Source organism: Paenibacillus sp. MZ03-122A (assembly GCF_024213325.1).
GTDB classification, from domain to species: Bacteria; Bacillota; Bacilli; order Paenibacillales; family Paenibacillaceae; genus Paenibacillus; species Paenibacillus polymyxa_B.
Genome location: NZ_JANAVI010000006.1, coordinates 166092 through 223762 on the forward strand (window position 1 = coordinate 166092; position 57671 = coordinate 223762).

Genomic DNA, 57671 nt, shown 5'->3' on the forward strand with positions numbered 1-57671 from the left:
CCATTTGGCCTTGGATTTACTGGACCTGTCGGACCTACGGGTGCCACGGGTGATACAGGTGCTACCGGACCTGTCGGGCCTACGGGTGCTACGGGCGACACTGGTGTTACTGGACCTGTCGGGCCTACTGGCGATACCGGGCCTACGGGGCCGACTGGACCTACTGGACCATTTGGCCTTGGATTTACTGGACCTGTCGGACCTACGGGTGCCACGGGTGATACAGGTGCTACCGGACCTGTCGGACCTACAGGCGCTACGGGTGATACAGGATCTGCTGGACCTATCGGGCCTATCGGGCCTATCGGCGACACAGGCGCTACTGGACCTGTCGGACCTACGGGCGACACGGGACCTACAGGGCCGACTGGACCTACCGGACCGTTTGGATTTACTGGCCCGATTGGACCTACAGGACCTACGGGGCCGACTGGACCTACGGGGCCTACCGGACTCTAAGCTCCTTTTCTACCACATCATGTTTAAGCGATGTACCATACCTTATGGACAAAGCCGCACAGCATGTTAAAAGCTTTGTCATCCTTGCCCTGCCGCGATTGTGGCAGGGCTTCTATAAATCAGACCTCTTTTAAATCCAACTTTATGTTTGACCTGAACTCTTAGATGGTTCCCAAAGGAGTGATGCTCAATTGATCAGTATCAGCCTGTGCATGATCGTCAAAAATGATCAAAATACAATTGGCCGTTGCCTGGAATCGGTCCATCCTATTGTGGATGAAATCAACATCGTGGACACAGGTTCACAGGATCGGACCATTGACATATGTCGCAACTTTACAGATCGAATTTTTCCATTTGAATGGGTAGATCATTTTGCCCTTGCACGTAACTATTCGTTTGAGCAAGCTACGCAGGAGTACATTCTCTGGCTTGATGCCGATGATATTTTGAAGGAGCAGGATGCCGTCAAGCTGCTTGAGCTGAAGCAAACCCTTGATTCCTCAGCCGTACCAACCGTCGATTCCGTGTCTATGAATTATCATTATGGCTTTGATGATCATGGCAATGTCACCCTACATTTTCGCCGAAACCGCTTGATCAGAAGGTCAGCCGGATTCCGTTGGCACGGAGCTGTGCATGAGTACCTCGCCGTAGACGGGAATATTCAACATGCCGATATCGCCATAACTCATACCAGAACACATACAGTCTCTCCAGGAAGAAATCTGCGAATTTATGAGAAGTTGCTCGCCCAAGGTCATGCCTTCTCTCCTCGTGACCTCTACTATTACGCTAACGAGTTAAGAGATAATGAAAGATATGAGCAGGCCGTGCAGGCTTACCAGAATTTTCTGGATACCGGACAGTGCTGGGTAGAGGATGCGATTAGTGCATGTAGCAAAATGGCCGACTGTCTGCAACAACTTGGCAAGCTGGAGCAAAGTATTACCGCGGCTTTCCATAGTTTGACCTTCGATACGCCCAGGGCAGATCTATGCTGTCGGATAGGTCATTATTTTTTGCATAAAAATGAGATCTCCAAAGCTATTTATTGGTACGACATGGCTACCACTCTGAATCCTCCCGACACGATGGGCCCGGTACAGGACGCGTACCAAACGTGGTTTCCTCATATCCAGCTATGCATTTGCCATTTTCGGATGAAGGATTACACACGTGCGAATTGGCACAACGAACAAGCTGCAATGTACGTTCCCAACGACCCGCATGTCCTGCATAATCGGCAATTTTTTAGCTCAATCCTGAATCCTCCCCAATAGAGATGTCTCTCATACTCACCCCTCAATCTTTAAGTAAGTCAAAGGAGGAGCAAGCGGAATGCAACAATCGAATCGGTACAAGATAGCTGTCTATGCCATTAGCAAAAATGAAGCCCGATTCGCCAAACGCTGGATGCACACCATGCGTGAAGCCGATGTTGTCATTGTAGCGGACACCGGCTCTACAGACGATACTGTTTCCCTGCTACGCGAAGCGGGTGCAGAGGTGCATCGTATCGAGGTAAATCCTTGGCGTTTTGACAAGGCTCGCAATGAGTCCCTACGACTGGTCCCTGACGATATAGATATTTGTGTCTGTACGGATCTGGACGAAGTCTGGGAGGAAGGTTGGCGGTCGCGGCTGGAACGTAACTGGAAGGAAGGAACTACCCGGATGCTATATGCCTTTACGCATGGACAGCCTGGGCAAGATACCGTCTATACATGGTTCTGGAAAGAAAAAATACACACTCGTCACGGTTACCGCTGGGTACGCCCGGTTCACGAGGTGCTTGAATATATCGGGGAAAGTGAAGAACGTAGCATTCGATCCGATCAGCTCCGCTTGTATCATGATCCCGATCCACACAAATCCCGCAGCCAATACCTTCCGCTGCTGGAGCAGTCTGTGCGCGAGTTTCCCGAGGATGACCGCAACATGCATTACTTGGGGCGAGAATATATGTATCATGGCCGCTGGGATGAGTGCATTACTACATTGCAACGACATCTTACCATGCCGCAGGCACGCTGGGCAGATGAACGCAGCGCTTCGATGCGCTTTATTTCTAGAGCCTATAAAGCAAGTGAACAATGGCAGGAGGCAACACGTTGGTTATACCGGGCTATTGCGGAAGCGCCGTATTTACGTGAACCTTACACGGAAATGGCTCAGCTGGCTTATCATACACGGAACTGGTCCGCCGTCTATCATATGGTTGAAGAAGCGTTGCGTATTTCAACACGACCCGATACGTACATGCAAGAAGATTTTTGCTGGGACGCCACACTGTATGATCTTGGTGCCCTCGCTTGCTACGAGTTAGGCCTTTTACACAAAGCTTGTGAATTTGCGAGAGAAGCAACAGAGCGCTCCCCGGACGATTCTCGCCTTAGCCATAATTATGCGCTAATTCAATCTAGGCTTCCATAGAAACCCACACCCCGTCCTGTAGGTTGAATAACTTGGTATAGGAGCTTGTGACTGGCAAAGGAGGTTATTGAGATCAAAGTTCTATTTACTTTTTATATACCCAGTGGCGGCGTAGAAACCTTGAACCGCCAACGCTGTAAAGTGCTCATGCAGGACGGGATTGAATGTCATCTTCTCTATTATCAGCAAGGTACAGGGATGCAAAACCTGAACGGCGATATTCCTGTATTCATGACTTCCTCTGAAGAAGAAATTCGAATGCTGGTAATTACTAACCGCTATGATGCAATTATCGTATCATCGGATTATCCTATGCTCCCCAGACTGCGAATGTTGGGTTATCAGGGGATATTAATCTATGAATCGCAGGGCTTTGGTTCTCACGAAGAGGCTGCTTGGGTGGTCGCGGATGCAGTTCCGTATCTTCAGAAACATGCCAACGCGGTGCTCTTGCCCAATACAACTCATCTGGTGCAGCTATTTACCGACATGTGTCCATGGCTTAATCGTTATGTATTTCCAAACGTACTGGATACCAGCGTATTTAATTATGTACCTAACACTCCTCCGATCAATCCGATTATTGCCTGGGTTGGGCGGTTGGAGCCCAACAAGAACTGGAGGCATTTTGTCGACATTTCTTACTGGATGCTGCAAAACCGTGCGGATCTTCGAATCTGGATGTTTTATGATGACACTTTGTCTCAGCCGGAGGATAAAATACAATTCGAGAACATGCTTGCTCAGCTTGGCATGTCCTCCATTATCGAGCGTTTTAAAAGCGTACCTCATGCCCAAATGCCCCTGTACTACTCCATGATTGGCGACTCAGGCGGCTACCTGCTATCGACCTCGCTGGTAGAGGGCTTCGGCTATGCGGTTGCTGAGGCGATGGCCTGTCGTTGCCCGGTATTAAGCTCTGATTCAGACGGAGTACGAGCATTCATTGACCACAACGAAACCGGTAAATTTTATCAGCAGGGGGACATCTTGCAGGCGATACTGCAAGGACTAGACCTGATGAACAACGTACCTCAACGCGAATCTATCCGCAGGAAAGGGCTGGAGCGAATCGTTAGTCTGTTGGCACCGGATAAATATGTGCGCTCCTTCCGGCAGATGATGAACACGCTGGGTGTGAGGTAACTAAAAAACAGCTGACGACAACCCTTTTTATATACGGGTCACCGTCAGCTTTAACTTGCCTTTTTATTATGGAATATTGGAATCTATCTAATCTTTAGTAAGCGGTCTCCTGCATGAATATCCTTGGAGCCTTCAACTAAGATATCCGTGTACACGGCTGTATTGGTTACAATGACGGATGTGATAATATCATATCCTTCATCCTCTATAGCTTTGGGATCGAATTCAACCAGCTTGTCCCCTTTTTGAATCGTATCCCCTTCAGACACAAAGGAAGTGAAATGTTTTCCTTTCAAGCTGACCGTATTAATTCCAATGTGAATGAGCAGTTCAACCCCATCCTCAGAAATAAGCCCGATGGCATGCTTGGTTTTGAAAACGGTAACAACAGTTCCGTTAAATGGCGCATAGGCTACTCCTTCTTTCGGAATAATTGCGGCCCCCCGGCCCATCGAACCGCTGGAAAAAGCTTCATCTTTTACTGCGGTTAAAGGAATCAATTCACCATGTAGAGGACTGAATACCGCTTTTTCTTCTTTTTTGTTTTCATCTGCAATTTTAATCTCAGACGCAGGTTTTGCATTTTTATAACCGAAAAGATAGGTCAAAATAAATGCGACTACAAAAGCTACAACCAAAGATATGATAAAGCCGATAAAGCCTGCATCCATGCCTTTTGGATTAATGAATAGAGGTATACCAAAAATGCCACCTGAGGCAAATCCATATGCCGTTGAGCCGAGTAAGCCTGCAGCAGCTCCTCCTATACCTCCAGCGATCGAAGCTAAAATAAACGGTTTTTTGGCGGGTAGCGTAACTCCGTAAATAGCTGGTTCAGTAACCCCCATCAAACCCGCAATTGTGGCAGAAGTGGCGATGGGTTTTAATTTAGGGTCCCGTGATTTCAAAGCGATGGCAAATGCCGCACCTGTTTGCGCAAATGTCGTACAGAATAGCATACCGTTAATCGGATCAAACCCGTTCGTGACTACATTATTCAGTAGAATTGGAATGAATGCCCAATGCAGACCGAAGATAATGATGCCCTGCCAGAACCCGGCCAGAACGAGACCAGCAACAGCCGGACTTAACTGGTAAATCCACATAGAGCCTTTGGCTAACCCATCGCTGATTATAGTTGCTATCGGTCCGACAACCAGAAAAACAAGCGGTGATATGATGACCAAGGTCAGAAAAGGCACCATGAACATTTTAATGGAGGCAGGTGCAAACTTACTTATCATTTTTTCGACCTTTGCTGCCAAGAACGCTCCAATAATGATAGGTATAACAGAAGAAGTATAATTAATCAGAACGACAGGTATGGTCAAAAAGGACAACGCCGTTTTATCCGTAAAGGCGGAAGTAATGGTCGGGTACACCATCGCTGCTCCCAAAACGGCAGACAGATACGGGTTTCCTCCAAATTTTTTACCTGCTGAAAACCCTAGAATAACCGGAAAGAAATAAAACATAGCGTCCGCTGTCGCATATAAAATTTTATACGTGCCCATCTGATCAGTCATCCAGCCTAGGGATGTGCATAAGGCCAATAGTCCTTTTAGAATCCCCACAGCAGCGAGCACACCTACAACGGGCATAAACACACCTGAAATTACATCGACAAATCGGCTGAATAGGCTCGCTTTTTCATTCTTTTGATCCTCTTCAACCATCTGATCTCCATGCTTTACTCCCATTATATCCAAAAGAGCTTCATAAACTTTGGGAACCTCATTCCCGATGACCACCTGAAATTGGCCACCACTTTCCACGACGGTAATGACACCGTCAATCTGCTTGATCTTTTCTTTATCTGGCAATTGATTATCCTTCAGTTTAAATCTCAATCGAGTGACACAGTGAATGACACTGTTCACATTTTCATTTCCGCCCACGGCACTCCATACTTCTTTGGCTGTTTTTTTATGATCCATCATGTTCACTCCTTCTTGGATGCGCTTTCTATTTTTCTATTCGTAGTAGTCGGATGTGCAATAACTGCGACAATTACGGCACTGATTCCGCCTGCAAGTTTACCCACGATCATGGCAATCACCATATTCTTGTCCATTCCTGCTACAAAGCCAAGATGTCCCCCCAGAACGAAAGATCCACTGACAGCAAAAGCAATACTAATCACTTTGCCTCTGGGCTCCATCTCTTTGACTAAAGTGAACGTAGGAATATTATGAGCAAGACTAGCTACCAGACCCGCAGTAGCCGATGGATCTATGTTTAGCAAACGTCCTGCCCGTTGAAGCGGATTTTTAAATATTTTTGTAATCCAAGCAACCAACGGAAACGCACCAGCCAATACAATAGCAATCGTTCCAACCGTTTGCACACCGACAGACAACGGAGCCATATTGGGAATGATCACAAATCCAGTTAAGGTTTCGACCCCAATCGCTGCCAAACCGACAAGGGATAGAAGCCTAATGCCGTTACCAAACCACTTGAACAATCGGATCGTAAGCTCCGTAAATAGACGTAAACCCAGCATAATGATTATTGAAAGGAGCATGGGAATAATCAGATTTTTTAAAATCATCATCACGTCAAATCCGGCGGTCATTCCCCCTATGAAACAGCCAACGGGAATTGTACTGATACCGATCAAGATTCCTTTTGCAAAATATGGATGATCCTCTTTTCCCAAAATGCCGAGGGCAACCGGAATCGTAAATACGAGCGTTGGGCCAAACATGGTCCCTAGAAAAACCCAGGAAAATAAACCCGCTTGCTGGCTGTGCGCCATTTCTGCCGCAAGCGCGTATCCTCCCATATCTACCGCCAATATCGTATTGGCAAAGGATGCCGGATCGGCACCCATTGCCACATATAATGGTGAAACAATAGGAATCAACCATGAGGCGAGTACAGGAGCCAAGGAAACAATTCCTATCATGACCAGAGCAAGAGAACCCATGGTCATGAGCCCATTGTTGAAGGCTTGTCCCAACCCCCAGCGATTTCCCAAACATTGATCCAATGCACCCAGCACTAAAAAAAGAGCGATAACATACATCACAATATCGTTAATGGACATCCTGTTGCCTCTTAATACACATGAACTTTATGATTTTCTGCGCTGTCATAGGTGTCGAATACAAGCTGAAGGGTCTTGATATTGTCGTGACCACTCGTTTGAAATTCTTTTCCCGTGTTGAGACAATCTATAAAATGAGCTTGTAGCTTTTTATGGCTTTCCTCATAGTTTAATTCAGTCTTTTCAACCAATACTTTTTCGACTCCCTGATTATTAATGAGAGATAATTTACCTGTGTTATACAGTTTTAGGGTAGCCTCATCGCCTTCAATCACCAGCTGTTCTTTATGATCGGGAAGGACCTGCTCCGGCAGCTGCCCATTCAGTTCCCTACGAGTCGCCCAGCTCATATCCATGAGGCCAAAATAATGTTCATAACCTAACATAATAATGCCCGTGTCTTCTCCCTGTGTGTATGGGCTGACTCGCTTGGTTTCCGCATACAAACGCTGAGGTTCACCGAATAAGAAACGCCAAGTATCCAGCCAATGAACTCCCATTTCATAAAACAAGAGCTTGGGCATATCTCTGAAAAATGGCTGCGGCAGCTCTTTTTCCGGAGCAAACCTCGGCGAATAAAAATCGGTATGCGTATAACGTATAACATTCATATTCCCAACGATATTCTCTGCCAGCAATTTTTTTATAATTTGAAAAGGCTCAAGCCAACGCCAATTTTCGGTCACCATAAGTCTGACTCCTGCTGCTTCAGCAATACTTACAATTTGCTCAGCTTCCTCCACAGAACGTGCAAAAGGTTTTTGACACATCATATGTTTTCCGGCTGCGGCCGCCAGTCGAACCAGTTCCAGATGTGTCTCAGGAGGTGTAATGATGTCCACGACATCAATATCCGCTTCGCTTAGCATTTCCTCCAGACTGGTATAGCAATATTCAGTAGGGATATGGAATTGAGCTGCTTTTTCAAAAAGTAAGCCTTTATTTCGATCACAAAATCCTTGGATTTCTACATCCGAGATAAACTGCCATGCTTTTATATGTTTTTCCGACCAATATCCCGTTCCAATGACGCCGATTTTCCACATGTTGCTTCACTCCATCCACATTCTTCTCTGTTTTTATTTCGTTCCGATAATGACAACATCACTTTCAAAGCTGTGCATATCTAGTACCGATTGATCCTTTTGGACAGACACGTCGGTTTGGGCAAACCGCTTCCCGGCTAAATCAATCGTTGTAAACTTGTAATCCTGCACGTTGATACTTAGCCGTACCTTCGTGTTAACCGGGACATACAAGACAATGATATTCTCGTTCCCCGCAGCTCTGATTTCCTCTGTCTTGTTTAAAACAATATCCAACGGCTTTACGCCAATCAGGTTATACATTTCAAACAAATATTTAATAAAGGAATAATCCCATGCGCCCTCAAATCGCAATGCTGTTCTCCAATCATAGGGACTATCGAATCCTTCCCCTTCTACAATGCCGAATTTCTTTCCTTTTTTGTGCCAGCTCCAAATGCCATGCGCTCCGTAGGTAATGCCCGCACCCCCGCCTGCAAGGAGGCTTTGCCATGCTACTTTTCTGGCATCCAGTGCTGTGTATCTGCCATACACATTACGGCTATAACTAATTTGTTCATAACATGGCTCTCCATTAATGACAGGCCGTATATCCGGCTTATGGTAGAAATGTTGAGCAATCTCATGGCCCACATGCTGAAACTCGGAATTATGTCCTGATTGATACATATAAAATCCAAGACCCTGGTGTTTCTCAAAGGCTGGAGGAATTTCTCTCAATCTTCCTTGAATATGCAGCGTAGTTAAGCTTGCAGAACTTAATTGTTGTACAATTTCCAGTGCTTTTAAATAATAGGAATTGGCACGTTCGGTCGGAAAATCACTATCCCCGCTGATCAGAAAAATAGGATCAAATGGAGAAAAACGGTTTACGACGTACGTTACATAGGGTTCAACGCATTCAAACGGCATTTTATTACCCTTTTGGAACATTTCAGCCCATGTATCCGGCACATAGTTACACCACAATAGAACCAGGGCCGGAACAAATCCACGCTCTACAGCCATTTTCAACATGATTTCTGCCCGGTCAAAATAAGCTTCGTTTAATGTATGGTAGTCGAAATCCCCATTTTCCAGTAATGCAAACGGCTGTAGATTCAGATCCGATTCACTTGCATCCCATTGTCGGAGCATGTTGATTTGCAACACATTGAAACCTTGCATCTTCCGATAGTCAAGATAATCGCTCCACTCCTCTATCGTCGCGTTGGTAAATACACTCCAAACCGTATCTGCCAAATAAAAAAAAGGTTTTTCCTCTTTTGTAAAACTTCTTTGATTTTCAGCCATGTTTAAACTCAAATAAATCACCCTTCCTCTCTTGCTGTATTCACAATACCCTCTAAACAAAACTAAAAAATGACTAAACTTATATGATTGTTTCGCAAAATAAACTAAATTAAAGCGCTTTACACTTGAATATTAACACTGTAAATCATAAACGGTCAACAAATTTTTATTTTTAGTTATTTAGTTTAGTTTAGTTTATAAGCTAAACTTTCTTGCAGAGTAATGATATAATTTATGTAGTTTAGTTCAATAGGGGGTTCCACATTGAAAATTGATGATATTGCAAGGCTTGCAGGTGTTTCGAAATCTGCTGTCTCTCTTGCTTTTAATAACAAACCCGGAGTGAGTGAAGAAACCAAGGAGCAAATTCTAAAAATAGCCCAAGAGCATGGATATAAACCACGCACCATGAAGACAAGCAAGGAAGTTATTAAAAATCATCATGTGATACGCTTTGTGGCCTGTAAAAATACAGACATCGTAACAGAACATTATGATTCACTTCCATTTTTCAATGAGTTAATTCATCATATTACCAATCAGGTGAGAGAACATGGAAACACCTTGATTTTTTCGTCTTTTGATAGCCATAGCCTGGAAGAAGAATTATCTGCTTTGGAAAAAGATCAGCCTTCTTCAGGCATACTTCTGCTTGGTACCAATTTAACTTCTGAGACTATTCATTCCATACAATCCATTCATTCCAATATTGTGATTCTGGATACCTGCTTTGAACACGTCGATGCCAGTTTCGTATCTATTAACAACTATCTTGGTGGGTATCAGGCAGGCCAATATTTAATTCGGTCAGGACACAGAAAGATAGGATACGTACAATCCAGTACGAGGATTCTTAACTTTACAAAACGAAAGGAAGGGTTTATGGCGGCTTTAGAGGAGCACAATCTTTCCATAGAAAATGGGCTTACATTTGATATGCATCCCATGCTTGTGATGTCACAGGACGCATTTAAAACAGCTATTCATGAACTGAATGAGCTACCTTCGGCCCTATTTTGTGAAAATGATTATATGGCGATCAGTGCCATTAAAACGTTTCAAGAAATGAATATTCGAGTGCCTGAGCAAATTTCCGTCATGGGATTTGATAATATACATGAAGCCAAGGTGATTAGCCCGGAACTCACAACCATTCATGTGAAAAAGGATATTTTGGCTCGAACTGCTGTCAACTTGCTTATGGAGAGGCTTAACCATCATCAGGGGCATCATACTCAGGTTCTTGTGAATACGGAGGTTATTGAAAGAAGATCTTGTTTAGCCTCAGAATAACCTATGATCATTGGTTTATTATTGCTTGCTGTCTCTATGATTTTAGAATAAAGCCGCCGTGTTGGCGGCCTTTTCTATTTTCGGACTCCGTATCGGACATTTTCAATTTATCGTTATTCGTTGAAATCTTCCTCTGTCAAATCCATATTTACGCTCGCAGCGGTTCGACTGCCGTCGGCCGCGGCAAAAATCAACTGGGAAGGCATGAAGTACGATGAATCCCCGGCAGCATATACACCAGGTATGGAGGTTCTCCCCGCTTCATCCGTCTTGATCCCACCCGACTCCGTTCTTTCACAGCCCAAACGTTCTCCAAACGGTGCACTTTGTACAAACTGGGGAGACACAAAGCCGCCGATCCTCGGGACTTGAGTGCCATCCGTAAAGCGCACATGCTCAAGCTTTCCATTGTGACCGATGAACGCCGCAACAGGTTGCTCCATTACGATGATTCCTTTAGAATAGAGCCGTTCTTTTTGCTCGTCCGACAGGGATGTCTGACCATTCGTACAGACGATCAAATCCTTACTCCAGTTAAGGAGTAGTTTGGCTGTATGAAATATAGCTGCCGATTCAGAGACGAGGACAAGCGGTTGATCCCGCAACTCCCAGCCGTCGCAATAAGGGCAATTAAATAAACTTTTCCCGTATAGCGGATAAAAACCTTCAATCTCGGGGAATATCTCCTTTACGCCCGTCGCCAATATCAATTTCCGCGCTTGAACGCGATGGCCTGACGAATCAAGTACCTCAAATCCAGATTCGTTTTTTGTAATCGAAACAACCTCGGTTTGCAGATGATGGACAGACGGATAACGCAACACTTCCTCATAAGCTACACGGCGGAACTCGGCCGGCGTTACGCCGTCTCTCGTAATAAAACCGTGCGACGCATGCGTAACCGCATTTCTGGGCCGATTATTATCAATCAAAGCCACACTTCTTCTGGCCCTGCCAAGCACGAGGGCTGCATTCAATCCGGCGGGCCCTCCGCCAATAATAGCGCAATCGTACAGCATAACACCCAACTCCTTTTAAAAGATATTAGAGACTCTTTATATCTTCAATAAAACAAAAAAAAAGCTTTACATAACTGGCAACCACCCTCTTTCTATATAAAGTCGCTTACTTTGAAACTTGCGTTTGCTTTTGCGCCAAATCGACCAATTTCGTATTTTTAAGATGTCGTTCCATTTTCTCCTCTGCTTCCCTCATTACAGCTTGAATCAGGCACTCGGAGCCGTGGACAAAATCACATTCAAACAAAGAATTCGTTCCTTCAATGGCATGGATAATATCCAAAAAGGTAATATCCTCTTTATGACGGGATAGGCGATAGCCTCCATTGGCTCCAGAAACCGATTCGATCATCCCAGCCTTCACAAGCCTTGTCAAAATTTTCGAAAGATAAGTTGGTGAAACTTTTTGGGATTCGGCTAGTTGCTGAACACCTACCGGCTTCACCGACGAATCAGTAACGAGCATGAGCATAGTGTGCAGAGCATAATTCGTTGCTTTTGTAAATTTCATAACTACACCTCAATCAAAGACTTATTGTATCCACTATATCCCCGAATCTGCTAGTGTGTCAAGGTCATCTAGCATTCACGCTGCTGTTAATCCTTCTTTTGGTTACGCTCTAACCGTTGTATACTGTTCATCAGAACAGCTAAGAAAGGGGGCTCGTTGTGCGTATTTTTGATATTCTTCGTATATTGGTTGCAGAACAGATGGTCAAAGGAGAACACTTGGCAAATGCATTGAAGGTATCTTCTCGAACGATACGAACGGATTTAAAGGAATTGGGTGCTCTGTTGTCAAAGCATGGAGCAGCAGTTAAGCCCCTTAAAGGAACAGGCTACAAGTTAGAGGTTCGGGACGAACAAGCATTTCATCATCTGCTGAAGCAATTAAAGGATTATGATCATCATGTGCCCTATCCATTAGCGAGTTCTTCTGAAGCTAGAAACCGTTTTTTAATGAAAAAGCTATTGCTTACCAATGCATATGTCAAACTTGATGATTTAGCCGAGATCCTGTATGTTAGTCGATCTACTTTACAGAATGACCTCAAAGAACTGCGCAAGTTACTGGCAACTTACGGACTATCACTGGAGAATAGACCCTATCATGGTATTCGAGTCAAAGGTAATGAGGCCAAGCTGCGTTATTGCATTTCCGACTATGTATTTAACAGGTTAGATGAAATAGGCGAGCAGCAGGTGTCCCCCCCTCTTCTGATCTCTAACGAAGAAATGGAATTCATAAGAGAAGTGATTCTGGATCGTATTGAGATCCATGATATTCAGTTGTCGGACATTGCCCTGAACAATCTGGTCATTCATATCGCTATAGCATTTAAGCGTATTCGCGAAGAAAGGTATGTGTCGTATTATCCGCAAGAGATGAAAAAAATTGAAGCGCAGAAAGAGTTTAGGGTGGCGACTGAGATCGTATCCGCCTTGGAACAAATCATGAAGCACTCCTTTCCACTTGTTGAAGTTGCGTACATTGCTGTTCACCTGTTGGGTGTAAGGACCGTCGTTAGTGCCCGTATGGATGAGGTGGAGATTAAAAAGATCATTGATAAAGATATCTACGAACTGACTATCGAAATACTAGACCAAATTGATCAGCAGTTGAAGATGAACATTCATAACGATCAAGAATTGCTGATTGCATTTTGCCTTCACCTCAAACCGGTGATCAACCGTTATCAATACGGAATGAATTTGCGTAATCCTATGCTGGATGAAATCAAAGCCAATTACCCGCTTGCCTTTGAAGCAGGTATCATTGCTGCGGAAGTCATCAAACAGCGGCTTCATATACACATTGAGGAAAATGAAATTGGGTATTTAGCCATTCATATCGGAGTCGCGATGGAAAGAAAGAAAATGGAGGACGCGCCCAAAAGATGTATGATCGTATGTGCTTCTGGACTCGGCAGCGCTAAGCTGCTGTATTATAAGCTTCAATCGGTTTTCGGTTCCAGGTTGGATATCGTAGGAACCACTGAATTTTATAAGCTGAAACAAATGCCGTTGGATACATTGGACTTTGTCATTAGCACGATCCCCATTTCAGAACCGCTTTCTATCCCCATGATCCATGTGAATACATTTTTAGGCGGTTCCGATATTACTAAAATTGAGCAAGCCATTTCTGAGACCAGACTTCCTGCTGTGCAGTATGTACGAAAAAAATTGGTCTTTCTTCAGCAGAAGTTTGAGAACAAACTCCAAGTGCTTGAATTTATAGCCGAAAAAATACACGAAGCAGATCTTGTAAAAGGCCCCCTGCTGCAATCTGTAATAGAGCGTGAAGCCGTTTCCCCCACTTCATTTGGCAACTTGGTCGCAATCCCGCATCCGATGGAACCTTTCGCAGATTCTACGTTTTGGGCCATCTGTACATTACAAAAAGCTATCGACTGGGATGGCAAGCCGGTACAGTTTATTTGTATGCTCTGTATACAGCGCACCAAATCAGAAGATTTACAGACTATGTATCATATTTTGCTTGAAATTTTAAATAATGAACAGCTCGTCCAGCAGCTTATTCGCTGCAAAACGTATACAGAATTCATAGAAGTGTTGCACAAAAATTGTTGAACACAAGGAGTATGAAGAACGATTTATTTCCGTTAAGAAGAGGAAATAATGTGCGTTATGTTGAAAGCGATTCCAAATTATAATAGCCATACGACGAGGATGATTGAAAGGAGAGAGGATCACGTGAATAATGATGAATCTACAGAGCACGACGTGAACATGGAGGACATGGATGATACAGAGATTGTATTCCAAATTATATTATACGCAGGGAATGCACGCAGCTCGGCCATGGAGGCGATTGAGCTTGCAAAGGCGGGGAAATTTCAGGAAGCCAAAGATGAATTAGCCACAGCAAAAAAAGAACTGGTGTCCTCCCACAAAATTCAAACCAGAATTATCCGCAAGGAAGCAACGGGTGAAAAAACAGAGATGTCCGTCATGATGGTACATGCTCAAGATCATCTGATGAATGCCATCACCATTCGCGATATGGCCTCAGAGTTTGTAGACCTGTATGAACGCATTGATCAATTCGTACCGAAATCGTAGAGGGAGGGACGCGATCCCATGGCATTCAAAGACAAACTGGTCGATGGCCTCACATCGGTAGCAAATGCAATCAATAATTTTAAATATATTATAGCGATCAAATCAGCTTTTATCACATTAATGCCTGTTATTATTGTCGGTGCCTTTGCTGTATTGATTTCTAATATGGTCATGGACCCGGTCAATGGTCTTGCGCATTTTAAGCCGTTCTCATTCCTGGCTGAGTACAAACCGATTTTCTCGGGCATTAACTATGCCAGCTTGAATATCCTTACCATTCTGGCTATTTTCATGATTGGTCTGGAGCTAGGAAAAATTAACGGTGAGAAAAATCTCTTCCCCGGTTTGCTTGCTTTAATCTGTTTTATCTCTGTGACACCAACCACGATAGAGTTGATGGTTAACGGTGACATGCAAAAAGTAACAGACGTCTTAGCCCGTCAATTTACGGATACCAAGAGCTTGTTTTTAGGTATTTTCATAAGCATCCTATCCGTTGAGCTGTACAGTAAGTTGGGCAAGTCCGATAAGCTAAAAATCAAAATGCCTGAAAGTGTTCCCAGCAATGTGGCCGTTTCTTTTTCTGCACTGATACCAACCATCATAACGGTGACAGTCTTCTCGATGCTCGGATTTTTCTTTCATAAGTTTACAGGTCTCTACCTGTACGATGCCGTCTATAATGTGGTGCAAAAACCTCTGGAGACTGTAGTACAGGGACTGCCAGGTATACTGGTGCTGATGCTGGTTGCGCAAATCTTCTGGGTGATCGGTATTCACGGGAACCAAATGGTAAAGCCCATTCGTGAACCCCTGCTGCTTGGCGCGATTACCGTCAACATGACTGCTTATGAGCAAGGACTGCCCATTCCGAATATTATTACGATGCCTTTCTGGGACGTATACATGAGTATCGGTGGTTCAGGAATTACGCTGGCCCTCTTGATTTGTATTATGATCGCTTCCAAGCGTGAAGATATGAAGGAAATAACAAAGCTTTCGTTGGGTCCGGGTCTGTTTAATATTAATGAGCCTGTCATTTTTGGACTTCCGATTATGTTGAATCCATTGATGGCTATCCCTTTCATTATTACTCCGCTCATCACAGGAACGATTGGTTACTTCTCGACGTTGCTTGGATTTGCAGGTAAAGCCGTCGTCATGGTTCCATGGACTACTCCGCCTATTATTAATGCCTACCTGTCTACAGGTGGAAGCATTGGCGCCGTCGTAACTCAGATCATTTGTATTGTGGTAGCCATTATCATTTATTTCCCGTTCGTCAAAATTGCCAACAAGCGAACGGCTGAATAATGCGTTACTATAGAAATACATCAATTAATTGAAAACGCATTCTTTATACAATGAAAAGGAGAAACATGTCATGGCTAAACATACGATACAAATTCCGTCGAATTTCATCATGGGTGCAGCGGCTTCCGCTTGGCAGACAGAGGGATGGAGCGGTAAAAAAGAAGGTCAGGACTCATACCTAGACCAATGGTACAAAAATGACCGCTATGTCTGGCACAATGGATATGGACCCGCGGTTGCAACCGACTTTTATAATCGCTATACCGAAGATATTGCGCTGATGAAGCAGATTGGCTTAACCCATTATCGTACTTCTATTAATTGGTCCCACTTCTTAACGGATTATGAGAATGTAGTGGTGGATGAAGCGTATGCGGATTATATGGGCCGAGTCATTGATGAGCTGATTGCAAGTGGAGTCGAGCCGATGATTTGTCTGGAGCACTATGAGGTACCCGCTTATTTGATGGATAAATATGAGGGCTGGTCCTCCAAGCATGTAGTGGAACTGTTTGTAAAATATGCGGAAAAAGTGTTTGAACGGTACGGGGATCGGGTCAAGCACTGGTTTACGTTTAATGAGCCCATTGTTGTACAAACGCGTGTCTATCTAGATGCCCTCCGCTATCCCTATGAACAAAATACGCGAAAGTGGATGCAATGGAACTATAATAAAACGCTGGCTACCGCGAAGTGTGTACAGCTTTTCAAAGCAAAAAACTATAGTCAGCACGGGGCTAAAATAGGCGTTATTCTGAATCCCGAAGTCACGTATGCCCGATCAAGCGCCCCTCATGACCAACACGCGGCGCATGTGTATGACTTATTTTACAATCGAGTATTTCTGGACCCGCTTATTAAAGGCGAATACCCACAAGAATTGTTCGATCTCATGGGCAAGCATGATATTGCATTTGAAGCTACAACGGAAGAGCTGACCGTGATTAAGAAAAATACCGTTGACTACGTCGGAATCAATCTCTATTATCCCCACCGGGTCAAAGCGCAGAGTAAAGCGTGGAATGAAAACACCCCCTTCCACCCCTCTTACTACTATGAGCATTTTGATCTTCCGGGTAAAAGAATGAACAAGTCACGGGGCTGGGAGATTTATCCGAAAATCATTTACGATATGGGAATGCGTATCAAGAACGAATATCACAATATCGAGTGGTTTGTCGCAGAAAATGGTATGGGCATTGAGAATGAGGTTGCCTTCAAAAATGAGGAACACATCATTCAGGACGACTATCGTATTGACTTTATAACTGAGCATTTATACTACACGTTACAAGCTGTAGAAGCTGGCTCCAACTGTACAGGTTATATGCTGTGGGCCTTTACAGACAACGTTTCTCCCATGAATGCTTTTAAAAATCGCTACGGACTGGTGGAAATTAACCTAGACAATGATCGAAGTCGGCATTTGAAGAAATCCGGCTACTGGTATCAAGCTGTTATCAAGGAACGCTCGTTTGTTGCTGATCTGGATGAAGAGTATAAATAGTTAAAAATGAATTTCTGGAGGCGATCAACGATGAAAAAAATTATTCTGGCATGTGCTGCGGGTATGTCCACATCTATTTTGGTTTCTAAAATGAAAAAAGAAGCAGCAGCAAGATCCATAGAGCTGAACATCGAAGCCATCCCCGAAAGCACCATTAAGGAAGAGCTGGAAGGCATTACAGATTCTGTGATTGCTATTTTGCTCGGACCTCAAGTACGGATGCGTAAAAAGGCAGTAACCGAAATTGCTGCTCCCTATAGCATTCCTGTAGATGTCATTGACACGTTGGCTTATGGTAGAGGAAACGGTGCAGCAGTCCTGGATCAAGCCTTGAAGCTGGCTGGCGAGAACATCTAATTGCTATTCAAATGAAAAAGAGGCTGAGTATTTCCTCAGTCTCTTTCTTGATATCCGCGCGCTTTTGATCAAGACATACCTTCTTTGCCTGAGCCCATACTGCTCACATACGTTTCCTGTAAACCGGCAGAAATGCCGTATAGCGGTTCCCAACGAAGCCAATGTCTGGCGACTGCGTTACTAAGACAGCTATGGTGAATGTCTCCCGCTCGCGCCGGTGAATATACAGGGCGGACAGACGAACCGTGCAGCTTTAGTAAATCGTAGGCCAGTCGATTGATGGACGTCGTCCGTCCCGTACTTACATGTACTGTGCGTTGATCCGCTGCATGAATAGCCGCCATATTCGCTCGAACGACATCCTTGACGTACACAAAGTCGCGGGTTTGTGTCCCATCACCGTGAATGAGCAAGGGGCTTCCTTTTTTCAGCCGCTCCATAAAGAGAGCGACTACACCACCCTCTCCCTTCGCAGCCTGACCGGGACCATACACATTTCCATAACGCAAAATCGTGTAGTTCATTCCGTACAGCCGATAAAAAAGTCGAATATACGATTCTGCGGTCAGCTTGGACAGTCCGTAGCCTGAAATCGGCTCCACGGGATCGTCTTCCTGTATACATTGCTTTTGTAGCTCTCCATATACACCGGACGTGGACGCAAATATAAATTTTGACACACCGGCTTCATGACAAGCCTGCAACAAATGGATCGTCCCCAGCACGTTCACATCCGCGTCCTCATCGGGTTGATGGATGGATTGCTGTACATCCGCCTGTGCGGCCAAGTGAAACACAATATCCGGGCTTTCCCGAATCAGCAGCGTCCTAGCTTCAGAGCTGCGAATATCCGCAATATGCATGACTGCGCGCGGGTCCACATTTGCGATATTCCCGGTCTTCAGATTATCCAGCACATGCACTCTGATGCCCGAATCAGCAAGCGCACGTACCAGCTGAGAACCAATAAATCCGGCTCCCCCGGTGACCAAAGCCTTCACTAGCTCACCCTCCTTTTGAACCGAAGCATATGACTTCCCTTCGCATCATGTTATGCGACTCCCTATAGCTTGGCGCAGGCACAAGCACAGTCCGAAGACAATCTATATGTGTCTCTGGAATCTCAGCACCTCAGACATGCAGCCTGACATTTTCCAGCATATAACTCCACATCTCATCTTGACCCTTCCATATATCCTCAGGCGGCAGCTCCACTGAAACCAGCCGCTCCAATCCCCAATCCAGCTCCGTCACACCATCATTCCCTGTATAATCCACGTATAACAAGCGAAAATCATGTGTAATCCTCTGCAATAACACATCATGTAGTCCCACCGCTTGCTCCCGACTGCCCCCGACACGAACCAGTAGCAGACGGGACGCAAGCGTGAATTGATCCAGTAGACGTGCGATGCGGCGATCAAGCGTCGTTTTGAATGCAGGATAGGAAGTCAGCTGCTCCGATGTATTCTCTCTAACCGGAAAATGGTGTGCCGCTGTAATCTCATAGTTTGCATCCTCGACCATGAAGTTATGCTCGCCGTAATCGTGCCCCGTGACACGCAGACTATCAACATCCATAAAACCGGCAAAACGGGCGTCCAGCAAGCGACTGACCTGTGACAAGTTACCGGAAATCATCCAGTCCAGCGGACCCGCATAGGGACGCAGTCCGTTTTTATCCAGCTGAATGGAAGGCAAGCAATGTCCCCCCAGACTGAATACAGCATCATAATTCCCCTGCAACCGCTCAAGCACGACGCCCTCCCCTTTCCGAGGACAAGGTCATCCCTTTAAAAAGGGTACGCCAGTGTGGATCACTTTTGTAATTCCATACATCGGCAAAAGGCATTTCCACCGCGCATACATGTGGAAGCTGCCAATCCACCTCCGTCAACTCCGTTACACCGGAACAATTCACCAACAACAAACGAAATTCATTCGCTACCATACCTGACAAGATACGTTCCAGTTCCTCTACTTCTTCATAGGTTCCCAGCATACGGACGAACAAGCTGCGCTTCGCCATCTGTGTTTTTGCAAAAAAACGTTCGATACGACGGTCTATCTTTTCCCTGAACTCGGGATAGGTCACCAGATCTGAGGACGTATTGCGTTCCTGCGGAAAATCATGCACCGAGATCACATTATAAGCGATATCTCTGACCATATAATTCAGTTGGCTCGTACCAACGACACTTAAATTGGGCAAATCCATAAATCCGGCAAACCGATTTTCTAGCAAGCGGTTCACATCGGACAGCGTGTCAGACATCATCCAATCCAGTACCCCGGCAAACGGCCGCAAACGGTTCTTTTCCAATTGAATGGCAGGTGTACAGTTTTGTCCCAGACTGAAGACCGCTTCATATTCCCCTGCCAGCTGTGCGAGTCTCATAGCCGTGCCTCCTTTTTAATACGCCCCTTCCCTCAGCGACCCTTCTTCTGTAGTCGAAAAGGGACTTTAGGCCGTAGCATGTTCCACTCTACATTACATGCACAGCACGGTGAAAAGGGTTGGACACCAATGCGCTTTTTGTCAAAGAGGCGTACAACTATCCAGTCCAATCTCGGTTATTTTTCATATCATATTAAGGCTGGTAACCTAACGGAATTCAAGGAGGCATCATCATATGTCCGTGTTTCTTTTAACCGTCGATCACCATCTCGCTTACCACAGCGCCCATATAGAAAGCTGCCATGTGACCTTTTTCAATCGTGAAAAGAGAGCCGTCGATGTGTTGCTGGAAATGGGAAATGACAGTGGTGTTTTCCGACGGCAGCTCCTTCGATTGAGCCCTTCTCCCGAAGCTGGCTCCGTGCTAGAACTCAAGGATATGGAGACTGCCCAAAATCCTTTTTACCTGCGAGTGGTGACGAGTATTTACAATCCGGAAACGCTGTTTATCCTGGCTGAATTTTTGGAAAACGGGAACATTGTCGCTAAACGTACAGCCAGTCATTTTACCGTGACGCCCTAATGAACGGGCAGAGGAGGAAGAAGGTATGTTGAAATATTCAGTTCAAAATAAAGCTGAGCCAGGCACATATGCACTGCCTTTTCAGGTCACTGAGCAGGAGAGCGTGCTCGCTACATTAATCATTCCTGCAAGTGAATCTGAAGGACATATTGTCATTGAAGTCTCTTTGGCATGGGAAAATCCGCTGCTCAACTGGGATATCGGGGAGCTAGACATTCGATTGCGTCGCAATGATGAGCGGGGACCTATGCTGGAATGGTTGCAGGATTCCTGTTATCAGGAGGGATTTGCCGAGTTAAGCTATGAGGAAACGGGAAAACAGGCAGAGCCTTATGTATACTGCTTGACCGTACAATCAGCTGACCGCCGTGCTGTTGTTACGGGACCGCTCATAATTCGAGGCTCCGTTTATGAAGATTGACGAAAACTAGATGACAAAGAGCTGAAATAAACTAAAGGCAGGTGGGAGTTTTAAGCCCGACCTGCCTTTTTATATGGTCTGTCCCCTCATGGTGCGGATTGTCTCAGACGTTCCAAAATGTCAGCGTCTGGCAACTTATAATCTTCCGGCAATGAGGTGTTAATTCGGTTCCATATTGCGTAATCGACCTTCAGATCTGGGTGCGACTGCTGGATTTCAAAAATACGGTTGTACAAGTCTCCAACGACAGGAAAAGTCATGCTCTCCCTCCTAACTATAGAATCAACGTATTCAACGTACTTGATTCAGCGCTTGCCCATAAATATTCACGAGCCGCTCAATCATAACATCCAGAGACCAATGCGCGGTCCCCCATGCTTTGGCACGTTTTCCCATAGCTATCCGCACTTCATCCTGAGCCAGCAAATGCTGCAAATGAGCTGCCAGTGCCTCCACATCGCCAACCGGGGAGACCAGTCCGGTGTGTTCATGCTTGACCATTTCCGGCAGTCCACCCGCATCCGATACCACTGCCGGAAGCCCCAAAATCTGCGCCTCCATGACCGAAAACGGCTGATTGTCCTGTATGCTCGGATGAACAAAAAGATCCGCCAGTTGTAAAAGAGCAGGTACATCTTCACGATGCCCCAAAAAAACCACATCTTCCTCCAGCCCTAGCTCCTTCGCCTGTGTTTGAAGCTCTTCCCTTTTATCTCCCTCCCCGACAATCCAGCAAACCCAATCCGTACGACTTGCTTTCAGTAGGCCAAGAGCGCTTATTAAATAATGCAGCCCTTTGATATAGACTAGCCGTGAAGGACAAATTATAACTTTTTTCCCCTCAGGTCGTACGACGTCCGTTCCCCGGGCGTGGACTTCCCAGAAGTGCTCGGTATCCAATCCGTATTGGAAAGTAGCAATCTGCTGCTCAGGCACTTCGAACTCACGCACGAGCGTCTGTTTCATCCATTCTGTAGACGTAATGGTAATATCCGCGGATAGAGCGCCATAGTGCTCCAGCGCCCAATAATATTTCCACATCAGCGTCTCACGGTAACCCTCCTCATGATCCCGCTCCAGAGCCATCATGACTTCACGAGCCAGCGAGCCATGAATATTCGCTACCAACGCACTGTCCTTACGTTTGACCCGACTCAGAGCACGCGTCGCAATAACATCTTGCGTGTGAATAACATCATACTGCTCAACCCCGAAATACGCCGCTGCCAGTTCCATACAGTATCGATCCTTTTCCACCGTCTGCACCCATGAATCCAGATGTAATACAGGGACAGCCGATTCATTCAGCTTCGTATGCAACAGGGGCAGCAGTTGATCCTTCAGTAGCTCCCTATCTTCAAAAACAATATGGTATTTAGGTGTATCCGGTCCGTTCCCCATCAAGTCTACCGTGTGACCCAGTAGCTCCAGTCTCCGTTTAATTTGCAGCATAAAGGGCCATACGCCACCCAAATGAGGAATCGGCCAGTACGTAGCCAACAAAATTTTCAAAACAGCCTCACCTCCTCTGTCTCGTACGCTGAGCTACATTCCGTTACTTCCGTAAATTTGCTGGAAACCCGATAACGCATCTGTCCAAACCGCAAAAAATCCATTATTCGGCACGATCGTTACATCAATAAAATTACCGATTGTAACGACTGGAACCGGACTAATCCCGTTAGGATTAAAGGAGCTGTCTGTTATTCTGAGGTTCGTAAATGTATTCCCTCCGTTCGTTGATTCGGCCACAAATACGTCTAATAAAGAGGTCGTTATTTGATTGGTATAATATACGATCTTAATCACGCCGGTCACAGGCGAAACATCAATAGCCGGGAAAAAATGCTGTGCTCCGGCACTGGCTCCTGTCACCGATTGCGGTGCAGTCCAGCTTAATCCACCATCCACCGACCGGGCGAGCAGTACATCCGCATACCCTGCCCGATTATCCTGCCAGACCGCATAAAGTGTTCCCTGATTCGGGCTAGTAGAGCGATCTACCGCAATGTTGGCCATCGGCAGCACATTGAAGCCAAAACCGGCCACGGGCAACGGACTCGGAACCGGGACAACAGAAGACACAGGCAGCGAAGAACTGAATGCTGTCCCCCCATTGAAGGATACAATGACCTGATATTGGTTAACCGGATTCGTCACAATGTACCCGACATAAATCACCCCTGTAATGCTCACGGTGATTTCCCCACGCGTAATCTGATTAGAGCCAGCGGTGAGCACCACGGGTGTATCCCACGTGATCCCTCCATCCTGCGAACGCTGGAAAAACATGACGGATCCGCCAAAAAAGTCAGGATTGTATTGATGCGTATAACATAAATAGATGTTTCCGGTATAGGAGCTGACCTGAGAAGTATCAAATTTCACGCCGACCTCAACATTATTGACAAATGTCCCATACCCCCGCTGGGCAATCACGGGCGGATCAAATGTATTACCGTTGTCTCTGGATACATAGGTAGCGATAGTACCGCTCAAACCGTCTGCGGTAAATACGTGACAGGCTATGACAAACAACTTGGGAAAACCGTAGCTGACGCTATGGGATTCCGCCCCTACATAGCCGGCTGGTAGCGGTAAAATCTGCTGTGTAAAGGAGACACCGCCGTTACCTGAACGGTATACCGCCGTCAACGGCGGCCCCGTCGTAAAATCGATAGCCGCAGACACAATGGTACCGTCGAGCAGGTTGAAAGCTACACTCGGCTCCTGCGCCAGCCTTCCGTTCGGCGTAAGCTGTACGTTCGGCATCAGTCCCCACCTCCCGGTACACCAGCAAAAATTGTCAAACTGCCTGTGCGCGTATCCGTCCAGACGGAAATGTAACTATTCGGCGGTACAATGGCGACATCAATATAGTCGCCGATCAGTTCTGATTCTTCGCCACCGCCCCCGACATTCGGGTTAAAGGAGGTCGTGGTGAGACGACTGTTCGTAAAGGTGTTGCCTCCATCTAACGATTGGGCGGCAAACACATCCAGATTAAAGCCGTCCAAGCGATTGGTATAGTACACGACAACGACCAGTCCCGTCTTAGGCGACACCGAAATCGCAGGAAAGAAATTTTGCGAGCCTGGCGGGCTGTCCGTCACGATGATCGGAGCACTCCAGGTACCGCCGAAATCGCTTGATTTGGACAACAAAATATTGCTGTATCCCTGACCAAAATCCTGCCAAACGGCATATAGCGTATTTGTTGTGGAAGGCACACCCGAGCAGTCTGCAACCAAGCTGGGGAAGTTCAATATTCGAAAGTCATATCCGGGGACGGGCAAAGGATTGGGCACCAGCGTTATATTGGATACGAGAATATCCCCACTGAAAGTTGCCCCTCCATCAAAGGATCTTCGAATAAAAAAAGCCGGTGTTTGTGGCCCCGTACGAATCCAACTGACATACACACTGCCAAATTTGTCGACCGCAGGTTCAGGTCGTTCTGTAGAAGATTGGATATTCGAAAGCAATAACGGTCGATCCCAAGTTAGTCCTCCATCGGTGGAACGCTGGTAGAACGCCGCAGAACGAGCATTAAAATCCACATTATATTGACGGTTATACGTGACATAGACATGCCCAAGATAGGGACTTGCCCCGGCGTTATCCGTCGTAATATTGGTCCAGTCATTATTAATGTAGTCTCCATAGCCCGGGTTAATGACCACTGGAGGATCAAAGGTGGCTCCATCGTCCGTAGAGCGATAGATCACGACAGCCCCGTTCTCATTTCCCGGAAACACATGTGCGGATATGATGAAAATATTCGGGAATAGATAGGCTACCATTCCTGCCTCGGCTCCTGTATATCCCGGTGGAATTGGCAGTAAAGTATCAGTCCAGTTCGCCCCGGCGTCCAAGGAACGATACAGTCCAATCAGCGGGGGTCCGCTGCTAAAGTCAACAGCGACAGCCACAACAATATTCGGATTCAACAAATTAACGGCGACACTGGGCTCAAATTTGGGCAACCCGCTGGGTGTCACCTGAAAATTCAAAGGCATCGCGAGCATTCCCTTCATTATATAAATGGACATGCTATTTCTATTAAAATGTACTTTTTTCAGGACAGCCTACAGACAACCATACAAGCTTTCTTTTCAATAGATTCATAGTATAGAAGCATCCCTTCAGGGGTTTTCCAATATTCTGTTTTTTGAGAGGATGATTCGATTGGCTTTTACAACCGGATATATGACCAACACTAGAGACTTTGGTACTGCCTGCTCCAATGTCGTTGTAAATTTGGTCAACGAGGATACAGTGAATGCGGCAACCGTGACCATCCAAATTTTTTTCTCGCTTGTACCGGATACCAAGACACCACTATATGTGACATCGGTTAACTTACCTGCAAACTCCATTGCCCGCCGTACCTTCTTTATACAAGGGGTTCTTGCCTATGAGGTACAATACAACGTGGCCTCCGCTGCTCCAGCGAATGTTGTGCTCTCCAACTTTGGACTGGATCAGTTTGGTAATGTTGTACAGGAACACCGTGTTCTTCAGTCAGAGCTGACCACAATCCCGGCGCTGTCTCCTGTTATTTAAAAGCTACCCTGTTCCAGTGCTTGATGCAATCTGTGGGTGTAATACACGTAATTCCATTCCGGTGGTACAGACTGAACCCCTCGGCCGCTGCCGATGGTTGAGTGGTCATCTGTGTAGTAGGAAAAGGCATGTGTATCCTGTAATGGGCGCAACAAATCCGTGAGATACAGTAGATCCGTCACGGCAATATAAGGTTTGACACCGAAGCATACAACAAAGCGGGTCGTGGTTTCACCAATAGCCTGAACCAGTGCTTCCTGAACCGAATAATGCTGCCGTTGCGTTACGATTAACCGAGGATCGAGCATCATCGACAGGAAAACGCTGGCTCCCTGTTCTGGCGTTAAATCCAGCAACCGTACCACGCAATTGCTGTAGTGCTGCTCCAGCAGATTATCCAGCAATGATTCAGCTTGAGCCATATCCGTGACAGGCATTAAAACCGTCATTTCAAGTGGGATGCCCCGACGTGCTCTCGCCTCATGCTTGGCGATTTGGAATGCGCGCCGCCAGCGTCGGTGCTCCTTCTGGCTGTGCAAACCAGCCGATACACTGAATGTGGAATTCACCCGGTAATCCATCAGGATCTCCGGGATGAATTTCATGCTGCACGTCTCGGTTAGCCGCAGCCAGTAATCATAATCCTCAACTGGTTGCAGCCGATAGCCGCCAATCTGGCGGGCATATTTGCTTTTGTACATAAATGAAACCCCGACAATGCTGGCATTCAGCAATTCATGATGCGGCTGGCTTTGGTACCGGATCAAAGCTTGTTGATGCTGCTCGTCATACAACGGGTTCCCATATGCGTCAACCTGGCGGAAGGTAGAGAACACAAGACCGAGTGAGTCCGGCCCCTGCTCCAGCTCCTGCCGCAATCGTTCAATAAAGGAAGAATTATAAACATTGTCGCTGGATACCCAGGTCACATACTTGATCGCTGGATCTTTAAACAACTCATCGAATCCCCAGTTAAGGGCGTGGGATACTCCTTTGTTCTGAGGGAGTGTAACCAACTGAACGCGCGGGTCTCCCATTGCTGCGTGGAGCGCTGGTCCCACCATTTCCGGCGCTCCGTCAATAACAATGATGAAGCGAAATGCCCTGTAGCTCTGGGCTAGTACGGATGAGATCGCGGCTTGCAGATAGCCGATATCCTGTTTGTACAGTGGCATAACAATCCCCGTATCTACCATATCAATCCCCCCTGACAGACTTTCGGCTTCATGAGGATAAACCACTCAACACCTGACTGAAGCGATCTCGATAACGTGCTTGGGTTATGTTGTACTCCCGCTCCACAGCGGGCCAATGTTTTTTGGTTCCCATTTCATCATGCCAGCGGTAGTTAACCAAGGACTCGTTCAGAAAAGGAAATGGATATCCCGCCAGCATCACTCGGTACCACATATCCAGATCATGTGTGTACGGTAGCAGTTCATCAAACAAACCGATATGTGCAAACAGCTCCTTTTTAAACATAACCGTGCATCCATTGACCGGATTTCCTTGCTGAAAAAAACGGTAAAACTCCGTCATAGACGGAAACACGGCGGCTGCCTGGTAGCTTGTGACTTGGCTGTATTGATTGATGAAATTGAAATTGGTATGGGAGATGTACGCACCGTTTTCCACCATAAAAGAAACCTGATTATTAATTTTGTCCCTATGATAGGTATCGTCGGAGCTGAGCCACGCAATATATTCCCCGCTGGCATGTCGGATACCATGATTCAGGGCGCTGGCTGTTCCACCGTTGGATTTTCCTAAATAATGTATATATGGACGATAGGGCTGAAGCATATCAACATGTTCCGTGGACCCGTCATCGACGACAATAATCTCGAGGGGTCCATAAGTTTGCTCTAATGCACTTTGCAAAGCCTGATACACATATGCACAGTTATAAAAGGGAATGACGATCGTTACTTTCGGTCTCATATCGTTCCTTCCTTTCCAGCTCGGCGGTATTGAATCATATCCTCCAGCGATTGCCCCAGCTGTATGGTAGGCTTCCAGCCCATGTCCTCCAGCTCTTTCGCACGGTATGCCTCGGTGGGTGCTGACTCTGCCACATCCCCCCATTGTATGGGAATAGATGTTTTGGCCAGCCCAACCATACGTTCTACGATATTGCCCAGTTCCACAATGCGGCCTGTGCAGACCGAGTAAACTCGGCCTGGCACACCCTGTTCCAATAGCACCCCGTATGCGCGAACGGCATCACGAACGTCGAGGAAATCACGTTGCGCATGTCGGGAAGATACCCGGAACGGGGCAGTTTCAGTTACGGACTGCCCCTCCAGACGTTCCGTCTGAACGATATACCCCGCGAGTAATGCACAAAATCCGGTAGATGGACCCGGACCGATCAAGTTGCAAGGCTCTGCCAGCATGACGGATTGTTCGAACAGCGCGCCCCACGAGAGCGCGACTGCCTCTTGAAGGCTTTTGCTAAGGCTGTATGGATGCGTTGGATGATACGGTGCTTGCAAAGCCGTCTTTAGCCGAGAACCCGCCACGACAATTCTGGCTTTGGGGAAAGGTCGCAGTACATCGAGCAGATACAGAGTGGACAGTACATTGGATTCCATGTATAGCAGGGGGCTTTGCCAAGATTCAGGGACGGAATTTTTACCACCTAGGTGAAGCACGTAATCCGGAGCAATCTGTCTAATGACTTCGCCTAGACGATTCTTGTCGAGCAAGTCACACACATAAGGCGTAATACAGCTACGGGTCTCCGCCTCTGGGCTGTTATTTTCATCATCGTGAGCCAGTAAGATCAGTTCTGGGACGGAAGCGGCAGTGCGAGTCAGCGCCGCTACCTCCCAACCGAGCTTTGCAAAATGGCGGCAGGCATGCATCCCGGTATAGCCCGCTGCTCCGGTAATGACTATGACAGGCCGACGTTGTTCCGCTGTGCTTCCGTCCATTCCAGCAGCTCCTTCAGCATGATGCTGTAGTGAGGAACATCGTAGAGCAGATCGGCCCGGGTAGAACGAAGCGTCCGGTCCTGCACCGGCTCATCTTTCGGCACGATCCGAATATCCTCCCTTTTCCAGATGTCTTTGAACAGCAGCAGCAAATCATGCTTGCTGATCGGTTCAGGGTGAACCAGATGAATAAGTCCGTCCAGCGGCTCATTCATCTGCACCTGTATCGCCTTCGCTAATTCCAACGTCGTAACCCCGTTCCAAAAGACTCGGCGATACCCGTTAACGTCTCCGCTCTGCTGCAAGAACCAGTGCAGCAGACCAATGCCTCCCGGCCGAATTTCCGGCCCGATAATGGAGGTACGGATAGTCAGATGCCCTGCGGCCTTTACTTCTCCGAGTATTTTCGTCAAAGCATAGGCACTTGTCCCATCGGGTTGATCCGTCTCCTTATATAAACCAGGTACCCGATTTCCTTCGAATACGCAATCCGTGCTGATATGAATCAATCGGGCACCAATACTGTCCGCTATCCGCCGGAGAAGATGTGGCAGCAAGCCATTGATTTGGTATGCTGCAATCTGATCCTCTCCGGCATGCTGATTCAGTACGCCTACCGCGTTAATCATAACGTCTGGCCGTACACTCCGTACCAGTTGCTCCACCATAAAGCTGTCCTTTACATCCAGCAGCAGACCGCCTTTATTTTCGGGATCACGGGTGGTGTAGAACACGTTATACCCGCTCTGGTTTTGGAAATACTTAACCAGAACATGGCCCGCCATGCCGTTACCACCCAAAATAAGCAGCTTCATTTGATGAACCCCCCGCTTTGGAGAATGCTGCGAATCTCCTCTTTTGACATCAAATTAAACTCCGAACTAAAGCTGCTGAATGACACGGGAGGGCACTGATTATAGCGGTCCTTTAATTGAGGAATATTCAGCGTTGGGAGAATGACCAAATATTGCTCGTCATAGACTACCGTCGTCAGACTTTCAAAGTCACTCATCAAAATCTCATGAATTTTCTCGCCGGGACGCACACCTTTTTCTACAATTTCTACGTTTTCCACACCTGAATCCTCAATGAGCACCTCAGCCAAGTCCACAATACGGCAGGTTGGCATGGTCATGATAAAAATTTCCCCGCCGACACTTTCCACCGAAGCTTTGAACAGGAGACTGATCGCATCACGCAAGGTCAGGAAGAAGCGGGTCATGTTCATATCTGTGATCGAAACCTTGCCCTTTTGACGAATCTGGCTTTGGAACAGATGCACCACGCTTCCGTTGGTGCCCAAAACATTACCGCCGCGCACCGTCACGAAACGTGTATCGCTATTCAGCAGATTGGCGTAAACAATCAGTTTTTCTCCAATCGCCTTCGTCATGCCGTAAAAATTGGACGGATTCGCTGCCTTGTCAGTCGATATATAAATGACTTTCTTTACCTGATTGGCAACAGCGGCCTCGATCACGTTTTGGGTGCCTACGACATTGGTTTTGAGTGCCTCGTAGGGCTGATCTTCACAGACGGGAACGTGTTTGAGCGCTGCCAAATGAAATACATAGTCCACTCCTTGACAAGCGGTGGTCAGCGCATCCTTATCCCGAATATCTCCAATACAGAAGCTGAGCCGTTCATCCTCAAACTGCCTGTTCATTGCAACCTGACTGGATTCTCCGCGTGAAAAGATAATAACCTCTTTGGGGTTACGCGGCAGTAACTGGGTAACCAGCTCATGCCCCCAGGAGCCGGTACCGCCGGTAACCAAGATACGTTGGTTTTCAAACATGCCGTTTCCCTCCAAGCAGAAATTTAACTACCTTATCCGACACATCTTCCGCCAGATAGCCCGCGGGACATTGCCACTTATGGGTCATCCCGGTCATTATGGCTACCGCGTTTGCTATAACCTCGCCATCAAGACCAGACACGATATTGCTGCCGCAATCTACCGTTTCCGGCCGTTCAGTCGTCCGGCGCATCGTAACCGTCGGCACCCCCATGACACAGCATTCTTCCTGTACGGTACCACTGTCCGTCAAAGCGCAGCGGGCATGCCGCTCCAGCAGAACGAAGTCAAAAAAACCGAACGGTTCGTGAAATTCCACTAGCGGATCAAGCTGGATCGGCGGATGGCTTGCGATTCGGGCGGCAGTGCGGGGATGAATACTGCAAATGACCCGCTGTCCGAACTGCTGGGCTACCCGGTTAAGACCATCTAAAATAGCCAGCAAATGCGGTGGATGGTCCACATTTTCAGCTCTGTGGGCAGTGACCAGGAAATATTCTCCCGGCGACAGTCCCAACTTTTTCAAAATTCCACTGCTCGATATCTCTTTCTTATAGTGCTGCATCACTTCGTAGATCGGATTTCCAGTCAGTATAATTCGTTGGCTTGGGAAGCCTTCGCGTAGTAGGTGCTGCTTGCTTTGCTCCGTATAAGGCATATTAATGGTAGATATCGCATCAATGACACGCCGGTTCTTCTCCTCCGGCACATCCAGATCATAACAGCGGTTCCCCGCCTCCATATGCACGACCGGATAACCCATACGTTCCGCAAGTAAGGCACATAAAGCGCTGTTCGTATCACCGAGCAATAGCACATGATCGGGGCGTTCCTTGTTTAAAATATCCTCCATCTGCGAGTACATGGCGGACAACTGTTTGCCCAGTGTCCCCGCTTTCTCCTGAAGTACATAATCCGGGGCACGCAGTCCCAGCTCGCGAAAGAACTGCCCGCTCAGGCTTTCGGTGTAATTTTGGCCCGTATGCACAAGCACATGTTCATCTGCATGGCGGTCCAGCTTCGGAATGATCAGGCTGAGCCGTATAATCTCCGGTCTTGTGCCAAGCACGGTCAATATTTTCATGGTTTTGGAACCCACCTTTGCTGTCGTTGTTTCATTGAATTGTGGCGTTCAATGAAGGATAGCCATCCAGCAGACTGGCTGTGCTCCAGCTTAACGTTCATCTCAACGGTCCGGCGTAGGTTCACCCGGACCGTTGTTTTGTATGCTGTCCAGCCTTGAGCGTAACTCGCTTCTGCTTGTGCGTATTGTGTCGCCGTGACCGGTGCTTGAATTTCCGCTTGAGTTTCTGTCTGGACTTGGTTTTCGGATAAAGTCCCTTCGACAACGGGGACCCGTGAATTTTCTTGAGGCGACTCTTGCCGCCGCTTCTCTTATACCTGCGATTCCGCAGTCGGGTACGCTTGCGGCCCTTTGGCCATCTCGCCCGAATACTACGCTTGCCGCGGGGCAATTCGGGTGGTGAGTCAGATAAAGGGGATACTGGTTGTGGCAAGCCTTGAATAGCTGCATATTCGATTGGCGGCAGGCCCAGCACAGGCAGTTGACACACCACCGATTCGGGAAATTCTCGAATCGTGCTGGTATATCCCTCCGGTATAGCGGTGACCTGACGCAACCCTTCGCCTTCCCTCGTCCATACAGGTCCACCCGGCTGCTGAATCAACGGGAACCAATGCGGATGATGACATACCCATTGACTGACCATGAGGTGTAAACTACCTCGGTAGGAATCAGGTCCGTATACACGTGTAGCCGCACTGTTGTTACGCACACCAATCCGTTCCACTTCTTCGGGATGATCGAGCAGATAGCCCACTTTTTGCGCCAGCATGTCGCTGTTGCCCGGCTCTACCAAAAAATCTGTATTTCCGGTCGCCTCCATCAACTCCACAAGTCCCCCCTGCGCAAAGGCTACCACGGGCTTACCGTAGACCAGCCCTTCCAGGGCGGTCAGGCCAAAGCCTTCCTCCACCATACTTGGGATTACAACAATATCCATTGCGCTATAGGCCGTTGATACGGATTCCTCGAATGAATTGAACTGGAAGCGGCGGCTATAACGAGATTGGCGGATTAAAGAGACACATTTTACGTAATATTCCGAGTCCACCGAGCTGCCGATGATCCAGAAACGACACCGTGAATTGGTTTCGCACAGCTTTAGAGCCATTTGGACAAAAGGCAACAGCCCTTTGGCTTCGTAAATAAAGGAAGAAATATAACCAATACAAATATGGAAATCCCGCAGCCCCAGTTTTTCACGTTTCCTTTTCCGTTCCAGCACATGCTCTTTGGGAGACGGCATATCCATATCCCGGCAGGGAGACAACACCGTATGCGGACGTGTCAGTCCCCCACCATGCAAAGGACGCATTACAGCTTGCGAAATGCCGATGACCCATTGGCTATAGCGCTCAATGATAGAAACAGAAACTGGCGTATACGCATTCTGGTTAATGACCTCGGTTATTTTCCAGATCACCGGAATATTAAGCTCTTGGGCAGCCATTGCAGGCATGACGTTCACACAGGTATTGACCAGCACCACATCAGGTCGAGCATGCCGAAGCATCTGGAACAACGGTGCATACGCCACATGGGTCCGCAAATTCTCCGCATCCTGCGCCAATCCCTCATATGGGGTATACATGCCATGCAGCATGAACAGGTTCTGTGTCAGAACGGTAATTCCGCGCTTGCGGGCCATTGAGGTCAGCCGCCCTTCACCAGGCGTTACGAGAATACAATCGAAGTACGTACTCATGTCTAGACAAAATTGCAATAGCAGCTTCTCTGCCCCCGTAATACTGCGGACGTTGCTAACATGGCTGAATAGCATCATTTTCGGCTTGATCGGAGTTCACCTCCTTTAAAATAGCAACCATCGGACGTGTGAATCACCTTATGGAAATATGACCGACAACAGTTGGTCAATCCGGTGACCATACGTATGCTCCCGCAAGGTTCGTTCCAGAGCACGTAGGGCAATTTCATGGCGCTCTTTTTCATGCGTCAAATAAAACTCAACCTTCTCCAGCAATTCCTGCTGAGAGCTGTAGGTCTCTATCTCTTCCCCCGGCTTATAAAAACGAGCCAGATCATCTCTTGTATCTGTCAGTTGCAACGTGCCACTGGCAGAAATTTCAAATGTGCGCGGATTGGGCGAAGCCCCCGGAATTTTCAGTGAGTTGTTGTTCACCGAATCATCCTGATGGGAACGATGAAGATTAATTACGATTTTGCTGCCGTTATACGAATCATTGGTTTCGACCGGAGACATCCAGCGACCCAGCTCAATTTTGTCACCATACGACTGATAATCCGGGAGACGATCCCACCAAATTCCGTTGATTTTAATGTTACGAGCCATGAGCTGCGGCATAATCGGATTAAAGAAATAGATGCGGTTCCAGTAGGCTGAGCCTGTAAACCCAATCTCACGTCGTACCGAAGCGGGCGAGCTGAGTGGGAAATAGTGAGTCAGAAATGCTCCAAAGGGCAAATAGTGCACAGACGTGCAACCCAACTGACGGTACAGCTCCATGCAGTTCATTTCTAACGTGAACACATAATCATAATTCGTAACAATTTTGGTCGTCGTGTCGGTGTAATATGGATCGTCCGTTAGCCAGATGGCGGTGGGGATGCCCAACTGGCGTACCGCAGTAACTTGCTCCAACGGAAGATCCATTCCATCCAGTGCCAGCATCAGATTCGGACGGAGCTGAGCGGCAATATCTCCTACCGGCTGACGTGGGTCTGTTACGGTAACCTGAGCCGTCATGCTTTGCAACGTGGTAATGACCGCCTCATCAAGCGGAGAATACGGAAGGCCTTTGCCTGAGACGACATACAATACATGGATTTGTCGAAAAGGGAAAACTGCTTTCATCCGTGCAACAATTGCGTTAGCACGTCCGCGCAGATATCCTTCGTCGTATCCGTCATGCACTCCCGCAATTCTCCCCCTTTCCCAGGAGGCTGCCGCCGTCTGGTGAACAGCCGGGTCATACGGTCCTGTCGTAGATATCGTCATCACTTTCACTCCTCACTGTTTATGGTGTTTACTTTAGGCCATCGCCTTGTCCAGCAGTTCTTCCATGCGATTGGAGTACATATGCTTTTGCATAGTCGTGTACAATGCGCGCCAGGCCATGCGTTCGCGTTCCCAGTCATGCTTGAGATAGTAGTCCAGCTTCACTTTCAGTTCCTCTGCTCCAGAGAAGGTTTCAATGTCATAGCCTGGTCGGTAATAACGGCTCAAATCCTTCCGAACATCCGTCATTTGAAGCGTGCCGCAAGCAGAAATTTCGTATGTCCGAGGATTGATGGACTCCGCTGAAAGCTGGTGTGTATTCCGATTATCCAGTCCGGGGTCTGTCGGGCGGTGCATATTGATGACAATTTTGGAGCCGTTATAATATTGAGCGGTCTCTTCCGGCTCCATAAAACCCGGACGGATAAAGCGTTCCAGCACATCCCGCCGGGTCAGCCGATCCCAGTGCCCACCTACGATCAGCACTCTTTTGTCCGCCAAGAAGGGAGCAAGATGGTCGAACAGCTTCACACGGTTCCAGAAGGCATTTCCAATGAAGCAAATATCATGCTGATGCTCCCGCTCTACCCTTCGGGGATAAAAGATACGAGCTGACGCAGCCAGCGGCAAATAGTGAACCCTCGTTACTCCCTGATCGCGATAAAACGGCAGGCAAGAAATTTCGTGCGTAAATACGACATCGTAGGATTGACAGATCAACGCCGTATCCTCCGTAAAGTAAGGATCATCTACAAACCATATGGCCGTCCGAATGCCTAGGGCTCGTATTTGCTGCACCTGCTCCAGATGATCCGCCGGAAAAACATGCAGCCCGTTCATGACCAGCACAAGGTCTGGACGTTGAGCCTCGGCGTCAGCTAGCATCGTAGCAGGTGTACCGATGGCGCATGAGCTGCATATTTGGCCTAATGCCTCTTGCACACCTGTGTCTATAGCTGCGAAACCTTGCGGAATATACAACACTTTCAAATGACGAACAGCAGGCTGTATTGCCACGACCTGTGACAGAGCAGCCGTGCAACCGCCCATTCTGCGTCCTTCCCGATAGCCGCATCGGTACGCTTCGCGTTCATTTCCGCTTTGTTGATCTTTCACATCCTTCACCCTGTCCTGTTGTAGGATAAACTTCTGTCACTCCTAAACTATATGCGGAGGGGTCAAACGCATCATGGACGACTGCCACTGCCCGGACAAAATTGGCGTTTGCCCGTCCAACTGCCGAACCGCAAATAACCCCAAAGCTGTTAGCTTCGGGGGTGAACAGTAATAGAATGATTTGCCCAGTTTACTGAGCTTTGTAAGCGAGCTGGTGTCCATCTTCATAACCTTTGGCAAAACCTGAATTGAAACCCTCGTTGTAAGCTGCATCATATCCCTGCTGAAATGCCTGCGGATCATGCTCCAATGCAACAGTCCCGGGCTGTGGATTCTCCGCAGAAGGGGCTGCCACCGGGTTAGCTTGAGGTTTTTTCCGTCGCCGCAAATGAGGATGTCTTCTACGTGCAGAATAAAGTCCCCTTTTACGGCGTCTTAGAGCAAGGAGACGTCTTCTTCTTCGTTTTAATCTGCGAATGCTGGAACGCCGGGCATCTTTACGTCTTTTGCGGGCTTTGTCCCGAGTGGCGCGTTCCCACCTTGTACTCATTTTCATTCCTCCTTTGCTTTCTCGTGGTGGTTTCATTTTTCTGAACAGGCACATGGAGCCACGGCTTAGTCGGTTTTCCATATACCTGCCGTCTTAATGGAATACCCGCCAACATTTGCGTGATTTCTCCCTGGTAGTTGCTGAGTATACGAATGGTTTCTTCCAGACGGGTAGCCGACATATCCGCATGGGGCGTCAAGTCCGCAAGACTGGTCAGCATCCGAGCAACGGCGTGCTGGCTGGCAGCAATAGACTCCATCATATCCAGCTTGATCTCACGTTCACGCCTCATGCTCATTAGTTCATATCCCCCGAGCCCATTCCCCCCATCATCCCTTCCATGCCGCCACCCTGCTGCTCATCCTGATCCAGCAATGCTTTGAGATTGCTGCAAAGTCCAGTCTGAAGCCGCGTTAATCCCTCCAGCATTTCCACCATCTGCTCGTGAATTTCCAAAGGCCGTCCCAACTGCTCTTCATCGGTGTCAAATGCGTGGGGTGCCAGATGGTTCAACGCCCAATTACGCACTTTTTCTGCTTCGACCGCCTTGGCCTCCAGGATCATAGACACATTCCGCTGCATTTTGGAGGCTGCGTCCAGCATGTGAATCATTGCTTGTTCCCTACTCATGTGTTCACTCCCTGCCCTCGGTTGGTACGTTACTCCTCTTCCGGGTATGCCGTCTCTTTCACGACACGAACGAGCATTTCAGCCATTGCTTCCTGAAGATCGGCAATACCGTTCAGATAGGCCACAATGCTTTTGTTTACTTGTCCCGAGCTGTCGAGAATGCCCGGAATTCCATCAAAACGCGGCTCCTCATCTGGCAGTTCATGTATGATCTGCGCCATGCGCACAACCACCTGCCGTTCCGCATCCAACAACCTTGACATCTGTTGCTGCGAGTGCGAAATGTGGATCAGCAAATCATCTAACTCGTTATGCATAAGCCCCTCCTTTATGTGCTCCGCCGTGCGGAACGCACGAATTACCTACGGGCTTTCCGCTACTACAGCGTATGCCGCAGCGAGTAGTCGGTTCCGCCTAAAAGCGCCTATTCAGATCATTACAGATGCCCGTGCAGCACCGGTGGAGCAATAATAGGCTGCTTCTCCACCAAAGCCGACAAATCTCCGGGAGACAAAAACTGAATTCGGTAGTCCTCTGCCCGCCAGCTCATCGCAGCGTACAGAGTAAGGAACGGCCTTTTCCAGCCGTTACCGATTTGATACAGTTGCCCGCCCTCAGCATACAATACCTCGATCCATCGCTTGCGTTGAGCCGGTATATTCAGTGTGGGCAGCATGGACATGTTCTCCAGATCGGGAGCCACCAGTACAGGAATGGGTTCCTCTGGCAGCTCAGCTGCAGGTGCATCAATGCTGCCGGAAACTGTAGCCTCCGGCTTCCCTACCAAGGGAAGCACCAACAAATCCAGCTGAGACACTCTAACAGGGCACACATTTTCACCTCCCGCAGCACTGACTCCATGCAGATACCGCCTTCTTCCCGGTTCTAACCGAAATACTGCACCGGACGGTCCCTGAACAACCGCTCCGATGGGATAAAAGCTTGCCGCTGATACGTGTGTTTCCTTACCTGTTGATATCTGGCCGTCCGTCTCCGCTGTACTGAATTCCAGATTGCGGAACAGCTTATCCGCGTCTCCCCACTTTTGTACAAAAAAGGATCGGTTCCGGCTGCTTTCCTCCATTGAACCGCTTTTTTCGGTCGTTTGAGGAAAACCATACACCGTATCCCGATCTCTTTCTTCATAATGGATAAAAGCATCTCCGGCAATTGCCATACGTATCCCCAACAAACGCACACGCAATAGCCAATCTGCATGGGCTTCCTCAGTACTGTGGCAGCCTTCGTCCCAGTAGCCCGTTTTTTCCAATGTCTCTCTGCGCAGCAATAAACAAAATCCGGCTAAGCTTTCGGTCTCTCGCCATGCATCCGGATTGGGAATATTGAAGGTCATGGCAAAATGACGAGCTCCATTTTCGTTCATATAAGGAACCTCAATCTGCTGTTCTTTGAATGGACCATTCGTTACAGGCCCGACAACACCAATACGCGGATCGCTGTATAAACACCCTAATAACCGATCCAACCAGCCGGGGGTCACCATGCAGTTTTGATCCAATACCGCAATAGTTGTACCTTTTGCCATCATCAGCCCCTGATTCAGGCTACCTATCATTTGAACATCCTTTTTTAACAGCGCATAACGCACAGCAATGCTTTTACGTAGCAAATAGGTGGATGTCCCGTCCGTCGATCCGCAGTCCACCACAATAATTTCGTGAGGATGGCTCGTATTCTCCTCAATACGGTGAATGCATGCGCGGAGCTGCTGAAGCTGATTGCAGGACGGAATGATAATACTGACACCTTCAAAAACCTTGCCGAACGAAGCCTGGCCCAACTTGTTGCCCTGCTCCTGGCCCCTTTTATATCCTGACCAATAGCCTTTCTTTCCGAGCCGCTTGCTGTGTTTCCTTTGCATACTCAGACGTTTCATGCCGTTCACTCCTCCGGGTGGCATTATGCCTATACTATATGCCTGGCCCGGCCGGATGGTGTTTCGTTGAGATCAGGGTAGAAGTCCTTTCATTTTCACTCCAGCTTCCTGAAGGGAATCGAAGGTTCCTGCGTCGCTCCAATAGCGCCGTAAAATATCATATTCCAACTTGCCTTCAGCGGCATAACAGTTGTTAACATCCGTGATCTCAAGCTCACCGCGTGCCGAAGGTGTAATTTGCCGGATCTTATCGAACACGGCAGTATCGTACATATAGATACCCGTAACACAATATTTGGATTGGGGATGCTGCGGCTTTTCTTCAATCCGCGTAATGCTCTCCGGGCGCTCAGGATCAAATACGGGTACCCCGTAACGACGAGCATCTGCCACCTTTTTCAACAACACTCTGGCGCTCCCTGGGGGCTGTTGCTTAAACCGTTCGATCACAGGTCCCAAGTCTTCCTTGAACAAATTATCACCTAACAAAACAGTGAATTTCTCTTCTGATTGCATATAGCTTCTTGCCAGTTCGAGTGCTTCCGCAATGCCGCCCGCCTTTTCTTGAATCCGGTATGTCAGTTGGACACCATAATCACTGCCACTGCCCAAAAAATCGGTATACAGCCCGGCCGATTGTTTACCAATAATAATAAGCATATCGGTGATTCCAGCCTGTCGTAGCCTCTCGATACCATATACGATCATGGGATACTTGCCGACCGGAAGCAGATGCTTGTTGAGTAATGTAGTCAACGGATGAAGGCGCGATCCGGTTCCTCCTGCGAGAATAACCCCTTTCATATCTTCCTTCCTCCTTCGACAGCATGTTCAGTGCATGCAACCCCAGTGTTTCCAGTTTCGATGAACATTCTGGGATCTATGCTCCATTTCTCTATAAACAAACGATAGTTCCGCTCGATCAGCTCTTCAATCCAGGAAGTCTCCGAGCGTGAGAAGCTCGCATTCCCCTCGTGATAGACAAAACAGTCGTTGCACATGAGCAGCTTGTAGCCATGCACGCGTGCGCGCAGACAATAATCGTCATCCTCATAATGTCCGGGGCTGAACCGTTCATCCAGCAACCCGATCCGTTCCATCAGATCGCGCCGGAACAGCAAACAAAACCCGACCAACCGCTTGACCTCCTGCCATCTGGAGGGATTACTTGCATTATTCTGCTCCGCATATCTCAGACAACTGGCCAAATCTCCTTCCAATCCGTGTATCTGCTGAATACCGCTGACGTAATTCGTCACCGGTCCCACCAATCCCACCATGCTTTCGCTCTGCAATGCAGCCAACATAATCAATAGCCATCCCCGCGTAACCGTCACATCATTGTTTAAAATAACGAACTGATCACCCGAAGCCAGCCGGAGCCCCATATTACATGCTGCTGGAAAGCCCCTGTTTTCAGGAAGACGTATGCTGATCAGCCGCTCGGATGCACAAAAATCATCCGTTCCGTCATTCGAAGCGTTGTCCACAACAATGATTTCATACGGTACATCTATCGTATGTGTCCGAATTGCCTCAATACACGGCTTTAACAGATGTAGGCCGTTATAAGTCGGAATAATGATGCTCGTCAGACTCATTGTGCATTCCTCCCTTTGGCAACGTCTACCCGTGTTGGAACAGGCCCGAGCGGGGAATACCCGGCTACCTGAAACACCGCCGTCAGTGCCTCTGCATGATCACCGACGATCAACTGTTCCATAGCGTTCCCTTTGCCAACATTGAAGGTCCGCTTACGGTTTGTTTTAATGACGTCGACAGCATGTACTGCCGCCACGATCATGCCATGCAGAATTGCCATGGCGTGGGCTTTTGGCGGTACGGCAAGCACGGCTGAGCCAAGCTGATCCAGTAAACGCCGAGATAATGCATGCGGTACGGCGGTCAATGAGCTTGCTCCTAAATCCGGCCTGCGCAGTACGCGATTCAGGAATGCTTTGCACCGTGTCACGCTGTCCTGCTGGGCATAGGGCGGCAAATGTCTGCCCAGATCATTAAGCGCAACATCCGTTCCCTGATCCACCGCGTGGAGAAAAGGCAGCAAATCAGATGCTGGAATCGGCAAATCTCCGTCCACGAACAGCACAATATCAGCCTGCGTCATACGCGCGCCTACCGCCCGGCCAACATCATGCCCCAGTCGATCCGGCACGTTGACAAGAGTCACACTAGGATGATGTTTGGCTACGGTGGAGCGCGTGCCGTCCGTGCAGCCGTTCAATACGACAATGATATCCGTAAGTGGAAGTTTTTCCAGCTCGCCCAGTACCCGGTCAATCGTTGACTCTTCATTACAGGCGCTGACTACGGCCGCTGCCGTTCCCTGTAACACAATATCCCCCGGAACTTCGCGTTCCACAGGCGGAGTCACTTCGGTCATTCCTTTCGCCCGAGGTGTGGGCTTTCTCATCCTACGGCTATGCATTGAAGTCGTCGTTCCTCGTTTTCGCTGAACACGTCTCATGCCCCAACTCGGTTCTTCACGCTTCCCTCTGCGATACTGTCTATTCACAGTTTCACCTCGTTTCTGATCCGTTTGCGCTCCAAATCCGTATATCCCGCACGCGTTCCCAGACGCGATGTAAGCCAGGCAATGGCATCCAGATGATCCTGAACAATTACATCTGCCAGCGGGTCCTTGCCGTTCTGTTTTTTACGTGTCGCATTTATTTTTCCGACAGCTATTCCATATACAGTCACCACTCGTAACTCGGAGGCGATGGACATAGCTTGAAATAAAGGAGGCTTCTCCAAGGGCTTTAGACCTATTTTCTTCAGAGCCTTTTGACTTATGGCGTGTGGAATGCCAGTCATAGATGCTCCCCCTAAATCAGCACGATTCGACAAGATATTCAATACATGCTTTGCCTCCACTACAGGGTGTACGGGCGTACGATTCACAGGTCCATGGTAATCATTCAGCACCACATCCGCCCCTGCACATATGGCGTGTATAAACGGTCGGAGTCTAACGCAGGGAATGACGATATCCCCATCCAGGAAAAGCAGGATCTGTCCGGATGCCGCCTCCGCTCCAATACGACGGCCAACATCATGTCCGAGCGGTTCCGGAAAGGAAAGCACACGAGCTCCCGCCGCTGCTGCCACCTTCGCCGTTCTATCGTGTGATCCGTTCTCAACGACGATAACCTCTGTATGTGGATGGACACGGCGCGCTTCGCGAATTACAGCTCCGATTGTTTTTTGCTCATTCATGGCCGGAATAATGACAGATACGAAAAACTTTCCCACTGATGACGGTTCAGATGGTCGCTCTTCGCCGATCTGTGCCCCTCTCTCCGTGTCTAGTACCTCCCTCATGGCAGGGGCTACCGGATTCTTATGCATGTTCGGCATTCGTAACGGCAGCCACATCTTAGAATGATAGTAAGCGCCGGAATGCCGCCTCCGTTTGATCTTGTATCCAGCTCTTCCCTGCTTCTTCATGCTCCCGTCTCACCTCCCTTCCTGCTGTATAGATGGACAGCATGATTAGGACAGTTCAACATAACCTATGCGGTCCAAAAGCCGTGTGTAACGGCAATCGTGGAGTCTTTTCGACACAGCAATTTTCGACTTTATTTTACATAACTTATTAATCCTATTAAATAAATGAGTTATTAGGGTCTAAAGAATCATTTTGGATAAATTTGTGACATAGATCTTCTCGTCCGTCATTCTCTGTGCTAATATCAGAGCCAGATGATGGGAGTTCAAAAAATCAACATTTGTTATTTTTGCATAAGTCAATATTTTTCCATTATCCACCATTATTCTATTTTCTTTTTATACGACAGGAAGGGAGGAGTTTGTCACCTTTTTAAGCTACATGCTTCATATTGCAGTACCCTCTTTTCACGTACGCTTCATGAATAACACTTCGGTATTTCTCTTCATGTTCCATTTTCTTCTATTCCAGACGACAACACGACCTACATAAATGGCGCAATGCCTTATTCAAGACAGGATGATTCATCCTGACAATAATCGAGGAGAGTGAATTTTTAATGAAAAAAGTATGGGTTTCGCTTCTTGGAGGAGCTATGTTATTAGGGTCGGTCGCGTCTGGTGCATCAGCGGAGAGTTCCGTTTCGGGGCCAACTCAGCTTACACCAACCTTTCACGCCGAGCAATGGAAAGCCCCTTCCTCGGTATCCGGGGACGACATTGTATGGAGCTATTTGAATCGGCAAAAGAAATCGTTACTGGGTGCGGACAACTCTAGTGTACGTGAACAATTCCGAATCGTTGATCACACAAGCGACAAGTCCGGTGTGAGCCATTATCGGCTGAAACAGTATGTAAACGGGATTCCCGTATATGGAGCTGAACAGACTATTCATGTGGGCAAATCTGGTGAGGTCACCTCTTACTTAGGAGCGGTGGTTACTGAGGATCAGCAAGCTGAAGCTACGCAAGGTACAACTCCAAAAATCAGCGCTTCTGAAGCAGTCTACACTGCATATAAAGAAGCAGCTGCACGGATTGAAGCCCTCCCTACTTCCGACGATACGATTTCTAAAGATGTTGAGGAACAAAGCAGTGTAAGCAAAGACACTTACGCCGAAGTAGCTAACAACGGAAAAACGCTATATACTGATAAGGAAGAGATGAGTCTTGATAAAGCATCTGCCCTGAAAGATAGTAAAATTGAGGCGGTGGAGACAGAAAAAAGTTCCATTGCTAAAATCGCTAATCTGCAGCCAGAAGTAGATCCCAAAGCTGATCTTTACTTCTATCCTAAAGGGGATGACCTGCAGCTGGTTTATGTAACAGAAGTCAATGTTTTAGAACCTGCTCCACTGCGTACTCGCTACATTATTGATGCCAATGATGGCAGCATCGTATTCCAGTATGACATCATTAATGAAGCGACAGGCACAGGTAAAGGTGTGCTTGGTGATAGCAAATCATTCACCACGACGGCTTCCGGTAGTAGCTACCAGTTAAAAGATACAACACGCGGTAATGGTATTGTGACCTACACGGCCTCCAACCGTCAAAGCATCCCAGGTACCCTTCTGACCGATGCCGATAATGTATGGAATGATCCAGCCGGCGTGGACGCCCATGCGTATGCTGCCAAAACATATGATTACTATAAGTCCAAATTTGGACGCAACAGCATTGACGGACGCGGGCTGCAACTCCGTTCGACAGTCCATTACGGTAGCCGCTACAACAATGCCTTCTGGAATGGCTCCCAAATGACTTATGGAGATGGGGACGGTAGCACATTTATCGCATTCAGTGGGGACCCCGATGTGGTAGGTCATGAACTTACTCATGGTGTCACAGAGTATACTTCGAATTTGGAATATTACGGAGAGTCCGGTGCATTGAATGAGGCTTTCTCGGACGTCATCGGCAATGACATTCAGCGTAAAAACTGGCTTGTAGGCGATGATATTTATACGCCAAACATTGCAGGCGATGCTCTGCGCTCTATGTCTAATCCTACGCTGTATGATCAACCAGATCACTATTCCGACTTGTATAGAGGCAGCTCCGATAACGGTGGCGTTCATACGAACAGCGGCATTATCAATAAAGCCTACTATCTGTTGGCACAAGGTGGTACTTTCCATGGTGTAGCTGTAAATGGAATTGGCCGCGATGCAGCGGTCCAAATTTACTATAGTGCCTTTACGAACTACCTGACTTCTTCTTCCGATTTCTCCAACGCACGCGCTGCTGTGATCCAAGCAGCAAATGATCTGTACGGTGCAAACTCGGCACAAGCAACTGCAGCTGCCAAATCTTTTGACGCTGTAGGCGTAAACTAAATCATATACGCTATAATCCTCATATCCCGTCCATAGACCTTCGCCGTTGTGCAACTGTCACTTAGGCTGCTCATAATGGACGAAAAAATAGGGGTGCAGTGTACAAGTCTGCGCCCCTTCCCCCTTATTTATGGCGTCCCCTCAAAGGGGCGCCCTTTTCTTGTTCATTGAGTCTCTCCCGATCATTTTCGACTAGATAAGACAAATAAACAGTAAATCAGGGACTAAAGATTCATTTTGGGGTATTTTGTAAAATCAATCTTCTCGTTCGACAACCTCTCTGGCACAAGGAGGCACTTTCCATGGTGTCAAGGTAGATGGAATTGGACGTGATGCAGCCGTATATATTTATTATAATGCCTTCACCAATTATCTGACTTCCACGTCTAACTTCTCCACCGCGCGTGCCGCTGTGATCCAAGCGGCCAAAGATAGTTATGGTGAAAATTCAATAGCCGTAACCTCTGCTATGAAGTCTTTTGACGCTGTAGGTGTGAGATAAGTGAAATAATATAAATTTCCCCGGTATTACAAGTCTCCCCCCTTCTCTCTTATGTATACGGCGTCCCACTATGGGACGCCTTTTTTCTAGTATAAAGTTGATTATTGGTAATTATATTTCCGGCTTCTTATTATTGCCCCATCGCAATCCAAAGGACCAACCCTTCACATAGCGGACCTGAGTGTATGCGTTCCACAGTAAGTACTGCTGAATACCTCTGACGTTGTGTGACGGATACCATCACTCCCGGTATACTCGCATTGGCAGTGATTACATACTGTGTATCTATAAAAGGCTTCTCAAATACAACGCTCACTTCACCCCTATCCGCTTGTGCGGGGAGGTGAAAAGGAATGCTCCCATATTGAGGTGAAACTATATGATCGTCAGAAGCCTCGTCACTGGTCGCTGATCCGTCGTGAATGACATTCAAGTTTAATTCTTTCTCCGTATCGAAAGCTAGATCGATATCTTGCTCAGACAAGACCACGCGTTGCTTTGGGCGTGGTCTTCCTTCAGCAATGTGAATACTGGTTATGGAACAATCCAGTAACGAATCTTGCTCTGCCTGATCTTCCGTCGTAATAGACGGTTTGTCGTTATCCAACCTGTATTCCGTATCTGACTCAGGCACTGACAACAGCAGTACAGATGCTCGATTCATCTGCATCGCTTCCTCTAGCGTTTTGGGGAGCTTATGCTTCTTCCATGCCACTTCCTCTATAGCTTGAACCGATGTGTCCTTCTCTACGGGGGCAGGGACCGTTGCCGTTCCACGCTGGTTCGATTTATGACTGCCGGAAGTCGAAGTCGCTTTCTCCTTGTTAACACGGGGGGAGGGAACCGCATGGGAAAGGTTACGCCGTGCTGTTCTTTTATCCTTAGGGCTATGGTTCGTACGATGGTTCATGGTGACCGCTCCTTTGGCACAGGAGTGAACCAGCGGTCGCTCCGCTTCATTCACCCGGCTGGGAATCATGGCTAATGCCTATAAGATAGCCTATGCGTGTAACAGCAGCTACGTCACTCCGCTACACAGTCCGTTATGATTTGTGCCCAGCGTTGTGCTGAGTGTTGCCATAAAAATCTTCTCCGTACCTCGCCAAGCCCGGCTTCTCCCATCCGTCGTCGCAAGCTTGGTTGCTGGAGCAGCCTGATGATGGCATCGGCCATTTCCTGCTCACCGTGAGACGGATACACAAGCCAGCCTGTCTCGCCGTGTTGTACAACCTCTGGAATACCGCCGATTCGTGAAGCGACCACAGGCACTCCTGCCGCCATGGCTTCCAGATTGACTAGCCCGAAGGCCTCATCCTTCACTGAAGGAACAACGGTCACATCGGCTAGCTGATATAGCGAGGCCAATGCTGGATGCGGAACATAGTCCAGGAATTGCACATGCTTCCCCAACCTTAGTTTACGCATCTGCCGATGCAACGACGCCGTGTACGGCGTGAGGCGGTCATGCCCGTAATAGGCACTACCTGCAATGAGCAGCAGTACGTCCGGGCAGGCGCGGACCACATGCCGCAGGGCCTTCAGCAGCCGGTGAACGCCCTTCCCTGGCATCAGTCTGCCCGCGAATAACATGATTTGGCGGCCTGACCAGCCGAAATCGTCCAATCGCGCCGATTTGGCTGCTTCTGCTGCTGGAGTCCACCGTGGCAGGAAATCGCCGGGATGGATACCCAGCTTGTTTATGACGATACGCTCTCTGACGGCCTCGGGACAGTCAGAAGCTACGATTGCCCCTAAATATGCACTGTTCACGATAATGCGATCCATCGACAACAGCAGCCTGCCCATATCCTTCCGTTTGAGGTAAGGCTCCCGGATGAACGTGGTCGAATGCAAAGTCAGCACAACTCGGCTATCGGGTAAAGCCTCGCGAATTGCATTCGCAACTGCCGGGCGGTTGTGTACATCTACTACCGCTGGTAACCATCTCTTTAAATCGGCAATCACCTCAGAAATATAGCCTGTTCCCCGCGTATAACGCATGCAGGGAATTCCGTCGACATCGCCATGATCCGGTGCCTCTGCTCCCTTTATGCCATAGATCTGCGCTTGAAGCTCATGACTAGCCAGCGGTACCATGCGGGCAATTACCCGCTCCACAGAACTGCTGCGGGGCGAAGGTATAACAAAGGAGCCCGGTGTAACGACTGCTACCTTCGGCCTCTGCATCACCTCACCTACTTTCTGAGCTTATTCCAACACTCTTCAACACTCATCTTGTATCATATCGTCTGCCTCGCTGAAATGTGCCTCGCTTCTAACTTTGGGCTTACCGCAAGGCAAGCGTCCATGCCTGGCCGATCTTTGATACATATGATGGACTAGAATCACAGTTTGATCAGTTGGAGTGACTACAAGGAGGGCGGACATACTCATGTTGCATGTCGGCGTCATGCTCAACCCGGCAACCTACCGGGGCATCCCCGCCATGAGGACGCGATATGAATCTATCGCCAATTACGAGGACGCCGGGTTAAGCTACGAGCTCATCCCCTGCTTTCTTCGTCTGGAGGATATTCATATAGCGACCGGAACATGCCGGGCTTATGTTAAACACGGCAACGAGTATCGGCAGATGATTCTTCCGTTGCCGCCGGTCATCCACAATCGGACTCTCTATCGGCAAAATGAAAATGCTAGAGATATCAGCAAGCTTGTACAAAAGGGGTTCTATATTTTTAATGAACAAAACCGTTTCCACAAAGACCATATACATGCAATTCTGCAGGAAGACCCTTTGCTACGCATCCATCTCCCCACAACATTGCAAGGCAACCTTTCCTCCATCCATACCTTGTTGGAAGAAACCGGAGATGTTGTAATTAAACCCAGTAGCGGTAGCGTGGGTAGAGGAATTATGCGTCTGCGGCATTCCCGCGGAGGCTGGACTTTGCAATGCGCTCATCCGGCTATACCTGAGCGTTGGTCCACCCTACGTTTGAATGTCGGAGAACTCCCATTATTTCTGCACAAGCGACTGCTGCAGGTGCCTCATATCGTACAGGAAACCATACCGCTTGCTTTGTACAACAATCGTCCGTTTGATGTCCGTGTGTCGGTTCAGCGCGGATATGGCGGTATCTGGGGTGTGACAGGCATGTATGCTAAAATTGCTCCTTCCCACACCTTCGTCTCCAATGTGGCACAGGGCGGTACGGCCCGTTCCTTACTAGAAGTGTTATCACAAACAGAGACAGTTCAGACTTCGAACGCAGTCCGGCTGATGAATGAACTGGAGCGACTCTCATTACAAATCGTGCACCGACTGGCACAAACCCTTCCCCGTCTCGCCGACGTCGGTCTGGATCTGGGAATTACCCATGAAGGCAAGATTGTTTTTATTGAATGCAACGGTCGTGACCAGCGCTATGGCTTCAGCCAGGCGGGCATGCACAATGTCTGGAAAGAAACATACTCTCAGCCGATGGCTTACGCTCGTTGGCTTCTCGAACGGATGCCTTCGTCAGACACCGAACGTTCACCAAGCCGTCCACTGTATTGATTTACGTCACATTCTGTGTCAATATAGTTCAGAGCGGCCGGACAGGTTCCGGCCAAGACGGCTCGGAAATGAACAAGGGGGATCTGTAATGGCAAAACAGTGGCTGCGGCTCATGACGGAGCTATCATCGCGCAAGTGGGTGTGCCGGATTGTAGGCTCCTTCGCGCAAAGCGGTGCAAGCCGACTTTTTATCCCCACCTTTATACGTACGTACCAGATCCAGACGCATGAGGCGGAACAGGAATGGAAGGAATACCGTTCTCTAAACGCCTATTTTACACGCAAATTAAAAGCGGGCATGCGCCCGATTGATACGAACGCCGAGGTGATGACCAGTCCGGTGGATGCACGGATTACTTTCACTGGCCCAATTACGTCCGGCACTCTTTTAAATGTCAAAGGGCAGGACTATACGCTGGAAGAGCTTCTTAACCGCTCTCCGCGTCTTGAAAAATACACACACGGCTATGCTTTTGTGCTCTATCTCAGCCCGACGGATTATCATCGCATTCATGCACCAGTATCCGGTACGCTGGTAGAAAAAGAGCATCTGCGCGGCAAGGTATACCCAGTGAATGACTTCGGCTTGCAACATATGCGAGCAGTTCTTAGCCGCAATGAACGACAGATTACGTACATTGCCCACGAATATGGTGAGGTGGCGGTCGTCAAGGTTGGCGCAATGAATGTGAGTAGCATCAAATATACGGATGATAAGGCCGTCTCATGGACAAAAGGAGACGATCTCGCCTATTTCGAATTTGGATCAACTGTCGTTTTGCTAACTGAAAACGGCACGTTTGAGCCAGACCCCGCATTGAAGCTGGGGGATGCGGTAAAAATGGGACAACGTCTGGGTTGCTTTCGACATGATCCCAAAGCAAAAGTGAATTTATCGTAACAGGATTTTAGCTACACATATGAGCATTGGGATCGGATGATGTTAAATTGCTCATATAAAAAAGGACCCGGCGTAACTGCCCGGGTCCTTTTTTGGAATTTATCCATTATATTCTTCACGCCTAAATCCGAAACAGCTTGACCACCGTCCATAGCATTACCGGATCTCAGACGGACTTTTCCCCGTGTACTGCTTGAATTGGCGGCTGAAAAAAAAGATGTCACGGTACCCCAAAGCCTCTGCCACCTCGGTCACATTCATTCCGGCATGTAGTAATAGATGCTGTGCACGCTCAATCCGCATGCTGATAATATGAGATTGCGCGGAAACACCCAGTAGCTCCTTGAATTTAATTGAAAAATAACGCGGTGACAGCCCCGCTCGTGCTGCCAAATCCTCGACGCGATGAGGAAGTCCCGGATGCTGACGCACGTAGTTGGCCGTTTCTCGAATGACCTCGGTGAGCTGGTTACTGGCTTGTTGCTCCTGAGGCTCCTTACGGTCCGCACGCAGCAGATGAATCATCAGTTGTTTCAGGATCAGCTTGCCTTCCTCGTCAGCTCCGTAAGCACGCTCTAGGCGTAGTCTAACGTATCTGGCAAGCATATGCTCTACCTCGAACGTTTCCTCCAGCATACGGTAGCTTGCAGGAATTAGCTTTGGTTGTTCGATAAGATCAAAATGAATATAGGTAAGTATGAGCGGCTTTTGCGGGTTATGTGTGGCACGGGTATCATCCCCCGGCTTGAACAGGAAGCAGCTCCCCTTGCTCACCGGATACGACGTCCCGTTTAAGACCACTGTTCCTTCTCCGCTCCATACATAAAATAAATCATAGTTTGGCATCGGCTTCTCGCGTACCTGCCACTTCCAGCCCGGCTCGCACACAATTTTGGCGAAGGCCGACAACAGGATAAACGATGACGCAGATGTATCCAGCAAAATCTGCACCTCCTTTTGTTAATCTTTGGTTGTCCTCTATCCCGTTAATTTATAATATAAGCTCAGCGCCGTCATTAAGCAAAAAAATGCGCTTTTATGTTCCAGATGCTTTTGCGTGACGCTTACCGTGTGTAATGCTATAATATGTAATCAAAATGACTTGGAAGGATGAAACGGGAATGAATCCACTGGCAGCGCAGTTAAACCAAAACATTCAGACAGGCAACGAGCATGTATATCAAATGCTTTCTCTTTTAGGGAAAGAAATTTATTTCCCAAAAGAAGGGATTTTGAGTCAATCCGCAGAAGCAGGGAAGCTTGCTAAAAAGTACAACGCTACGATTGGCATTGCTACAGAAGGCAATGGTCCTATGCATTTGGAGGTCATTCAGGAAAAGCTGTCCGCTTACAATCCCAAGGATTTATACCCTTACGCTCCCCCTGCGGGCAAACCTGAACTACGTAGTGTATGGCGCGACAAAATGCTGAAGGAAAACCCTTCGTTGGCTGGAAAAAGTTACGGCCTTCCCGTAGTTACGAACGCGCTGACCCACGGTTTGAGCATCGTTGCCGACCTGTTCACGGATGAAGGGGATGCTGTCATTTACCCAGACAAAAACTGGGAAAACTATGAGCTGACTTTCGGTATTCGCCGTCATGGACGTTTGGTGAATTTCCCGTTGTTCACAGAGGATCAACGTTTTAATAGTGAAGGATTACGCGACGCTCTACTGGCACAGAAAGAATACGGCAAAGCGATCGTTGTACTGAACTTCCCGAATAACCCGACGGGCTACACACCGGGAGTCGAAGAGGGTAAAGCAATTGTTGCTGCCATCCAGGAAGCCGCGGAAGCAGGCATCAATGTCGTAGTTGTGACGGATGACGCTTATTTTGGTCTGTTCTTCGAGGACTCCCTGCACGAATCACTATTCGGTCAGTTAGCTGGACTTCATCCGAGAATTCTACCCGTCAAAATTGACGGAGCTACCAAGGAAGAATTTGTTTGGGGCTTCCGTGTCGGATTTATTACCTTTGCTTCGGAACATCAGGATGTACTGAGCGCACTAGAACAAAAAACATTAGGGATTATTCGGGCAACGATTTCGAGCGGTCCTCACCCATCTCAAACCTTCGTCCTGGATGCCCTCAAGTCAACAGACTTTGAACAACAGAAGAAAGAAAAGTTCCAGATTATGAAGGGTCGGGCTAATAAAGTCAAAGCGTTACTCGATAGTGGAAAATACGGAGATGTATGGAGCTACTATCCTTTCAATTCGGGTTATTTTATGTGCCTCAAGCTGAACGGCTTGTCCGCTGAACGACTGCGCACACATTTGCTGGAACAATATGGGGTAGGGACGATTGCGCTGGGTGAATATGATCTCCGAATCGCATTCTCATGTATCGAGGAAGAGTATCTGGAAGACCTGTATGACATTGTTTACCGTGGCGCACAAGATTTGTTGAACGCCTAATATGTAACAGATTAAATATAGCATCATTAGCGGTATGCCGGATGTTGTGGCATACCGCTTTTTAATGAGCTGAACCATTGTAAGTCACACTTCGCAACAAACTATCCTTCAGCAGCGAGCAAAGATTTCTGTGCGAGTGGCAGCAGGATGACTACCTCGGTTCCGACTCCCGGCTCACTCTCATAGTGTATACTTCCGTTCATAGCTTCAATGATTCGAAAGGAGACGACCGTTCCCAGTCCCGTTCCTACCTCTTTGGTTGAAAAAAACAAAGTACCCACTCGCTCCAGATGCTCCTGACTCATGCCTTTTCCCGTATCCCTAATATGCAGACATGCCTTTTCTTCCTGAATCGCCAGCTTTATGTATACCCTGCCCCCATCATCCGCAGCTTCGATCGCATTTTTCGTCACATGTATTAACGCCTGTAACAGCTGATTACGATCCATATGTACGTATATTTCATTCCTTAGCTCAGTATACAGTCTTACGCCTTGCTTGGTCGCCATCGGTTTCAAAAGCAAAACAATCTGTTGAACCATGCCAGACAAATCCATCAGCTCTGTGTTCCCAATCTGCGGTCTGGATAAGTTCAGATAGTCGCTAATAATTCTTTCAGCCCGATCGACCTCTGCTAGTGCCAAAGCAATATATCTGCGATTTTTCCCTTCTAGCCCTGACTGAACCATTTGCAGGAACCCTTTAACCACGGTCAACGGATTCCTTACTTCATGAGCCATAGAGGCAGCCAGTTCACCTAAGGTATTCAGATGCTCAGCATATTTAATCTTTCTTCTCATTTCTTCCCGTTCCAAACTAAACTCCATCCAGAAAGAGGAGGCTCCAATGCTTAGGAATTGAATCACACCGAACCAGAGTATTGCCCGAATCAGCTCGACCTCATCCTTATCCAGCCTGCCATTGGCCCAGGAATGTATTAACAAAAATATAAGCATGGCAATATTGGTCCATATACTCATTAGCATATTCATGCCCACCCGAAGCAACATACTATTGAGCTGCATAAACTTTCTTCTCACCAAGAGAGGCCCCAAATAACACAACATCATGCTGGGAAAGCTCACCACCATAGACTCTGGATCTATATACATACGAGCCATCACCATCAGCGTTATATTCAGAAGCCCTGCCTTTGGACCAAAATATAAAACAGAAAGGATCAGAGGAACATATCGAAGGTCCCAATATAATCCATACCAAATGTACGAAAACATAAGGCAAAGCACAGAAGACACACCCAGCACCCCTCCCATAAGCAACGGGGTATGTTTCCTATGCCGATGATCTGACAAAGCGCTATATACCAATAACGGTACAAACACAAGAAATATGTTCACGAGCAGCTTATCTACCAGCATCTCGTCTTTCCCACTTTCCAAGTGATAATGACTACGTACTTCTTCTATTCTCGATAATACGTGTCTTTTCCTCTATCCTCCCCTACATCTGATGAAAAATATAAGGCGATTCGGCAACATACCTGAGCATTGGCCCACGCAATCTGAAAATCCAATTCATAAGATACGATGTATCCTTTATCACAATGACCGAGAGGAGAATGAGCATGGGAGCAGAAGAAACAAGAGGCGGTTACGGTGGTTACGGCGCATTCACAAGCACAGGAACAATTCTGGTACTGTTCATTTTATTAGTTATCATCAGCAAAACGCTCTTTATATAAGCAGGCGGAAATCTGCACCCACGGCTACGATAACAGCGAGCGTACAAAAAAGGCTAATTGGCAGACAGCTCTTGCTGCTTGCGAATTAGCCTTTACTTTATTCACATAGATACAAATTACACTTCTTCCTCATCCTGACCGTCCAAACGCCATTTTTTGGCTTGAGCGCCTCGTAACAAGAACACTACTGCAACTCCCCCAAGCAGCGTGAGCAGTGTAGACAGTAGATCTTCCGTTCCTTTTGCCAGAAAAGGAAGCCACAGAACCACAGCAGCCGGCAACGTCAACCGAACAACAAAGTCGAGAAAAGACGCACGACGACTATGCGCAGGAATCGGATATAACTGAAGCCACAACGAATCCTTGTGATACTGCTTTAGTGAAGTAACCTGTACACCAATGAGGAATATGAAAAATAAATATACCGCAATCCCAATCCAGCTAGCATGGGTGATATATATAATTAACAACCCCAGAATTCCAAGCCGAATGACAATACCTGCTGGCTCTGTACGCAGGAATGTCTTAAACAGCAGGTAACGATACGCTCCCCTTCTGTTCCAAGGTATGTTACCTCCCAACCAGGACAGCCAACGACGTGGCGTCACTCTCTGCGTAAGGGCGGGCACATCGACAAACCAGCCCAAAGTGCGCATCACCCGAGCAGCCTGCATACCCTCTGTACAAATCAGCTTTTCCCAAGCCACTAGCAGCTTGACCGGAAAACGCAGAACAAGCACGTACACCACACCGACCAATATGATAAATGGCACGCTGTGTAGTGGAGGCTGCCATAGCCATGCGGCTACCATCAGCACAGCCAACACCCACCGAAGCAGACGATAGCCTACACTCCCGCCAATCGATACCATGCGAAGCTCTTGCCAGCCGCCGTAGCTGAATAGCAGCTTTAACAGCACAAACAGTAGCAGGGTCAGTAGCAACGGCTTAGGCGCCGCATCACTGCGAATATACAGCGGCCACACGATAATAGACAGCAATAGCAAACCGAATATTTTATACACCACACCCCGAATCCGGCTGGCCTTAAAATAATGGTGCATCGCGTGCTCCTGTGGACGGAGGAAAACAATATCCGCTGCGTTTAAATACGTACGAAAGCTCGCATGAGCAATCGGAATAGCCACAATAAGCATGATCCAGCGGATGGGCAAATCCGGTGGAGTATGCATCAGTAGCGACGTGTACCATGCGGCAAAGGCAATCAGCGCAAAGCCGAAGACCACCGCCAGACCGCTTTGAATGACATAGCCCAGATAGGGCAGCACCTGTCCCCAGAACGCTACACGTCTTTCTTTATGCAAACGTTGCAAATCCATGCTCATTCCCTGCCCTGTACCAGCTCATAAAATGCATCTTCCAGCGGCATGCCCGGCTTACCCGCCTGTGCAGTCACTTCGTCCAGCGTACCCTGCGCAATGATGGCACCCTGATGAAGTACAATGAAACGATCACAATAATTTTCAATCGTGGACAAAATATGAGAACTGAGCAGAATGGACGAACCCGAACGCTTCATCTCTAACATAAAGTCAAGCAGGGAACGAATACCCAGCGGGTCCAAACCCAAAAAAGGTTCATCTATGACATACAACGGCGGTCCCGCTAAAAATGCGCACATAATCATCACTTTCTGGCGCATCCCTTTAGACAGGTGCATCGACATACTCCCACTTTTATCCCGCATACGGAACAAGTCTAGCATTTGATCACTGCGCGTGCGGAAATCTGCTTCGCTAACTCCGTACGCTCTGGCCGTGAATTCCATATGCTCCATCACCGTCATTTCAGGATACAGCTCTGGAGATTCAGGTACAAAAGCAATGGCTCCCTGATATTCCTCGGGATTCTCATCCTGCTTATGCCCCTGCACACGGATTTCTCCGGCCTGCGGTGTCATCAGGCCCAAAATATGCTTCATGGTCGTACTTTTCCCGGCACCGTTCAGACCGATCAGTCCTACCATTTCACCCGGTTTCACATCCAGCGAAATTTGATGCAGCACCGGGCGCTTGGCGCTATATCCGCCGGTAAGTCCGTTAATTTGCAACACAGGCTGTTGTTCCATGGCTCCCCCTCTTCTCCCTTACTCGTTCGGTTTTGATCCTTTTTCCTTCAGCCATCTTGGTGCACCCTTGTTTTTGCGATCACGCTCGCGCTGTGCTTTTCCTGCTTTGGACAAGGCTGCTCCTTTGCTCTTGCCTGGAGCTGAACCGTTCGCGGAATTTCTGCCAGGACGTCCGTTTTCGTTGCGAACAGGTGCCTTACGGTTTTCTGTCAGTGCTCCGTTAGATGAGGATCTGGCCTCGGATGGTCTTACAGGTGCACGCTTGGCATCCGCCGGACGCGGCACAACTACTCGACCTCCATGCAACGCACGCTCTGCGATGTCAATGCCCAGTTCACGGGAGAACTTACGCATGATGAACGTTTCACGGTCGGTGACAACCGATGCCACTAATCCTTTGCGTCCCATCCGTCCTGTCCGTCCTGCACGGTGAACATAAGCTTGACTATCCGTAGCCGGGTCAAAATGAATGACCATTTCAAGTCCCTCAATATCCAGACCACGAGCTGCCACATCCGAAGCGACCAGTACTTTGAGCTTGTCCTCGCGGAATTTGGCCAACACGTTGCTACGCGTAACTTTATCCGCATCTCCATACAAGGACGCCGTAGTCAGCCCCATATGCTTGAGCTTGGCTTCAATCTCCCCAATGGCATTGGTCGTATTCACGAACACCAGCGCTTTTCTCGGATTAAAATGACGCACCAGACGGCGCAGCATATCCACCTTATCCCGTTCTTCAGATACAAAGTAATAGTGTTCCAGTCCACTGGCCGTCTTTTGGTCGGGATCAATCCCAATTTCTACGTATTCACGCATCTCCCGTTTTGCCAGCGACTGAATCTCATCGTTCAGCGTTGCGGACAGGAATACCAATTGACGATCACGTTGGGCGGTGCCCAATATGTTGGTTACATCGCCTGCTCCACCGAGCTGGAACATCTGATCCACCTCATCGATGACAATGGTAGTAATATTGTGCATTTTCAGCTTTTTCGAAGCGATGAGTTCACGTACACGTCCTGGTGTACCCACGACAAGCTGTGGATGATCCTTGAGCTTTTCGATTTGACGTTTGATAGCCGCCCCACCAATCAGACCGAGTACACGGATTCCGCGATGCTCTCCGTAGCGCTGACCCTCACGTACAATTTGCATGGCCAGTTCCTGGCTTGGAGCCAGTATCAGCTTTTGCGTAGCCTTTTTCTGTGGGTCAATCGCTTGCAGCAGCGGCAGCAAATAAGCCAGTGTCTTGCCTGTGCCAGTTTGTGAGCGCGCCAATACATGCTTTCCCTTCATTATTTCCGGTATAGCCTCTGCCTGAACTGGCGAAGGCTGTGTAATTTCATGCTCAGTCAGTTTGTCCAACAGATCTTGTTCAACGCCGAGCGATTCAAAATTCAATGTCATGAAAAGGTCCAACCCCTATACGTAAATTCGTTACTCTCCATTATATGCGAAAATAGCCCTGTTACCAAATCACAAAAATAAAAGATGTCCCTCACCATGGCTAATGGCTTACGGGACATCTTTTATTTCTTATTCATCACACCATGACCCAGCCTATCGGTCAGTCTGGGAGCTAACTGATACAGCTTGAGAAAAGGAGATACCCACCGTGGCAGATTAACCTCCTCCTTGCGAAGCTCCATCGCTCTTACGATATGCCGTGCTACCTTATCTGGTTGTAGCATAAACCAGCTTACATTTCGAACATATCCTCCTGAAGGATCTGCCAGCTCAAAAAAGGGTGTGTCAATCGGCC

At 47.9% G+C, this 57671-nt stretch carries 56 protein-coding genes and 2 pseudogenes (1 of these 58 only partly in view); 19 read left to right on the top strand and 39 right to left on the bottom strand.

Going from position 1 to position 57671, the window contains the following annotated elements:
• The 4 genes and pseudogenes from NLX74_RS15025 to NLX74_RS15040 form a co-directional block, all read left to right on the top strand.
• Positions 1-408 (top strand): annotated as a pseudogene (locus NLX74_RS15025) (hypothetical protein); the annotation flags it as partial.
• A gap of 242 nt (positions 409-650) precedes the next feature.
• Positions 651-1742, top strand: a complete 1092-nt coding sequence (locus NLX74_RS15030; protein ID WP_254329188.1) for a glycosyltransferase — start codon at positions 651-653, stop codon at positions 1740-1742.
• 58 nt (positions 1743-1800) lie between these two features.
• On the top strand, positions 1801-2895 hold the full coding sequence (locus NLX74_RS15035) for a tetratricopeptide repeat-containing glycosyltransferase (protein WP_235308479.1): 1095 nt from the start codon (positions 1801-1803) through the stop codon (positions 2893-2895).
• Positions 2896-2946: 51 nt separating this feature from the next.
• Positions 2947-4041, top strand: coding sequence for a glycosyltransferase family 4 protein (locus NLX74_RS15040; protein ID WP_235309843.1), 1095 nt, complete (start codon positions 2947-2949; stop codon positions 4039-4041).
• Between the two features lie 83 nt (positions 4042-4124).
• Here NLX74_RS15040 and NLX74_RS15045 read toward each other — a convergent pair whose 3' ends face one another.
• Genes NLX74_RS15045 through NLX74_RS15060 form a run of 4 tightly spaced genes read right to left on the bottom strand, consistent with a single transcriptional unit; the run spans position 4125 to position 9453 of the window.
• Complete coding sequence (locus NLX74_RS15045; protein ID WP_254329282.1) at positions 4125-5978, bottom strand: beta-glucoside-specific PTS transporter subunit IIABC; 1854 nt, start codon at positions 5976-5978, stop codon at positions 4125-4127.
• 5 nt (positions 5979-5983) lie between these two features.
• A complete protein-coding gene (gene eutH / locus NLX74_RS15050) occupies positions 5984-7093 on the bottom strand; it encodes an ethanolamine utilization protein EutH (RefSeq protein ID WP_254329189.1) in 1110 nt (369 codons plus the stop codon).
• Positions 7094-7104: 11 nt separating this feature from the next.
• Positions 7105-8139 (bottom strand): Gfo/Idh/MocA family protein, encoded by a 1035-nt coding sequence (locus NLX74_RS15055; RefSeq protein ID WP_254329190.1) that lies wholly within the window; start codon positions 8137-8139, stop codon positions 7105-7107.
• Between the two features lie 33 nt (positions 8140-8172).
• A complete protein-coding gene (locus tag NLX74_RS15060; protein WP_254329191.1) occupies positions 8173-9453 on the bottom strand; it encodes a glycoside hydrolase family 140 protein in 1281 nt (426 codons plus the stop codon).
• 243 nt (positions 9454-9696) lie between these two features.
• Here NLX74_RS15060 and NLX74_RS15065 point away from each other — a divergent pair, with 243 nt between their 5' ends.
• On the top strand, positions 9697-10725 hold the full coding sequence (locus NLX74_RS15065) for a LacI family DNA-binding transcriptional regulator (RefSeq protein ID WP_254329192.1): 1029 nt from the start codon (positions 9697-9699) through the stop codon (positions 10723-10725).
• Positions 10726-10838: 113 nt separating this feature from the next.
• On the opposite strand, the gene NLX74_RS15070 is transcribed toward NLX74_RS15065, so the two are convergent.
• The gene (locus NLX74_RS15070; RefSeq protein ID WP_254329193.1) at positions 10839-11744 is read right to left on the bottom strand and encodes an NAD(P)/FAD-dependent oxidoreductase; all 906 of its coding nucleotides are present in this window, start codon (positions 11742-11744) and stop codon (positions 10839-10841) included.
• A gap of 106 nt (positions 11745-11850) precedes the next feature.
• Positions 11851-12255 (bottom strand): Rrf2 family transcriptional regulator, encoded by a 405-nt coding sequence (locus NLX74_RS15075; protein WP_254329194.1) that lies wholly within the window; start codon positions 12253-12255, stop codon positions 11851-11853.
• A gap of 158 nt (positions 12256-12413) precedes the next feature.
• Between NLX74_RS15075 and NLX74_RS25865 the strand changes: the two genes are divergently transcribed.
• The 5 genes from NLX74_RS25865 to NLX74_RS15100 all read left to right on the top strand — a co-directional run bounded on the left by NLX74_RS25865 (position 12414) and on the right by NLX74_RS15100 (position 18009).
• Entirely contained in the window at positions 12414-14339 is a 1926-nt protein-coding gene (locus NLX74_RS25865) for a BglG family transcription antiterminator (RefSeq protein ID WP_254329195.1), read from the top strand.
• A gap of 168 nt (positions 14340-14507) precedes the next feature.
• Positions 14508-14831, top strand: a complete 324-nt coding sequence (locus NLX74_RS15085) for a PTS lactose/cellobiose transporter subunit IIA (protein ID WP_254329283.1) — start codon at positions 14508-14510, stop codon at positions 14829-14831.
• Between the two features lie 18 nt (positions 14832-14849).
• On the top strand, positions 14850-16145 hold the full coding sequence (locus tag NLX74_RS15090; RefSeq protein WP_069290287.1) for a PTS sugar transporter subunit IIC: 1296 nt from the start codon (positions 14850-14852) through the stop codon (positions 16143-16145).
• 70 nt (positions 16146-16215) lie between these two features.
• Positions 16216-17652 (top strand): glycoside hydrolase family 1 protein, encoded by a 1437-nt coding sequence (locus NLX74_RS15095; protein ID WP_254329196.1) that lies wholly within the window; start codon positions 16216-16218, stop codon positions 17650-17652.
• 30 nt (positions 17653-17682) lie between these two features.
• Positions 17683-18009 carry a PTS sugar transporter subunit IIB gene (locus NLX74_RS15100; RefSeq protein WP_061830059.1) on the top strand — a complete coding sequence of 109 codons (327 nt, stop codon included), beginning with the start codon at positions 17683-17685 and terminating at the stop codon, positions 18007-18009.
• A 68-nt stretch (positions 18010-18077) separates the two neighbouring features.
• Here NLX74_RS15100 and NLX74_RS15105 read toward each other — a convergent pair whose 3' ends face one another.
• From NLX74_RS15105 to NLX74_RS15115, 3 genes are all read right to left on the bottom strand, one after another.
• Complete coding sequence (locus tag NLX74_RS15105) at positions 18078-19010, bottom strand: NAD-dependent epimerase/dehydratase family protein (protein ID WP_254329197.1); 933 nt, start codon at positions 19008-19010, stop codon at positions 18078-18080.
• 130 nt (positions 19011-19140) lie between these two features.
• The gene (locus NLX74_RS15110; RefSeq protein ID WP_254329198.1) at positions 19141-19767 is read right to left on the bottom strand and encodes a DUF1796 family putative cysteine peptidase; all 627 of its coding nucleotides are present in this window, start codon (positions 19765-19767) and stop codon (positions 19141-19143) included.
• Positions 19760-20407, bottom strand: coding sequence for a DUF1796 family putative cysteine peptidase (locus tag NLX74_RS15115; protein WP_254329199.1), 648 nt, complete (start codon positions 20405-20407; stop codon positions 19760-19762). Before NLX74_RS15115 ends, NLX74_RS15110 begins: the two co-directional genes overlap by 8 nt.
• Before the next feature lie 235 nt (positions 20408-20642).
• Between NLX74_RS15115 and NLX74_RS15120 the strand changes: the two genes are divergently transcribed.
• Entirely contained in the window at positions 20643-20990 is a 348-nt protein-coding gene (locus tag NLX74_RS15120) for a hypothetical protein (protein WP_165179127.1), read from the top strand.
• Between the two features lie 25 nt (positions 20991-21015).
• A complete protein-coding gene (locus tag NLX74_RS15125; protein WP_254329200.1) occupies positions 21016-21411 on the top strand; it encodes a hypothetical protein in 396 nt (131 codons plus the stop codon).
• 86 nt (positions 21412-21497) lie between these two features.
• Here NLX74_RS15125 and NLX74_RS15130 read toward each other — a convergent pair whose 3' ends face one another.
• The 4 genes from NLX74_RS15130 to NLX74_RS15145 are packed head-to-tail and all read right to left on the bottom strand — an operon-like array spanning position 21498 to position 25430.
• On the bottom strand, positions 21498-21671 hold the full coding sequence (locus NLX74_RS15130) for a hypothetical protein (protein WP_180984648.1): 174 nt from the start codon (positions 21669-21671) through the stop codon (positions 21498-21500).
• A gap of 31 nt (positions 21672-21702) precedes the next feature.
• Positions 21703-22923, bottom strand: a complete 1221-nt coding sequence (locus tag NLX74_RS15135; protein WP_069290293.1) for a glycosyltransferase family 4 protein — start codon at positions 22921-22923, stop codon at positions 21703-21705.
• A gap of 33 nt (positions 22924-22956) precedes the next feature.
• A complete protein-coding gene (locus NLX74_RS15140; protein WP_254329201.1) occupies positions 22957-24183 on the bottom strand; it encodes a sialidase family protein in 1227 nt (408 codons plus the stop codon).
• Complete coding sequence (locus NLX74_RS15145; RefSeq protein WP_254329202.1) at positions 24183-25430, bottom strand: sialidase family protein; 1248 nt, start codon at positions 25428-25430, stop codon at positions 24183-24185. The genes NLX74_RS15140 and NLX74_RS15145 overlap by 1 nt, the downstream gene beginning before the upstream one ends.
• A gap of 160 nt (positions 25431-25590) precedes the next feature.
• On the opposite strand from NLX74_RS15145, the gene NLX74_RS15150 reads away from it, so the two are divergent.
• On the top strand, positions 25591-25977 hold the full coding sequence (locus tag NLX74_RS15150) for a hypothetical protein (RefSeq protein ID WP_231109445.1): 387 nt from the start codon (positions 25591-25593) through the stop codon (positions 25975-25977).
• Here the strand turns inward: NLX74_RS15150 and NLX74_RS15155 are convergent.
• The 18 genes from NLX74_RS15155 to NLX74_RS15240 form a co-directional block, all read right to left on the bottom strand.
• Complete coding sequence (locus NLX74_RS15155) at positions 25974-27173, bottom strand: glycosyltransferase family 2 protein (RefSeq protein ID WP_254329203.1); 1200 nt, start codon at positions 27171-27173, stop codon at positions 25974-25976. The genes NLX74_RS15150 and NLX74_RS15155 overlap by 4 nt on opposite strands.
• 28 nt (positions 27174-27201) lie before the next feature.
• On the bottom strand, positions 27202-27918 hold the full coding sequence (locus NLX74_RS15160; RefSeq protein WP_254329204.1) for a glycosyltransferase: 717 nt from the start codon (positions 27916-27918) through the stop codon (positions 27202-27204).
• On the bottom strand, positions 27915-28913 hold the full coding sequence (locus NLX74_RS15165) for an SDR family oxidoreductase (protein ID WP_254329205.1): 999 nt from the start codon (positions 28911-28913) through the stop codon (positions 27915-27917). The genes NLX74_RS15160 and NLX74_RS15165 overlap by 4 nt, the downstream gene beginning before the upstream one ends.
• Positions 28874-29728 (bottom strand): dTDP-4-dehydrorhamnose reductase family protein, encoded by an 855-nt coding sequence (locus tag NLX74_RS15170; protein WP_165179120.1) that lies wholly within the window; start codon positions 29726-29728, stop codon positions 28874-28876. The genes NLX74_RS15165 and NLX74_RS15170 overlap by 40 nt, the downstream gene beginning before the upstream one ends.
• Complete coding sequence (locus NLX74_RS15175) at positions 29725-30711, bottom strand: polysaccharide biosynthesis protein (RefSeq protein WP_103050037.1); 987 nt, start codon at positions 30709-30711, stop codon at positions 29725-29727. Before NLX74_RS15175 ends, NLX74_RS15170 begins: the two co-directional genes overlap by 4 nt.
• A complete protein-coding gene (wecB, locus tag NLX74_RS15180; RefSeq protein ID WP_165179119.1) occupies positions 30704-31795 on the bottom strand; it encodes a non-hydrolyzing UDP-N-acetylglucosamine 2-epimerase in 1092 nt (363 codons plus the stop codon). The genes NLX74_RS15175 and wecB overlap by 8 nt, the downstream gene beginning before the upstream one ends.
• Before the next feature lie 121 nt (positions 31796-31916).
• Positions 31917-33578 carry a glycosyltransferase gene (locus tag NLX74_RS15185; RefSeq protein WP_254329206.1) on the bottom strand — a complete coding sequence of 554 codons (1662 nt, stop codon included), beginning with the start codon at positions 33576-33578 and terminating at the stop codon, positions 31917-31919.
• A 60-nt stretch (positions 33579-33638) separates the two neighbouring features.
• Complete coding sequence (locus NLX74_RS15190; RefSeq protein ID WP_165179117.1) at positions 33639-34772, bottom strand: CgeB family protein; 1134 nt, start codon at positions 34770-34772, stop codon at positions 33639-33641.
• A gap of 33 nt (positions 34773-34805) precedes the next feature.
• Entirely contained in the window at positions 34806-35897 is a 1092-nt protein-coding gene (locus NLX74_RS15195) for a CgeB family protein (RefSeq protein ID WP_254329207.1), read from the bottom strand.
• A gap of 181 nt (positions 35898-36078) precedes the next feature.
• Positions 36079-36438 (bottom strand): FliH/SctL family protein, encoded by a 360-nt coding sequence (locus NLX74_RS15200; protein WP_061830076.1) that lies wholly within the window; start codon positions 36436-36438, stop codon positions 36079-36081.
• Entirely contained in the window at positions 36386-36736 is a 351-nt protein-coding gene (locus tag NLX74_RS15205; RefSeq protein WP_013311763.1) for a hypothetical protein, read from the bottom strand. Before NLX74_RS15205 ends, NLX74_RS15200 begins: the two co-directional genes overlap by 53 nt.
• On the bottom strand, positions 36736-37068 hold the full coding sequence (locus NLX74_RS15210) for an alpha-helical endospore appendage domain-containing protein (RefSeq protein ID WP_029518277.1): 333 nt from the start codon (positions 37066-37068) through the stop codon (positions 36736-36738). The genes NLX74_RS15205 and NLX74_RS15210 overlap by 1 nt, the downstream gene beginning before the upstream one ends.
• A 29-nt stretch (positions 37069-37097) precedes the next feature.
• Positions 37098-37385 (bottom strand): hypothetical protein, encoded by a 288-nt coding sequence (locus NLX74_RS15215; protein ID WP_013311765.1) that lies wholly within the window; start codon positions 37383-37385, stop codon positions 37098-37100.
• Positions 37386-37504: 119 nt separating this feature from the next.
• Entirely contained in the window at positions 37505-38965 is a 1461-nt protein-coding gene (locus NLX74_RS15220; protein ID WP_254329208.1) for a glycosyltransferase family 2 protein, read from the bottom strand.
• A 72-nt stretch (positions 38966-39037) separates the two neighbouring features.
• Positions 39038-39769 (bottom strand): sugar phosphate nucleotidyltransferase, encoded by a 732-nt coding sequence (locus NLX74_RS15225; RefSeq protein WP_165179112.1) that lies wholly within the window; start codon positions 39767-39769, stop codon positions 39038-39040.
• A complete protein-coding gene (locus NLX74_RS15230; RefSeq protein ID WP_254329209.1) occupies positions 39766-40566 on the bottom strand; it encodes a glycosyltransferase family 2 protein in 801 nt (266 codons plus the stop codon). The genes NLX74_RS15225 and NLX74_RS15230 overlap by 4 nt, the downstream gene beginning before the upstream one ends.
• Positions 40563-41498, bottom strand: a complete 936-nt coding sequence (locus tag NLX74_RS15235; protein WP_165179110.1) for a glycosyltransferase family 2 protein — start codon at positions 41496-41498, stop codon at positions 40563-40565. The genes NLX74_RS15230 and NLX74_RS15235 overlap by 4 nt, the downstream gene beginning before the upstream one ends.
• Positions 41495-42433: a glycosyltransferase family 2 protein gene (locus tag NLX74_RS15240; protein ID WP_254329210.1), complete on the bottom strand. Its 939-nt coding sequence runs from the start codon at positions 42431-42433 to the stop codon at positions 41495-41497. The genes NLX74_RS15235 and NLX74_RS15240 overlap by 4 nt, the downstream gene beginning before the upstream one ends.
• Before the next feature lie 560 nt (positions 42434-42993).
• Between NLX74_RS15240 and NLX74_RS15245 the strand changes: the two genes are divergently transcribed.
• A complete protein-coding gene (locus NLX74_RS15245; RefSeq protein WP_254329211.1) occupies positions 42994-44772 on the top strand; it encodes a M4 family metallopeptidase in 1779 nt (592 codons plus the stop codon).
• 280 nt (positions 44773-45052) lie between these two features.
• Positions 45053-45274: pseudogene (locus NLX74_RS15250) on the top strand (M4 family metallopeptidase); the annotation flags it as partial.
• 130 nt (positions 45275-45404) lie between these two features.
• On the opposite strand, the gene NLX74_RS15255 reads toward NLX74_RS15250, so the two are convergent.
• Together NLX74_RS15255 and NLX74_RS15260 are read right to left on the bottom strand one after the other, a co-directional pair.
• The gene (locus NLX74_RS15255) at positions 45405-46184 is read right to left on the bottom strand and encodes a WIAG-tail domain (protein ID WP_254329212.1); all 780 of its coding nucleotides are present in this window, start codon (positions 46182-46184) and stop codon (positions 45405-45407) included.
• 113 nt (positions 46185-46297) lie between these two features.
• Positions 46298-47461, bottom strand: a complete 1164-nt coding sequence (locus NLX74_RS15260; protein ID WP_254329213.1) for a glycosyltransferase family 4 protein — start codon at positions 47459-47461, stop codon at positions 46298-46300.
• A gap of 205 nt (positions 47462-47666) precedes the next feature.
• Between NLX74_RS15260 and NLX74_RS15265 the strand changes: the two genes are divergently transcribed.
• The gene (locus NLX74_RS15265) at positions 47667-48794 is read left to right on the top strand and encodes a YheC/YheD family endospore coat-associated protein (protein WP_250266596.1); all 1128 of its coding nucleotides are present in this window, start codon (positions 47667-47669) and stop codon (positions 48792-48794) included.
• An 88-nt stretch (positions 48795-48882) separates the two neighbouring features.
• Positions 48883-49695: an archaetidylserine decarboxylase gene (asd, locus tag NLX74_RS15270; protein WP_235308450.1), complete on the top strand. Its 813-nt coding sequence runs from the start codon at positions 48883-48885 to the stop codon at positions 49693-49695.
• 156 nt (positions 49696-49851) lie between these two features.
• Here the strand turns inward: asd and NLX74_RS15275 are convergent, their stop codons facing one another.
• Complete coding sequence (locus NLX74_RS15275) at positions 49852-50637, bottom strand: helix-turn-helix domain-containing protein (protein ID WP_061830088.1); 786 nt, start codon at positions 50635-50637, stop codon at positions 49852-49854.
• Between the two features lie 179 nt (positions 50638-50816).
• On the opposite strand from NLX74_RS15275, the gene NLX74_RS15280 reads away from it, so the two are divergent.
• The gene (locus NLX74_RS15280; protein WP_061830089.1) at positions 50817-52115 is read left to right on the top strand and encodes an aminotransferase class I/II-fold pyridoxal phosphate-dependent enzyme; all 1299 of its coding nucleotides are present in this window, start codon (positions 50817-50819) and stop codon (positions 52113-52115) included.
• Positions 52116-52216: 101 nt separating this feature from the next.
• Here NLX74_RS15280 and NLX74_RS15285 read toward each other — a convergent pair whose 3' ends face one another.
• Entirely contained in the window at positions 52217-53494 is a 1278-nt protein-coding gene (locus NLX74_RS15285) for a sensor histidine kinase (RefSeq protein ID WP_302058611.1), read from the bottom strand.
• A 206-nt stretch (positions 53495-53700) separates the two neighbouring features.
• On the opposite strand from NLX74_RS15285, the gene NLX74_RS15290 reads away from it, so the two are divergent.
• Positions 53701-53817, top strand: a complete 117-nt coding sequence (locus tag NLX74_RS15290) for a YjcZ family sporulation protein (protein WP_216637468.1) — start codon at positions 53701-53703, stop codon at positions 53815-53817.
• A gap of 116 nt (positions 53818-53933) precedes the next feature.
• Here NLX74_RS15290 and NLX74_RS15295 read toward each other — a convergent pair whose 3' ends face one another.
• The 4 genes from NLX74_RS15295 to NLX74_RS15310 form a co-directional block, all read right to left on the bottom strand.
• The gene (locus NLX74_RS15295; RefSeq protein WP_254329214.1) at positions 53934-55157 is read right to left on the bottom strand and encodes an ABC transporter permease; all 1224 of its coding nucleotides are present in this window, start codon (positions 55155-55157) and stop codon (positions 53934-53936) included.
• Between the two features lie 2 nt (positions 55158-55159).
• Positions 55160-55906 (bottom strand): ABC transporter ATP-binding protein, encoded by a 747-nt coding sequence (locus tag NLX74_RS15300; protein ID WP_013311782.1) that lies wholly within the window; start codon positions 55904-55906, stop codon positions 55160-55162.
• An 18-nt stretch (positions 55907-55924) separates the two neighbouring features.
• Positions 55925-57316, bottom strand: coding sequence for a DEAD/DEAH box helicase (locus NLX74_RS15305; RefSeq protein WP_254329215.1), 1392 nt, complete (start codon positions 57314-57316; stop codon positions 55925-55927).
• A 122-nt stretch (positions 57317-57438) separates the two neighbouring features.
• A protein-coding gene (locus NLX74_RS15310; RefSeq protein WP_254329216.1) for an SDR family NAD(P)-dependent oxidoreductase crosses the window boundary here: on the bottom strand, positions 57439-57671 show its end. 547 nt of this gene lie beyond the right edge of the window; 233 of the gene's 780 nt are visible here — the last part of the coding sequence; the start codon falls outside the window, past its right edge — the gene reads right to left on this strand; its stop codon occupies positions 57439-57441.

Bases quoted from the DNA above. Each gene is read 5' to 3' on its own strand.
- NLX74_RS15035 (WP_235308479.1), top strand. From the start codon at position 1,801: ATGCAACAATCGAATCGGTACAAGATAGCTGTCTATGCCATTAGCAAA.
- NLX74_RS15045 (WP_254329282.1), bottom strand. From the start codon at position 5,978: ATGGATCATAAAAAAACAGCCAAAGAAGTATGGAGTGCCGTGGGCGGA.
- eutH (WP_254329189.1), bottom strand. From the start codon at position 7,093: ATGTCCATTAACGATATTGTGATGTATGTTATCGCTCTTTTTTTAGTG.
- NLX74_RS15055 (WP_254329190.1), bottom strand. From the start codon at position 8,139: ATGTGGAAAATCGGCGTCATTGGAACGGGATATTGGTCGGAAAAACAT.
- NLX74_RS15070 (WP_254329193.1), bottom strand. From the start codon at position 11,744: ATGCTGTACGATTGCGCTATTATTGGCGGAGGGCCCGCCGGATTGAAT.
- NLX74_RS15075 (WP_254329194.1), bottom strand. From the start codon at position 12,255: ATGAAATTTACAAAAGCAACGAATTATGCTCTGCACACTATGCTCATG.
- NLX74_RS15085 (WP_254329283.1), top strand. From the start codon at position 14,508: ATGGATGATACAGAGATTGTATTCCAAATTATATTATACGCAGGGAAT.
- NLX74_RS15090 (WP_069290287.1), top strand. From the start codon at position 14,850: ATGGCATTCAAAGACAAACTGGTCGATGGCCTCACATCGGTAGCAAAT.
- NLX74_RS15095 (WP_254329196.1), top strand. From the start codon at position 16,216: ATGGCTAAACATACGATACAAATTCCGTCGAATTTCATCATGGGTGCA.
- NLX74_RS15100 (WP_061830059.1), top strand. From the start codon at position 17,683: ATGAAAAAAATTATTCTGGCATGTGCTGCGGGTATGTCCACATCTATT.
- NLX74_RS15115 (WP_254329199.1), bottom strand. From the start codon at position 20,407: ATGAGACTCGCACAGCTGGCAGGGGAATATGAAGCGGTCTTCAGTCTG.
- NLX74_RS15120 (WP_165179127.1), top strand. From the start codon at position 20,643: ATGTCCGTGTTTCTTTTAACCGTCGATCACCATCTCGCTTACCACAGC.
- NLX74_RS15125 (WP_254329200.1), top strand. From the start codon at position 21,016: ATGTTGAAATATTCAGTTCAAAATAAAGCTGAGCCAGGCACATATGCA.
- NLX74_RS15130 (WP_180984648.1), bottom strand. From the start codon at position 21,671: ATGACTTTTCCTGTCGTTGGAGACTTGTACAACCGTATTTTTGAAATC.
- NLX74_RS15140 (WP_254329201.1), bottom strand. From the start codon at position 24,183: ATGCCGAACGTACAGCTTACGCCGAACGGAAGGCTGGCGCAGGAGCCG.
- NLX74_RS15145 (WP_254329202.1), bottom strand. From the start codon at position 25,430: ATGCCTTTGAATTTTCAGGTGACACCCAGCGGGTTGCCCAAATTTGAG.
- NLX74_RS15150 (WP_231109445.1), top strand. From the start codon at position 25,591: ATGATTCGATTGGCTTTTACAACCGGATATATGACCAACACTAGAGAC.
- NLX74_RS15155 (WP_254329203.1), bottom strand. From the start codon at position 27,173: ATGGTAGATACGGGGATTGTTATGCCACTGTACAAACAGGATATCGGC.
- NLX74_RS15160 (WP_254329204.1), bottom strand. From the start codon at position 27,918: ATGAGACCGAAAGTAACGATCGTCATTCCCTTTTATAACTGTGCATAT.
- NLX74_RS15165 (WP_254329205.1), bottom strand. From the start codon at position 28,913: ATGGACGGAAGCACAGCGGAACAACGTCGGCCTGTCATAGTCATTACC.
- NLX74_RS15170 (WP_165179120.1), bottom strand. From the start codon at position 29,728: ATGAAGCTGCTTATTTTGGGTGGTAACGGCATGGCGGGCCATGTTCTG.
- NLX74_RS15175 (WP_103050037.1), bottom strand. From the start codon at position 30,711: ATGTTTGAAAACCAACGTATCTTGGTTACCGGCGGTACCGGCTCCTGG.
- wecB (WP_165179119.1), bottom strand. From the start codon at position 31,795: ATGAAAATATTGACCGTGCTTGGCACAAGACCGGAGATTATACGGCTC.
- NLX74_RS15185 (WP_254329206.1), bottom strand. From the start codon at position 33,578: ATGATGCTATTCAGCCATGTTAGCAACGTCCGCAGTATTACGGGGGCA.
- NLX74_RS15190 (WP_165179117.1), bottom strand. From the start codon at position 34,772: ATGACGATATCTACGACAGGACCGTATGACCCGGCTGTTCACCAGACG.
- NLX74_RS15200 (WP_061830076.1), bottom strand. From the start codon at position 36,438: ATGAGTACAAGGTGGGAACGCGCCACTCGGGACAAAGCCCGCAAAAGA.
- NLX74_RS15205 (WP_013311763.1), bottom strand. From the start codon at position 36,736: ATGAGCATGAGGCGTGAACGTGAGATCAAGCTGGATATGATGGAGTCT.
- NLX74_RS15210 (WP_029518277.1), bottom strand. From the start codon at position 37,068: ATGAGTAGGGAACAAGCAATGATTCACATGCTGGACGCAGCCTCCAAA.
- NLX74_RS15215 (WP_013311765.1), bottom strand. From the start codon at position 37,385: ATGCATAACGAGTTAGATGATTTGCTGATCCACATTTCGCACTCGCAG.
- NLX74_RS15220 (WP_254329208.1), bottom strand. From the start codon at position 38,965: ATGAAACGTCTGAGTATGCAAAGGAAACACAGCAAGCGGCTCGGAAAG.
- NLX74_RS15225 (WP_165179112.1), bottom strand. From the start codon at position 39,769: ATGAAAGGGGTTATTCTCGCAGGAGGAACCGGATCGCGCCTTCATCCG.
- NLX74_RS15230 (WP_254329209.1), bottom strand. From the start codon at position 40,566: ATGAGTCTGACGAGCATCATTATTCCGACTTATAACGGCCTACATCTG.
- NLX74_RS15240 (WP_254329210.1), bottom strand. From the start codon at position 42,433: ATGAAGAAGCAGGGAAGAGCTGGATACAAGATCAAACGGAGGCGGCAT.
- NLX74_RS15245 (WP_254329211.1), top strand. From the start codon at position 42,994: ATGAAAAAAGTATGGGTTTCGCTTCTTGGAGGAGCTATGTTATTAGGG.
- NLX74_RS15255 (WP_254329212.1), bottom strand. From the start codon at position 46,184: ATGAACCATCGTACGAACCATAGCCCTAAGGATAAAAGAACAGCACGG.
- NLX74_RS15260 (WP_254329213.1), bottom strand. From the start codon at position 47,461: ATGCAGAGGCCGAAGGTAGCAGTCGTTACACCGGGCTCCTTTGTTATA.
- NLX74_RS15265 (WP_250266596.1), top strand. From the start codon at position 47,667: ATGTTGCATGTCGGCGTCATGCTCAACCCGGCAACCTACCGGGGCATC.
- asd (WP_235308450.1), top strand. From the start codon at position 48,883: ATGGCAAAACAGTGGCTGCGGCTCATGACGGAGCTATCATCGCGCAAG.
- NLX74_RS15280 (WP_061830089.1), top strand. From the start codon at position 50,817: ATGAATCCACTGGCAGCGCAGTTAAACCAAAACATTCAGACAGGCAAC.
- NLX74_RS15285 (WP_302058611.1), bottom strand. From the start codon at position 53,494: ATGCTGGTAGATAAGCTGCTCGTGAACATATTTCTTGTGTTTGTACCG.
- NLX74_RS15290 (WP_216637468.1), top strand. From the start codon at position 53,701: ATGGGAGCAGAAGAAACAAGAGGCGGTTACGGTGGTTACGGCGCATTC.
- NLX74_RS15295 (WP_254329214.1), bottom strand. From the start codon at position 55,157: ATGGATTTGCAACGTTTGCATAAAGAAAGACGTGTAGCGTTCTGGGGA.
- NLX74_RS15300 (WP_013311782.1), bottom strand. From the start codon at position 55,906: ATGGAACAACAGCCTGTGTTGCAAATTAACGGACTTACCGGCGGATAT.
- NLX74_RS15305 (WP_254329215.1), bottom strand. From the start codon at position 57,316: ATGACATTGAATTTTGAATCGCTCGGCGTTGAACAAGATCTGTTGGAC.